The sequence below is a fragment of the Roseovarius sp. MBR-51 genome (assembly GCF_053628575.1).
In genome coordinates this window covers 1-56,846 of record NZ_JBRJGQ010000002.1, presented here as the reverse complement: position 1 = coordinate 56,846, position 56,846 = coordinate 1, and the positions used below count along the sequence as shown (strand labels likewise).

General features: G+C 59.7%; 54 protein-coding genes (1 of these 54 running past the window's edge). 34 read left to right on the top strand and 20 right to left on the bottom strand.

What is annotated here, in order from left to right; genetic code table 11:
• Nucleotides 1–1,421: the 3' portion of a metalloprotease TldD gene (tldD, locus tag ACSSVY_RS02730; protein ID WP_454267900.1), read on the top strand. 1 nt of this gene lie to the left of the window's left edge; 1,421 of the gene's 1,422 nt are visible here — the last part of the coding sequence; its start codon straddles the left edge of the window (only 2 of its three bases are visible, at nt 1–2); the stop codon is at nt 1,419–1,421.
• Between the two features lie 19 nt (nt 1,422–1,440).
• Here the strand turns inward: tldD and ACSSVY_RS02725 are convergent, their stop codons facing one another.
• A complete protein-coding gene (locus tag ACSSVY_RS02725; protein WP_454267898.1) occupies nt 1,441–1,986 on the bottom strand; it encodes a YaeQ family protein in 546 nt (181 codons plus the stop codon).
• Nucleotides 1,987–2,304: 318 nt separating this feature from the next.
• Between ACSSVY_RS02725 and ACSSVY_RS02720 the strand changes: the two genes are divergently transcribed.
• From ACSSVY_RS02720 to ACSSVY_RS02695, 6 genes are all read left to right on the top strand, one after another.
• The gene (locus tag ACSSVY_RS02720) at nt 2,305–2,646 is read left to right on the top strand and encodes an ArsR/SmtB family transcription factor (protein ID WP_454267896.1); all 342 of its coding nucleotides are present in this window, start codon (nt 2,305–2,307) and stop codon (nt 2,644–2,646) included.
• Nucleotides 2,643–3,110, top strand: coding sequence for an SRPBCC family protein (locus ACSSVY_RS02715; RefSeq protein WP_454267895.1), 468 nt, complete (start codon nt 2,643–2,645; stop codon nt 3,108–3,110). The genes ACSSVY_RS02720 and ACSSVY_RS02715 overlap by 4 nt, the downstream gene beginning before the upstream one ends.
• A gap of 345 nt (nt 3,111–3,455) precedes the next feature.
• On the top strand, nt 3,456–4,607 hold the full coding sequence (gene dprA, locus ACSSVY_RS02710) for a DNA-processing protein DprA (protein WP_454267894.1): 1,152 nt from the start codon (nt 3,456–3,458) through the stop codon (nt 4,605–4,607).
• Between the two features lie 158 nt (nt 4,608–4,765).
• Nucleotides 4,766–7,486: a type I DNA topoisomerase gene (gene topA, locus ACSSVY_RS02705; RefSeq protein ID WP_454267892.1), complete on the top strand. Its 2,721-nt coding sequence runs from the start codon at nt 4,766–4,768 to the stop codon at nt 7,484–7,486.
• 127 nt (nt 7,487–7,613) lie between these two features.
• Nucleotides 7,614–8,309 (top strand): CoA transferase subunit A, encoded by a 696-nt coding sequence (locus ACSSVY_RS02700; RefSeq protein WP_454267891.1) that lies wholly within the window; start codon nt 7,614–7,616, stop codon nt 8,307–8,309.
• Nucleotides 8,309–8,938, top strand: a complete 630-nt coding sequence (locus ACSSVY_RS02695) for a 3-oxoacid CoA-transferase subunit B (protein ID WP_454267889.1) — start codon at nt 8,309–8,311, stop codon at nt 8,936–8,938. Before ACSSVY_RS02700 ends, ACSSVY_RS02695 begins: the two co-directional genes overlap by 1 nt.
• A gap of 48 nt (nt 8,939–8,986) precedes the next feature.
• Here ACSSVY_RS02695 and ACSSVY_RS02690 read toward each other — a convergent pair whose 3' ends face one another.
• On the bottom strand, nt 8,987–9,805 hold the full coding sequence (locus ACSSVY_RS02690) for a lytic transglycosylase domain-containing protein (RefSeq protein WP_454267887.1): 819 nt from the start codon (nt 9,803–9,805) through the stop codon (nt 8,987–8,989).
• Nucleotides 9,806–10,160: 355 nt separating this feature from the next.
• Here ACSSVY_RS02690 and ACSSVY_RS02685 point away from each other — a divergent pair, with 355 nt between their 5' ends.
• The 14 genes from ACSSVY_RS02685 to ACSSVY_RS02620 all read left to right on the top strand — a co-directional run bounded on the left by ACSSVY_RS02685 (nt 10,161) and on the right by ACSSVY_RS02620 (nt 23,840).
• Entirely contained in the window at nt 10,161–10,358 is a 198-nt protein-coding gene (locus tag ACSSVY_RS02685; RefSeq protein WP_454267886.1) for a Flp family type IVb pilin, read from the top strand.
• A 575-nt stretch (nt 10,359–10,933) separates the two neighbouring features.
• Nucleotides 10,934–11,803 carry a Flp pilus assembly protein CpaB gene (gene cpaB, locus ACSSVY_RS02680; protein ID WP_454267885.1) on the top strand — a complete coding sequence of 290 codons (870 nt, stop codon included), beginning with the start codon at nt 10,934–10,936 and terminating at the stop codon, nt 11,801–11,803.
• A 210-nt stretch (nt 11,804–12,013) separates the two neighbouring features.
• Entirely contained in the window at nt 12,014–13,432 is a 1,419-nt protein-coding gene (locus ACSSVY_RS02675) for a type II and III secretion system protein family protein (RefSeq protein ID WP_454267884.1), read from the top strand.
• A 14-nt stretch (nt 13,433–13,446) separates the two neighbouring features.
• Complete coding sequence (locus ACSSVY_RS02670) at nt 13,447–14,106, top strand: OmpA family protein (protein WP_454267883.1); 660 nt, start codon at nt 13,447–13,449, stop codon at nt 14,104–14,106.
• Nucleotides 14,107–14,360: 254 nt separating this feature from the next.
• Nucleotides 14,361–15,602: an AAA family ATPase gene (locus ACSSVY_RS02665; protein WP_454267882.1), complete on the top strand. Its 1,242-nt coding sequence runs from the start codon at nt 14,361–14,363 to the stop codon at nt 15,600–15,602.
• A 17-nt stretch (nt 15,603–15,619) separates the two neighbouring features.
• On the top strand, nt 15,620–17,059 hold the full coding sequence (locus ACSSVY_RS02660; protein ID WP_454267881.1) for a CpaF family protein: 1,440 nt from the start codon (nt 15,620–15,622) through the stop codon (nt 17,057–17,059).
• A gap of 5 nt (nt 17,060–17,064) precedes the next feature.
• Entirely contained in the window at nt 17,065–18,033 is a 969-nt protein-coding gene (locus ACSSVY_RS02655; RefSeq protein WP_454267880.1) for a type II secretion system F family protein, read from the top strand.
• A gap of 10 nt (nt 18,034–18,043) precedes the next feature.
• Nucleotides 18,044–19,021 carry a type II secretion system F family protein gene (locus tag ACSSVY_RS02650; protein ID WP_454267879.1) on the top strand — a complete coding sequence of 326 codons (978 nt, stop codon included), beginning with the start codon at nt 18,044–18,046 and terminating at the stop codon, nt 19,019–19,021.
• 10 nt (nt 19,022–19,031) lie between these two features.
• The gene (locus ACSSVY_RS02645) at nt 19,032–19,583 is read left to right on the top strand and encodes a tetratricopeptide repeat protein (RefSeq protein ID WP_454267878.1); all 552 of its coding nucleotides are present in this window, start codon (nt 19,032–19,034) and stop codon (nt 19,581–19,583) included.
• A gap of 29 nt (nt 19,584–19,612) precedes the next feature.
• Nucleotides 19,613–20,470, top strand: a complete 858-nt coding sequence (locus ACSSVY_RS02640) for a tetratricopeptide repeat protein (RefSeq protein ID WP_454267876.1) — start codon at nt 19,613–19,615, stop codon at nt 20,468–20,470.
• Between the two features lie 9 nt (nt 20,471–20,479).
• The gene (locus ACSSVY_RS02635; RefSeq protein WP_454267875.1) at nt 20,480–20,980 is read left to right on the top strand and encodes a prepilin peptidase; all 501 of its coding nucleotides are present in this window, start codon (nt 20,480–20,482) and stop codon (nt 20,978–20,980) included.
• Nucleotides 20,981–21,073: 93 nt separating this feature from the next.
• Nucleotides 21,074–22,384: an ATPase gene (locus ACSSVY_RS02630; RefSeq protein ID WP_454267873.1), complete on the top strand. Its 1,311-nt coding sequence runs from the start codon at nt 21,074–21,076 to the stop codon at nt 22,382–22,384.
• Nucleotides 22,385–22,645: 261 nt separating this feature from the next.
• Nucleotides 22,646–23,248: an ImuA family protein gene (locus ACSSVY_RS02625; protein ID WP_454267872.1), complete on the top strand. Its 603-nt coding sequence runs from the start codon at nt 22,646–22,648 to the stop codon at nt 23,246–23,248.
• Between the two features lie 34 nt (nt 23,249–23,282).
• Entirely contained in the window at nt 23,283–23,840 is a 558-nt protein-coding gene (locus ACSSVY_RS02620; protein WP_454267870.1) for a YceI family protein, read from the top strand.
• Between the two features lie 190 nt (nt 23,841–24,030).
• On the opposite strand, the gene ACSSVY_RS02615 is transcribed toward ACSSVY_RS02620, so the two are convergent.
• Complete coding sequence (locus ACSSVY_RS02615) at nt 24,031–24,837, bottom strand: methyltransferase domain-containing protein (RefSeq protein WP_454267869.1); 807 nt, start codon at nt 24,835–24,837, stop codon at nt 24,031–24,033.
• 446 nt (nt 24,838–25,283) lie between these two features.
• Here ACSSVY_RS02615 and ACSSVY_RS02610 point away from each other — a divergent pair, with 446 nt between their 5' ends.
• Both ACSSVY_RS02610 and metG read left to right on the top strand, forming a co-directional pair.
• Nucleotides 25,284–26,519: an MFS transporter gene (locus tag ACSSVY_RS02610; protein ID WP_454267868.1), complete on the top strand. Its 1,236-nt coding sequence runs from the start codon at nt 25,284–25,286 to the stop codon at nt 26,517–26,519.
• Nucleotides 26,520–26,574: 55 nt separating this feature from the next.
• The gene (gene metG, locus ACSSVY_RS02605; protein ID WP_454267866.1) at nt 26,575–28,293 is read left to right on the top strand and encodes a methionine--tRNA ligase; all 1,719 of its coding nucleotides are present in this window, start codon (nt 26,575–26,577) and stop codon (nt 28,291–28,293) included.
• Between the two features lie 63 nt (nt 28,294–28,356).
• On the opposite strand, the gene ACSSVY_RS02600 is transcribed toward metG, so the two are convergent.
• Together ACSSVY_RS02600 and ACSSVY_RS02595 are read right to left on the bottom strand one after the other, a co-directional pair.
• Nucleotides 28,357–28,593 carry a YdcH family protein gene (locus ACSSVY_RS02600; RefSeq protein WP_454267865.1) on the bottom strand — a complete coding sequence of 79 codons (237 nt, stop codon included), beginning with the start codon at nt 28,591–28,593 and terminating at the stop codon, nt 28,357–28,359.
• Nucleotides 28,594–28,703: 110 nt separating this feature from the next.
• Entirely contained in the window at nt 28,704–29,495 is a 792-nt protein-coding gene (locus ACSSVY_RS02595) for a pseudouridine synthase (RefSeq protein ID WP_040650276.1), read from the bottom strand.
• A 62-nt stretch (nt 29,496–29,557) separates the two neighbouring features.
• On the opposite strand from ACSSVY_RS02595, the gene ACSSVY_RS02590 reads away from it, so the two are divergent.
• The gene (locus tag ACSSVY_RS02590; protein ID WP_454267864.1) at nt 29,558–30,019 is read left to right on the top strand and encodes a nucleoside deaminase; all 462 of its coding nucleotides are present in this window, start codon (nt 29,558–29,560) and stop codon (nt 30,017–30,019) included.
• On the opposite strand, the gene ACSSVY_RS02585 is transcribed toward ACSSVY_RS02590, so the two are convergent.
• The 4 genes from ACSSVY_RS02585 to phaC all read right to left on the bottom strand — a co-directional run bounded on the left by ACSSVY_RS02585 (nt 30,011) and on the right by phaC (nt 34,071).
• The gene (locus tag ACSSVY_RS02585) at nt 30,011–30,976 is read right to left on the bottom strand and encodes a LysR family transcriptional regulator (protein WP_454267863.1); all 966 of its coding nucleotides are present in this window, start codon (nt 30,974–30,976) and stop codon (nt 30,011–30,013) included. The genes ACSSVY_RS02590 and ACSSVY_RS02585 overlap by 9 nt on opposite strands.
• A 6-nt stretch (nt 30,977–30,982) precedes the next feature.
• Nucleotides 30,983–31,540 carry a polyhydroxyalkanoate synthesis repressor PhaR gene (gene phaR / locus ACSSVY_RS02580; protein ID WP_454267861.1) on the bottom strand — a complete coding sequence of 186 codons (558 nt, stop codon included), beginning with the start codon at nt 31,538–31,540 and terminating at the stop codon, nt 30,983–30,985.
• Nucleotides 31,541–31,678: 138 nt separating this feature from the next.
• Nucleotides 31,679–32,128, bottom strand: coding sequence for a hypothetical protein (locus tag ACSSVY_RS02575; protein WP_009815783.1), 450 nt, complete (start codon nt 32,126–32,128; stop codon nt 31,679–31,681).
• 140 nt (nt 32,129–32,268) lie between these two features.
• Entirely contained in the window at nt 32,269–34,071 is a 1,803-nt protein-coding gene (gene phaC / locus ACSSVY_RS02570; RefSeq protein ID WP_454267860.1) for a class I poly(R)-hydroxyalkanoic acid synthase, read from the bottom strand.
• A 108-nt stretch (nt 34,072–34,179) separates the two neighbouring features.
• On the opposite strand from phaC, the gene phaZ reads away from it, so the two are divergent.
• Nucleotides 34,180–35,454, top strand: coding sequence for a polyhydroxyalkanoate depolymerase (gene phaZ / locus ACSSVY_RS02565; RefSeq protein ID WP_454267858.1), 1,275 nt, complete (start codon nt 34,180–34,182; stop codon nt 35,452–35,454).
• A 47-nt stretch (nt 35,455–35,501) separates the two neighbouring features.
• On the opposite strand, the gene ACSSVY_RS02560 is transcribed toward phaZ, so the two are convergent.
• The 4 genes from ACSSVY_RS02560 to ACSSVY_RS02545 all read right to left on the bottom strand — a co-directional run bounded on the left by ACSSVY_RS02560 (nt 35,502) and on the right by ACSSVY_RS02545 (nt 38,601).
• Nucleotides 35,502–36,230: an alpha/beta fold hydrolase gene (locus ACSSVY_RS02560; protein WP_045680251.1), complete on the bottom strand. Its 729-nt coding sequence runs from the start codon at nt 36,228–36,230 to the stop codon at nt 35,502–35,504.
• Nucleotides 36,231–36,322: 92 nt separating this feature from the next.
• Nucleotides 36,323–37,090, bottom strand: a complete 768-nt coding sequence (locus ACSSVY_RS02555) for an alpha/beta fold hydrolase (protein ID WP_454267857.1) — start codon at nt 37,088–37,090, stop codon at nt 36,323–36,325.
• A 68-nt stretch (nt 37,091–37,158) separates the two neighbouring features.
• Nucleotides 37,159–38,331 carry an MFS transporter gene (locus tag ACSSVY_RS02550; protein ID WP_454267856.1) on the bottom strand — a complete coding sequence of 391 codons (1,173 nt, stop codon included), beginning with the start codon at nt 38,329–38,331 and terminating at the stop codon, nt 37,159–37,161.
• A gap of 87 nt (nt 38,332–38,418) precedes the next feature.
• On the bottom strand, nt 38,419–38,601 hold the full coding sequence (locus ACSSVY_RS02545; RefSeq protein WP_454267854.1) for a hypothetical protein: 183 nt from the start codon (nt 38,599–38,601) through the stop codon (nt 38,419–38,421).
• Between the two features lie 289 nt (nt 38,602–38,890).
• On the opposite strand from ACSSVY_RS02545, the gene thrS reads away from it, so the two are divergent.
• Nucleotides 38,891–40,837 (top strand): threonine--tRNA ligase, encoded by a 1,947-nt coding sequence (thrS, locus tag ACSSVY_RS02540; protein ID WP_454267853.1) that lies wholly within the window; start codon nt 38,891–38,893, stop codon nt 40,835–40,837.
• 13 nt (nt 40,838–40,850) lie between these two features.
• Here thrS and ACSSVY_RS02535 read toward each other — a convergent pair whose 3' ends face one another.
• Together ACSSVY_RS02535 and aspS are read right to left on the bottom strand one after the other, a co-directional pair.
• Nucleotides 40,851–41,567 carry a GNAT family N-acetyltransferase gene (locus tag ACSSVY_RS02535; RefSeq protein WP_454267852.1) on the bottom strand — a complete coding sequence of 239 codons (717 nt, stop codon included), beginning with the start codon at nt 41,565–41,567 and terminating at the stop codon, nt 40,851–40,853.
• Between the two features lie 67 nt (nt 41,568–41,634).
• Nucleotides 41,635–43,572, bottom strand: a complete 1,938-nt coding sequence (gene aspS / locus ACSSVY_RS02530) for an aspartate--tRNA ligase (protein ID WP_454267851.1) — start codon at nt 43,570–43,572, stop codon at nt 41,635–41,637.
• Between the two features lie 238 nt (nt 43,573–43,810).
• On the opposite strand from aspS, the gene ACSSVY_RS02525 reads away from it, so the two are divergent.
• Nucleotides 43,811–45,043 (top strand): class I SAM-dependent methyltransferase, encoded by a 1,233-nt coding sequence (locus tag ACSSVY_RS02525; RefSeq protein ID WP_454267849.1) that lies wholly within the window; start codon nt 43,811–43,813, stop codon nt 45,041–45,043.
• Nucleotides 45,044–45,051: 8 nt separating this feature from the next.
• On the opposite strand, the gene ACSSVY_RS02520 is transcribed toward ACSSVY_RS02525, so the two are convergent.
• Nucleotides 45,052–46,176, bottom strand: a complete 1,125-nt coding sequence (locus ACSSVY_RS02520) for an aminodeoxychorismate synthase component I (RefSeq protein WP_454267848.1) — start codon at nt 46,174–46,176, stop codon at nt 45,052–45,054.
• A gap of 161 nt (nt 46,177–46,337) precedes the next feature.
• On the opposite strand from ACSSVY_RS02520, the gene ACSSVY_RS02515 reads away from it, so the two are divergent.
• The 4 genes from ACSSVY_RS02515 to ACSSVY_RS02500 all read left to right on the top strand — a co-directional run bounded on the left by ACSSVY_RS02515 (nt 46,338) and on the right by ACSSVY_RS02500 (nt 51,181).
• A complete protein-coding gene (locus ACSSVY_RS02515) occupies nt 46,338–46,859 on the top strand; it encodes a hypothetical protein (protein ID WP_454267847.1) in 522 nt (173 codons plus the stop codon).
• 108 nt (nt 46,860–46,967) lie between these two features.
• The gene (gene carB / locus ACSSVY_RS02510) at nt 46,968–50,267 is read left to right on the top strand and encodes a carbamoyl-phosphate synthase large subunit (RefSeq protein ID WP_454267845.1); all 3,300 of its coding nucleotides are present in this window, start codon (nt 46,968–46,970) and stop codon (nt 50,265–50,267) included.
• A 21-nt stretch (nt 50,268–50,288) separates the two neighbouring features.
• A complete protein-coding gene (locus ACSSVY_RS02505; RefSeq protein ID WP_454267844.1) occupies nt 50,289–50,678 on the top strand; it encodes a hypothetical protein in 390 nt (129 codons plus the stop codon).
• Between the two features lie 89 nt (nt 50,679–50,767).
• Nucleotides 50,768–51,181: a helix-hairpin-helix domain-containing protein gene (locus ACSSVY_RS02500; protein ID WP_454267843.1), complete on the top strand. Its 414-nt coding sequence runs from the start codon at nt 50,768–50,770 to the stop codon at nt 51,179–51,181.
• A 2-nt stretch (nt 51,182–51,183) separates the two neighbouring features.
• Here ACSSVY_RS02500 and ACSSVY_RS02495 read toward each other — a convergent pair whose 3' ends face one another.
• Complete coding sequence (locus ACSSVY_RS02495) at nt 51,184–52,008, bottom strand: SDH family Clp fold serine proteinase (RefSeq protein WP_454267841.1); 825 nt, start codon at nt 52,006–52,008, stop codon at nt 51,184–51,186.
• Between the two features lie 178 nt (nt 52,009–52,186).
• On the opposite strand from ACSSVY_RS02495, the gene ACSSVY_RS02490 reads away from it, so the two are divergent.
• The gene (locus ACSSVY_RS02490; protein WP_454267839.1) at nt 52,187–52,510 is read left to right on the top strand and encodes a hypothetical protein; all 324 of its coding nucleotides are present in this window, start codon (nt 52,187–52,189) and stop codon (nt 52,508–52,510) included.
• A gap of 145 nt (nt 52,511–52,655) precedes the next feature.
• Here ACSSVY_RS02490 and ACSSVY_RS02485 read toward each other — a convergent pair whose 3' ends face one another.
• Nucleotides 52,656–53,441 (bottom strand): ABC transporter permease, encoded by a 786-nt coding sequence (locus ACSSVY_RS02485; protein WP_454268223.1) that lies wholly within the window; start codon nt 53,439–53,441, stop codon nt 52,656–52,658.
• A gap of 225 nt (nt 53,442–53,666) precedes the next feature.
• Here ACSSVY_RS02485 and ACSSVY_RS02480 point away from each other — a divergent pair, with 225 nt between their 5' ends.
• On the top strand, nt 53,667–54,269 hold the full coding sequence (locus ACSSVY_RS02480; RefSeq protein WP_454267838.1) for a GcrA family cell cycle regulator: 603 nt from the start codon (nt 53,667–53,669) through the stop codon (nt 54,267–54,269).
• A gap of 25 nt (nt 54,270–54,294) precedes the next feature.
• Here the strand turns inward: ACSSVY_RS02480 and ACSSVY_RS02475 are convergent, their stop codons facing one another.
• Together ACSSVY_RS02475 and dapE are read right to left on the bottom strand one after the other, a co-directional pair.
• Nucleotides 54,295–54,909, bottom strand: coding sequence for a TIGR04282 family arsenosugar biosynthesis glycosyltransferase (locus tag ACSSVY_RS02475; protein ID WP_454267837.1), 615 nt, complete (start codon nt 54,907–54,909; stop codon nt 54,295–54,297).
• 10 nt (nt 54,910–54,919) lie between these two features.
• Entirely contained in the window at nt 54,920–56,071 is a 1,152-nt protein-coding gene (gene dapE / locus ACSSVY_RS02470; protein WP_454267836.1) for a succinyl-diaminopimelate desuccinylase, read from the bottom strand.
• Between the two features lie 411 nt (nt 56,072–56,482).
• On the opposite strand from dapE, the gene ACSSVY_RS02465 reads away from it, so the two are divergent.
• Complete coding sequence (locus tag ACSSVY_RS02465; RefSeq protein ID WP_454267835.1) at nt 56,483–56,842, top strand: choice-of-anchor L domain-containing protein; 360 nt, start codon at nt 56,483–56,485, stop codon at nt 56,840–56,842.
• Nucleotides 56,843–56,846: the final 4 nt, after the last annotated feature.

Sequence of the window (56,846 nt, the reverse complement as noted above, 5' to 3'; positions counted from 1 at the left end):
TGACCGACACATCTTTTCGCCCCTTCGAGACCCTGCTCGACCGCGCAACCGCCCTCTCGCGCCTGCGCGATGCAACCGAGGGTGCCGACGATGGCGAGCTTTTTCTCGAACGCCGCCGCGCCGAGGGGCTGATGTTCGACGATGGCCGGGTCAAGACCGCCTCCTATGACGCCTCGGAGGGCTTTGGCCTGCGCGCGGTGCGTGGCGAGGTCACGGGCTATGCCCATTCCTCCGAGGTGACTGACGCGGCTCTCAAGCGCGCCGTGGAAACGGCACGACTCGCGGTGGGCGCGGGCGGCGGCACGCTGGCCGACGGTCCCTTGCCCACGAATCGCCGCCTATACACCGACGCCGACCCCATCGCCGGGGCCAGCTTTCCGGTCAAGCTCGACACCCTGCGCGAGATGGATGCCTTTGCCCGCGATCTCGACCCCCGCGTCGTCCAGGTCACAGCCTCGATCGCCGCCTCTCTGCAAGAGGTGGTGATCCTGCGCCCCGACGGCACCGAGGTCAGCGATACGCGCCCCATGACCCGCGTCAATGTGTCGGTGATTGTCGAACAGAACGGCCGCCGCGAAAATGGCAGCGCCGGTGGAGGCGGGCGCGTGGGGCTGGACGGTCTTCTTGACCCCGCCGACTGGCAGGCCAAGATTCGCGAGGCGCTGCGCGTGGCACTCGTCAATCTCAGGGCCGAACCGGCCCCTGCGGGCATGATGGATGTGGTGCTTGGCCCCGGCTGGCCCGGCATTCTGCTGCACGAGGCCATCGGTCACGGGCTTGAGGGCGATTTCAACCGCAAAGGCTCCTCCGCCTTTGCCGGCCTCATGGGGCAGCGCATCGCCGCCCCTGGTGTGACCGTGCTCGACGATGGCACCATCCCCGACCGGCGCGGCAGCATCACCATCGACGACGAAGGCACGCCCTCGGCCAAGAACGTTCTGATCGAGGATGGCATCCTTGTGGGTTACATGCAGGACCGCCAGAACGCCCGCCTGATGGGTGTGGCCCCCACTGGCAACGGACGCCGCGAAAGTTACGCCCACGCGCCCATGCCGCGCATGACCAACACCTATATGATGGGCGGCGAGGCCACACCGGATGATCTGGTGGCGGAGTTGAAGGACGGCATCTATGCCGTGGGCTTTGGCGGCGGTCAGGTCGATATCACCAACGGCAAGTTCGTGTTCTCCTGCACAGAGGCCTACCGCGTGAAGGACGGCAAGATCGGCGCGCCGGTCAAGGGTGCCACCTTGATCGGCGACGGCGCAACCGCGCTCCAGCAGATCCGCGGCTTGGGCAATGACATGGCGCTTGATCCCGGCATGGGCAATTGCGGCAAGCAGGGTCAATGGGTGCCCGTGGGCGTTGGCCAGCCGACGGTGCTGATCGGCGGGCTGACTGTGGGCGGTTCGGCGACGTAGCGCGCCGTGCGGCCGTGACTTACGCCGCGGTCTTCCATTTCAGCGGAGTCACATAAACGACACTCTCGCCAACACTGACCATCACATCGCCGTCCTGAATATTAATCTGAAGCTTCATCGCGCGGCTTGCCAGTTTTGCCAGATCGCCCGTGTCCTTCTCGGAAAAACTTATCACCTGAAGATTATCAAAACGGGTGGTGCTGTTCTTGACCTTGTCCCACCACATCTCGGCTGTCCTGCCTCCATAGGGATAGACAATCACCTTGGCGGCTTTGCTACAGGATTGACGCATCACCTTTTCGCTGGGAAGCCCAAGGGCCACCCACACATCAAGCTCACCGCTGAGGCTTTTCTGCCATATGTCCGGCTCGTCATCCGTCGATAGGCCCTTCGTCATTTCCAAATGCTCATGGGCATTCAGCGCAAACGCGACGATGCGCACCATAAGCCGCTCCTCGGTCTCTGAAGGATGCTTGGCAATGGTCAGTTTATGGGTCTCATAATAGTGACGATCCATGTCAGAGACTGATAACTCAACTTTATAGATGGTGGCATTCTGCGCCATGACGTGTCCCAAATCTTCAAAGATTGGGATGCCTACTGCGTCTGGCGCGTGTTTGAAAGCAGATATGAGCACGAGCCCATAGAGGGGCGATATGGTGTTGCCATGGTGTCTTGGCTCAGGGCGCGAGGGGTCAAGGCAGGCGGCCTGCGGTGTTTCGATCGTCGGACCACCCGTCCCTCTTGTAATGACCCACCAGACCGGGCGGGCTTTCGGGCCCTTAGACCTCGACCGCTTTCGACGCCTGACAGAACGCGCCTGACACTTAGGGTTCCAACTAAGTTTTATTGACACCCGTCACTCATGATATTACTTAGGGATATGGCTAAGTATGATCCCACCCTTGATCTCTGCTTTTCGGCGCTTGGCGACCCAACGCGACGCATGATCCTTCAGCGTCTAGCGCAGGGCGAGGCCTCGGTCAGCGCGTTGGCCGCAGGGCATGACATGGCGCTGCCGTCCGTCATGGAACACCTGAAAAAACTCGAAGCGGCCAATCTTATCACCTCAAGGAAAAAGGGGCGGACGCGACTCTGTGCGCTGTCCCCGGAGGCATTCACACCAGCCCAAAATTGGCTGAGCGCACAGAGTGCGATCTGGGAAGGGCGTCTCGACCGCTTTGACGATTACATCACGACTCTCATGCAGGAGACAGAGACATGACCCTCGATCCCAAGACCGATCTGACATTCACGCGTACCATCGACGCTCCACGGGCCCTGCTTTGGGAGTGCTGGACAACCCCAGAGCACATCAAGAATTTCTTTGTACCAAGACCCCATGTTATCGAGGCATGCGAGATCGACCTGAGGGTCGGAGGCAAATTCAATACGACAATGAATGTCGACGGCCACCGGATGGAGAACGTGGGCGTTTTTCTGGACGTGGTCGACGGCGAACGATTGGTGTTCACAGACACCTATAGTGAAGGATGGAAGCCCGCCCCCGATCCCTTCATGACGGCGATCGTCGAGTTTGCCGATAATGGACACGGTGGAACCACATACACGGCAACGGCACGCCATCGGTCATCCGAAGCGCGGCAGAGCCACGAGGATATGGGTTTCTATGAGGGCTGGGGAACGGTGGCAACACAGCTCGAGGCCTACGCGCAATCGCTCAAGTGACCGGGGGCGGACGAACGGACGCTCGTTTCCTCTGCACGAGGGGGGTTCAGGGCCCTGACGATTGACGCAGGCTTTCGGTCACGCGCCGTCAGCGATGCATGGATTGCCGCATATCCATGCCCCGCATCGCGCGCTAGGCTCACGACTGGTCTCTCTTGACACGCAGACAATACCTCCACCGACGCGTTACCGGCCCATAAAAACCTACATAGTAGAAATATGTATTGTTTAATATCAATATATTATGAGAAATTCCTGAAAAATATGCGACTCATCTGATTGCGGTTTACCGCACGTTAACCCTCTCAACGTTATCCATGATCTTGCAAGCAGGCGAGGTCACGGATGCCCGAAGATACCCATCCTTCCACTCACCCCCCACTCCCACCCACCACGGAAGATGATCGGGTGTCGTGGCTTCGCCTCTTGCGCTCTCGCCGGGTTGGTCCGGCCACCTTTCACCGCCTGATGGCAGCGCATGGCAGCGCGCAAGCGGCGCTTGCGGCCCTGCCAGAGGTGGCGCGCACGGCGGGTGTTGCGGATTACACCCCCTGCCCCGTCGGTGTGGCCGAGGCGGAATTGCGCGCCGGACGCGCCGCGGGGGCCCGCCTGATCTGCGCTTCAGATCCGGAATTTCCCAGCCGATTGCAAGAGATACAGGATGCGCCTCCGCTTCTTTGGATCATGGGCGATGCCGCGCTGCTCGCTCGTCCCATGATCGCCCTTGTGGGTGCGCGCAATGCCTCGTCGCTCGGCACCCGCATGGCCAAATCCCTCGCGGCAGATCTCTCGGCCCGTGGCTATCTCATTGTGTCGGGCCTCGCACGCGGCATCGACACCGCTGCCCATCTGGGCAGTCTCACCGGTGGCACTGTCGCGGTCATGGCGGGCGGGGTCGATGTGATCTATCCGGCGGAAAACTCGAAATTGGCCAGCGACATCCTCGCCAATGGCCTGCGCCTCTCGGAACAGCCCATCGGCCTCATTCCGCAGGCCCGGCATTTCCCCAGCCGCAACCGGCTGGTCAGCGGATTGGCGCAGGCTGTGGTCGTGGTAGAGGCTGCCGCTAAATCCGGGTCTCTGATCACCGCGCGCACCGCCCTCGATCAGGGGCGCGATGTAATGGCCGTGCCCGGCCACCCGATTGACGCCCGCGCCAGCGGCTGCAACATGCTCATCCGAGACGGTGCCATTCTCGTCCGCAACGCAGAGGATGTGATCGATGCCCTGCCTCAGATTCCCCTCCCGAACCCAGCTCCCGCCCCTCAGACCGAGATGCCCCTCGACGCCGCACCTGTCCCCAAGCGCAGCCTGCGCGAAACGGCGAGCCTGCACGCGCAGATCCTCAACCGTCTCGGACCCTCTCCCTTGGCCGAGGATCAGCTGATCCGCGATCTTTCCACCCTCGCCCACAAAGTTGCCCCGGCGCTGCTTGACCTCGAACTCGACGGGCGCATCACGCGGCTTCCGGGTGGTCTCTTGGCGCTCGCACGGTAAGGATCGTCGATAGGGTTCTGGGCACCCGTGATCCGCAAAGCCCCGTGCAGGGTCATAAAGTCGCGGTTTTGCAACCCTTACGGCTAGATTGACAATTCCCCTTGCCAGCCCACATGGTGCCCCGCCATAAGCCTCGACCAGAGTCGGAAGGAGTGCCCATGCCCGTTGTCGTCGTAGAATCGCCCGCCAAAGCCAAGACAATCAACAAGTATTTGGGCGACGGTTACACGGTTCTGGCAAGCTATGGCCACGTACGCGACCTGCCGGCCAAGGATGGCTCTGTCGACACAGAGCACGGATTTGAGATGACATGGGAAATCGGCGTCGACAGCCGAAAACATGTCAAGGCCATCGCCGATGCGCTCAAACTCGACAACGCCCTGATCCTCGCCACTGACCCCGACCGCGAAGGCGAGGCGATCAGCTGGCACCTCGAAGAAACCCTGCGCAAGCGCAAGGCGATCACCAAGGACACCCCCGTCAGCCGCGTGGTGTTCAACGCCATCACCAAATCCGCCGTCACCGAGGCGATGAAGAATCCTCGCCAGGTCGATGCGCCGCTGGTCGAGGCCTATCTCGCCCGCCGCGCGCTGGATTATCTCGTGGGCTTCAACCTAAGCCCGGTGCTCTGGCGGAAACTGCCAGGCGCGCGTTCAGCGGGCCGCGTGCAGTCGGTCTGCCTGCGCCTCATCGTCGAGCGCGAGATGGAGATCGAGGCCTTTACCGCCCGCGAATACTGGTCCGTCAAGGCCGTGCTGACCACACCGCGCGGTCAGGACTACGAGGCGCGGCTGGTTTCGCTCGCGGGCAAGAAGCTCGACAAGTTCGATCTCGAAAACGCCACACAGGCCGAATTGGCGGTGCAAGCCATCACCTCTCGTGCCCTCACTGTCACGTCTGTCGAGGCGAAACCCGCCAGCCGCAACCCCTCCGCCCCCTTCATGACCTCGACGCTGCAACAAGAGGCCAGCCGGAAATTCGGCATGGGCGCGAAACAGTGCATGTCGGCGGCGCAACGGCTCTATGAGGCGGGATACATCACCTATATGCGCACCGACGGCATCGACATGGCGCCCGAGGCGGTGATGGCCGCGCGCGACGCGATCAAGGATCGGTTCGGCCCCGAATACCTGCCGAAATCACCGCGCATGTACAAGAACAAGGCCAAGAATGCCCAAGAGGCGCATGAATGTATCCGCCCCACCGAAATGACCCGCGACGCAGGCCATATCAAAACCTCTGATGCGGATCAGCGCAAACTCTACGATCTCATCTGGAAACGCACCCTCGCCTGCCAGATGGAGGCCGCCCGGATGGAGCGGACCACCGTCGAGATCGGCAGCAGCGATGGGCAGGTGGGACTGCGTGCTACCGGTCAGGTGATGCTCTTCGAGGGCTTTCTCAAGGTCTATGAGGAAGGCCGCGATGATGTCAGCGGCGACGAGGATGATCGCCGCCTTCCACAGATCATGCAGGGCGAACCCGCAGCCTTTGCCAAATCCTCGCTCCGGGCTGAGTTTGCCAAGGCAAGCGACGGGGCCGAGTCTACCGCCGCCGTGCTCTCTCCCAACGAAGCCATCCTTGGCCTTCAGCATTTCACCCAACCGCCGCCCCGCTACACCGAGGCGACACTGGTCAAGAAGATGGAAGAATTGGGCATCGGCCGGCCCTCGACCTATGCCAGCGTCCTGACCACGATTCAGGACCGCGAATATGTGCGCAAGGAACAGAACCGCCTCTTCCCCGAGGATAAGGGCCGCATTGTCACGGTCTTTCTGATCAATTTCTTCCGCAAATACGTGGGCTACGAATTCACCGCCAATCTCGAAGAGGATCTCGACCGCGTCAGCGCGGGTGAGGCGGATTACAAGGAAATTCTGGCGCGGTTCTGGCGCGATTTCTCCGCCGCGATCGCCGAAACGTCAGAGCTGCGCATCACCGAGGTGCTCGATGTGCTCGACGCGGCCCTTGCCCCCACACTCTATCCCCCCCGCGAGGATGGCAGCGACCCGCGTCAATGCCCGCTTTGTGGTACCGGCCAGTTGCATCTCAAGACCTCGCGCTCGGGCGGCTTTGTCGGCTGCGGCAACTACCCCGAATGCCGCTACACCCGTCCCATCGGCGGGGATGCCGGGGAGAATGGCGACCGTATCCTGGGCGAAGATGAGAACGGCATTGAGATTTCGCTGCGCTCGGGTCGCTTTGGCCCCTATGTGCAACGCGGCGAGGCGTCGGAAGAGAACAAGAAACCCGACCGCGCCAGCCTGCCCAAAGGCTGGAGCGCAGAGGCGATGACGCTGGAAAAGGCGCTCACCCTGCTCAGCCTTCCACGTGAGGTGGGCCAACACCCCGAAGGCGGCATGATTTCCGCCAATTTCGGGCGCTTTGGCCCCTATCTCATGCATCAATCGCCCGAAGAGGCCAAACCGGTCTACGCCAATCTCAAAGACCCGAACGATGTGTTCGAGATCGGCATGAACCGAGCCGTTGAACTCTTGGCCGCCAAACGCGCCAATCCCGGTGGGCGCGGACGTGCTGCGGCCAAGGCGCTGCGCGAAATGGGCGACCACCCCGAACATGGCGGCCCGATCCAGATCCTTGAGGGGCGCTATGGTCCCTATATCAAGTGGGACAAGGTCAACGCGACCCTGCCCAAAGGCACCGAGCCGGAGGATGTGACGATGGAGATGGCCGTCGAGGCCATTGCCGCCAAGGCCTCCAAACCCGGCAAGGGGCGCAAGACCGCAGCCAAGAAGCCTGCCGCCAAAACCGCGGCCGCCAAGAAACCGGCCACGAAAAAACCGCCGGCGAAGAAGGCTCCTGCGAAAAAAGCCAGCAGCGCAAAGGCCCCTGCCAAACGGGCCGCCGCAGGCGAATAGTTCCACGCCGCACAGAGCTGGGTCTACGTAGTAATCCTAATTCCGTGTCGTTGCGGAGAGGGGTGCGTTGACTCGTGCCCACAATGCGCCCCATACCGGGGCCGAAAACTGTCTGGAGGAGTTTCAAATGAAAAAGGTTTACGGCTCTGCCGCCGAGGCGCTTGACGGGATCTTGCAGGATGGCATGCTGATCGCGGCGGGCGGCTTTGGGCTCTGTGGCATTCCCGAATTGCTCTTGGCAGCCATCCGCGACTCTGGCGTCAAGGATCTGACCTTTGCCAGCAACAATGCAGGCGTCGATGATTTTGGCATCGGCATCCTGCTGCAAACGCGGCAAGTGCGCAAAATGATGTCCTCCTATGTGGGCGAGAATGCCGAGTTCATGCGCCAGTATCTCTCGGGCGAGCTGGAACTTGAATTCAACCCGCAGGGCACCTTGGCCGAGCGTATGCGCGCGGGCGGCTGCGGCATCCCCGGTTTCTACACCAAGACCGGCGTCGGCACTCAGGTGGCCGAGGGCAAGGAACACAAGGACTTCAACGGCGAGACTTATATTCTCGAACGGGGCATCTTTGCCGACCTCTCGATCGTCAAGGCGTGGAAGGCCGACACCACCGGCAACGCGATCTTTCGCAAGACCGCCCGCAACTTCAACCCGCCCGCCGCGATGTGCGGCAAGATCTGCATCATGGAGGTCGAGGAAATCGTCCAACCCGGCGAATTGGACCCCGACACCATCCACCTGCCGGGCATCTATGTGCATCGCCTCGTACAAGGCACACATGAGAAACGCATCGAACAACGTACCGTGAGGGCAGCATAATGGCTTGGGATCGCAATCAGATGGCCGCACGCGCGGCGCTCGAACTCCAGGACGGGACCTATGTGAACCTCGGGATCGGCATTCCGACACTGGTGCCCAATTTCATCCCCGAAGGCGTGACCGTCACCCTGCAATCGGAAAACGGCATGCTGGGCATGGGTCCGTTTCCAGTCGCAGGCACCGAAGACCCGGACCTGATCAACGCTGGCAAGCAGACCATCACCGAAGTGCCGCAGACCAGCTATTTCGACAGCGCGCTGAGTTTCGGCATGATCCGGGGTGGCAAGATCGCCATGGCCATCCTTGGCGCGATGGAAGTGGCCGAGAATGGAGATCTCGCCAACTGGATGATCCCCGGCAAGTTGGTCAAGGGCATGGGCGGCGCCATGGATCTCGTGGCGGGTGTGGGCCGTGTGGTCGTGGTCATGGACCACACCAACAAGCATGGCGAGTCGAAAGTGCTCAAATCCTGCACCCTGCCGCTCACCGGCACGGGCGTGGTCAATCGGATCATCTCGAACCTGGGCGTTCTTGACGTGGTCGACGGCGGTCTCAAGATTGTCGAGTTGGCCGAAGGGGTCACCGAAGACGAATTGCGCGCCGCGACCGAGGCGACCATCGTCAACTGATCATCGTCAACTGAAATCCAAGGGCCGAGCGCTTGCGTCGTTCGGCCCTTACTTCATCGCGAGATTGAGCGCGCAGGCGTCCGTGATCAATTCCGGCTGCGTCTTGCAGAGGCCACGCGCCACCTCATAGGCGGCCAGCACCTTGGGGATGTAGTCGCGGGTCTCTGTATAGGGCGGCACGCCACCGTGCTGCTTGACGGCGTTCTCGCCGGCATTGTACCCCGCAAGCGCAAGCACCACATCGCCTTTGAACTCCGTCATCAGCCAGTCCAGATAGGCCACCCCGCCCCGGATATTCTGGGCAGGCGACAGGCTGTCAGTCACACCAAAGCGACGGGCCGTATCCGGCATAAGCTGCATCAGCCCCTGCGCCCCTGCCCCGCTGAGTGCCGCTGGCCGCCCAGAGGATTCGACAGCGATCACCGCCAGAACCAATGCAGGAGAGATTTGCGTGCCGATGGTCTCGCTGAGGATATGGCGACCTTCCGAACGGGCAATGTCTTGCACCGATTGTAGCCGAGGCGCGCTCACGTATTTGCCAGCGGGTGGTCTGCTCAGATGGTCCATCGCCGTTCGCAGGCGCAGATTAGGATCGGTTTGCTGATCGGCGGGGACAAGTTCCCAGAACCACCCATAGGCCGCATTACGCGGCACGTCAGGGGTAACAGGCGCAGGTGTGTCCGTCTTTTTGACACGAGGCGCAGGGGCTTGGGGCGTAACCTGCACGAGCGGTCCGCGTCGTGCCCCCGGCGCAGGTGCCTTTTCCCGCTTGAAGGTGAAGTCAGCGAAGGGTTGCGGCTCCTGCGCCACAACGGGGCCGGTTCCTGCAAGAATCGCAGCAAACACCAAAAGACTTAAAATTTTCATAGCGGGCGCTGCTCTGCCTCTGATTGATTGTGTCAAGTATTGCAAAAATACGCCTCCGGCGCCAGTATTGTCGTAATTAAGGGTCCGAGCACCGCACAATTGCGCCACAATCCCCCCTTCAAACCCGAAGCAAAACAGTTTTTCAGATTTTCTTTTGTTGTTTGTCAATGTCTTAAGATTTTTTATGAAGTTTCTTCTGGTCACTCAAAAATCGGTCCATTGCCGCCAAATTCCCGCCCGAATTGACCGGCTATATGGCTTCACACCACGACGGCAGCGGGCCATTAAAAAAATCGGGTCCTAAACTGAAGCGGCTGTAACACCACAAGCAACTGATCCTTTGGAGGGACCAACAATGATCAAATTTTTCAAAAACTTCTCGAAAGACGAAGACGGCGCCGTAACGGTTGACTGGGTCGTTCTGACCGCAGCCGTGGTTGGCCTGGGTATCGCTGGTGTGGCATCGGTTAGCGACGGCATCGACGCCTTGGCTACTAAGATCGAGACCGGGGTCACAAACCAAGTAGTTGCTGATCCCGGCACCGGCGGCTGATCGGTATCGAATACTTTTAAAGTTCTGGCCGCAAATCTACGATTTGCGGCCATTATGCCCTAAACACATAAAGCGCTCATGCGCGAAATTCAGAACCTTGGTTAAAGCGTAAAGACACTCAAAACATCCAAACGCCGAAGTTCAGGAATTTCCGTACCGAAAGGCGAATTTTGGAATGCGACACATAGCAAGACGATTTGCGTTCGACCAGGATGGGGCGGTGACTGTCGATTGGGTGGTGCTCACCGCAGCCGTCGTAGGTCTGGCTGTAGGCGCGATTTTAACGATCCAAAACGCGACAACATCACTTGGCGGCAACGTTTCAACTGCCGTTTCCAACGTGACTGTCGGAACCGGCAACTAGTCAATCCTCGACCCTCGAGACGAACTCCGGAAGGTTAATCCTTCTGGAGTTCTTTCGTTCTGCTCTTTCAAAAGACACTCCATCAACGCCGAGCGCCGCGAAACGTTCTCGATACATCCAAACTTCCGCCGCATTTGTATGAGATTTCATGGTGCGAGATAGGAGATCGCATAGCGGTTTCTCCTTAAAGATAACCTGGAGAGGAATAGCCATGCGAATTGTCTTCGGATTGGTGCTAATGCTGGGCCTAGGGCTTGCGGGTTTTGCGGTCTATATGGCCAAGACCTACATCGACGGCTATCAGCAGCAGTTGGCCTTGGAGCGTCAGCAGCGCGCGCCCAATATCGAAACGGTCGACATCTATGTGGCCAATCAATTGATAAAATACGGCGAACCTCTCACCACAGAAGCTGTGCGATTGATCGCCTTTCCCAAAGACTCTTTACCAGAAGGAGCCTTCAGCTCCACGGAAGAGCTGTTTCCCAGCGGGGCAAGCGTCGTGCGCAAGGCGCTGCGTCGCATGGAGAAAAACGAACCCATCCTTGCGGTAAAGGTCACAAAGCCCGGTGAAGAAGCGGGTATTACGTCACAATTGGAGCGTGGCATGCGGGCCTTTGCCATCAAGGTGGATGTGACCAGCGGCGTTTCAGGTTTCCTGCGCCCTGGAGACACAGTCGACATTTATTGGACGGGTAGCATCGGAGCGGGCAATCTGCGCACCGAGGAAGACTCCACGGGCGACGTAACAAAGCTGATAGACACAGGGGTGAAACTGATCGCAGTTGATCAGGTCGCCGATATGGATATGACCGAGGCAGTGGTCGCCCGCACAGTGGCCGTTGCGGTCACGCCAAACCAAGTTGCCGCATTGGCGCAAGCTCAATCCACCGGACGGCTGTCGCTGTCGCTGGTTGGCGCGTCGGACGATACGGTTGCCCAGTCCATCGAGGTAGACCAACGTCGGCTCCTCGGACTCACTGCACAGGCGGTTGTCAAGCAGGAGGCGATCCCGGAAACCTGCACCATCCGCACGCGGCGTGGAGCCGAGGTGATCGAGACACCCATTCCCTGCACGAACTGACCCTGCACGAACTGACCCGCTGAGCGATGTTCGGTATTGGCACCCGCTCGCGGGTGCCTTTTTCTCGTATATGTAGGATTTGGTCACACTCATAAGAAAAATGCACAAAACTGCATTGATTCTTGAAAAAAAAACCGAACTGCCGCAATGTGGCACAAATCCGGGCGTCAAGACCCGACATAATGAGGCGTGATCGGAAAGGCAGGTCACATGAAATTGCGTAGATATTTATGCGCGGCTCTCGTTGGGCTGGCGTGTGTTGCTGGGCACTTACCACAGCCTGCACAGGCAGAGACGATCCGTGTCGTTCGCAACGGCACGTCCAGCGTTCTCAGCGTGGCGATGAACAGGGCCGTGGTTGTCGAGAGCGATTCACCCTTCGCGGAATTGAGCATTGCAAATCCTGCCATCGCTGATTTTTCAACGCTGTCAGACCGAACGATCTATGTCTTGGGCAAGACCCCGGGGCGCACCACTCTCAGCCTGTTTGATGGCGCAGGACAACTCATCACCAATATCGACGTGCATGTCAGCACCGATATAGAAGAGTTCAAGGAACGTCTGAAACAGATCCTGCCTGGTGAACCGATTGAGGTGCGCAGCGCCAATGACGGCATCGTGATATCAGGCACGGTCTCTAGCACGTCCCGCATGCAACGCGCGCTCGATCTGGCAGAACGGTACGCGCCCGAGCGCGTCTCGAACCTGATGTCGGTCTCCGGCAAGCAACAAGTGATGCTCAAGGTCCGCTTTGCCGAAATGCAACGCAGCGTGTCCAAGGCCCTCTCGTCCTCGCTCTCTATCGACGCGCGTGGGGCCAATCAGGTCGGCGTCTTCGGCGGCACCAACACCAATAACACGCTAGGTGGCGTGCTAGGGTCGACGGCGGGGGTAATTCCTGGTTCGAATGACAACAACGGCGTCTTTAACTTCGGCTTTGACGTGGGCTCGGTCGAGGTTGGCATTCTGCTTGAGGCACTGGAAACCAAGGGCGTTGTGCGCACCTTGGCAGAACCGAACCTGACCGCGTTGTCGGGCCAAGAGGCCAAATTTCTTGCAGGTGGCGAATTTCCGGTGCCCGTGGCTCAGGATAACGACACCACAACCGTTGAATTCAAACCCTTCGGCGTCGAGCTGAACTTTGTGCCGCGCGTCGTGGACGACGGCATTATCAACCTCGAGATGGCGGCAGCGGTATCCTCGATTGATACGAGCAATTCGTTGGTTTCAGACGGTTTTTCGATCCCTGCCTTCCGCCGCCGCGACACGTCCACGACTGTGGCCCTGCGCGACGGCGAGAGCTTTGCGATTGCCGGTCTCTTGCAGGATGATTTCCGCGACAATGCTGGTCAGGTTCCGTGGCTGGGCGATGTGCCGGTCTTGGGCGCACTCTTCCGAAGTGCCGATTATCAGCGCTCGCAGACCGAGCTCGTGATTATCGTGTCGGTGCATTTGGTGTCACCCTCCCGTGGTGAGGCGCTTGCCTTGCCGACAGACCGCGTGAAACTGCCGTCGGAAAAAGATTTGTTCCTGAATGGTCGCGTTGCCAATGGCGTCAGTGACCGGGGTGCAGTGGGTGAGGTGGCCAAGCAGGATTTCACCGGATCCTACGGCTATGTGATGGATTGAGCAGGGGACTGGCCATGAAACATGTTCTCGCACTTGCCGGCCTGATCGCCGCCTCGGCCTGTGCCCCACAAGACGAGGTGTACCGCTCGTATTTCAACGAAGCGGGCGCACATGTGGATAGCGGCCATTTCGGAGAGGCGGTGATGAACAACCACCTCGTGATGACGGGAGAGCGCAGCTATACCTACGATTTGGCGAACCGCTTTGCCAGCGAGGTGTTGAGCACCGTCAACTTCGCCTTCAACTCGGCCGAACTGGACTCAGGCGCGCGCGACACGCTGCGCGAACAGGCCAGATGGATTAATCAATTCCCCGAAGTGCGTTTTCGCGTTTATGGTCATACGGATGCCGTCGGGCCGGACAGCTACAACAAGACCCTCGGCCTGCGACGCGCTCAGGCGGTTGTCGGCTTTCTCTCCAGTCAGGGCATAAGCAGAGCCCGGCTTGAGGCGGTCGCGTCCTTTGGCGAAACTCAGCCCTTGATCGTGACCGATGGTCGCGAACGCCGCAACCGGCGCACCGTCACCGAGGTGTCAGGCTTTGTCCAATCCCACCCGATCATAATGGATGGCAAATACGCCCAAGTTGTGTACCGCGAATACATCAACAGCGCCGTGCCGAGATCGGAACTTATGATGATCGAGACGTCCGGCACGACCCAATCCGACCAATAGCTTGCGGATATTGATTTCTCCCTGTTCGGCTTAGCCCGGACCACCTTAAACCCGCCCCAATTGGGCGGGTTTTTTGTCTCTGAACATCGCACAATTACGATCTTTTAGCCCAAATGTCGCCAATATTTCCGCGCATGTTCCCCTAGAGCCAAAAGTTTCCGTCGTATGCAGCGCTCCGTGAGATTGCCATCGTTTCCGTGTTCAACAGGGGGCCGGCAATGCTTGCACAGCGGCGGCAAGAACAGGACCGAATGATGAGTAGTGTTATAAAACAATCAGATCAAAGCCCGATCATCGCCTGTACCATCAGCCGCGATGTCCAGAATTTTGACCTGCTGATCGAGGATATGGAGGCAGCCATGGGCGAGGCCTGGGGGGATCTCGGGTTTGCCGAGGCCTTGGCCTTTTTCAACCAGCCAGAAGCCGAATCGTTGGAATTTGTCGCCGTCGCGATTGACGAAGCGGACGAGGACGATCTGGTCATGCTGGGTGAAATCATCGGGCTTGCCAACAAGAAGGGCGTCAAAGTCATTCTCATTGCCGAGGACGTGACCCCTGCGGCACTGCATCAACTGCTGCGCCAGGGTGCCGATGAATTTGTCCCCTACCCCCTTCCCGAAGGCGAACTTCAGGCCGCGATTGAACGGCTGCGGACAGCCCCTGTGCCGGTTCACCTGGCCCCGGCGCTCACACATGCGGCGCTTGCGACACCGACAGCTGGCGATGGCGTGATCTTTGCGGTTCAGGGTCTTGCGGGGGGCACGGGCGCCACCACGCTGGCTGTCAACCTCGCATGGGAACTGGCCAATATCGAGAAAGCCAATCCCCCCCGCGTATGCCTGTTGGATTTCAGCCTGCAATTCGGCTCTGTCTCGACCTATCTCGATTTGCCGCGCCGCGACGTGGTGTTTGAAATGTGGTCAGATACCGAGGCGCTGGACGACGACATATTCCGGCAGGCGTTGGTCGCCTTCGAGGAAAAGCTCTGGGTCTTGACCGCCCCGTCGGATGTCCTGCCGCTCGACATGATCTCCTCTGAGGATGTGAACAAGGTGCTGGCCCTCGCCCGCAAGCACTTCGACTATGTCGTCATTGATATGCCGGGGTCTTTGGTCCAGTGGACCGAAGCGGTCCTGCATTCCGCGCAAGTTTACTTTACGACGCTTGAGTTGGATATGCGCTCGGCGCAAAATGCCCTGCGGATCAAGCGGGCCCTGCAATCCGAAGATCTGCCGGTGGACAAGCTGCGCTATTGCTTGAACCGCTCTCCAAAATTCACCGATCTGAACGGCAAGAGCCGGGTGAAACGCATGGCCGAAAGTCTCGAAATACGGATCGAGATCTTGTTGCCGGACGGCGGGCGCGCCGTTTGTCAAAGCTCGGATCATGGTTTGCCACTGGCCTCGAGTACGGCCAAAAATCCATTGCGCCGCGAAATCGCCAAGCTGGCCAGCTCTTTGCATGCTCTTGGCAAGAGCGACGCCGAAGCGGCCTAAAACAAGGGTAGAAACAGATGTTTTCCCGTTACAAGAAATCCGAGCCGGGCCGGGCGCCCTCTGCCGCGGTGCCCACATCCGCCCCAAAAACCGCATCAATCGAAGCGGTCCCGCTCCAGTCATTTCGCAGACCCGCCCAAGTCGCGGCCGCAAAGCCTGTCGGCATGGACAAAGAGCGCAAGCGCAAAGAGCGGATCAGCGAAATCAAGATCGAACTGCACCGCGCAATGCTCGATCACCTCAACCTCGCCGCGCTCGATACAGCGACCGAGTCCGATTTGCGCGCTGAAATCAGCTCGATTGCGGGCGAAATCCTTGAGGAAAAGGGCATCGTTCTCAACCGCGAGGACCGCACGCAGCTCACACAAGAGCTTTATGACGAGGTCAAGGGCCTCGGGCCGCTCGAAACCCTTCTCAAGGATGACACGGTCAACGATATTCTCGTCAATGGCCCACACCAGATCTTTATTGAACGCGCGGGCAAACTGGAACTCAGCGACGTCACCTTCAAAGATGAAAAGCATCTCCTGCGCATTATCGACAAGATCGTATCGGCGGTGGGACGCCGCGTGGACGAATCCAACCCCTATGTTGACGCCCGTCTGGCCGACGGATCGCGGTTCAACGCGATGGTGCCCCCGGTCGCGGTGGATGGCAGCCTCGTATCAATCCGTAAATTCAAGAAGGACAAGCTTGGTATTGACGATTTGGTACGCTTTGGCGCCTTCTCCGAGGAAATGGCTGCCTATCTTCAGGCTGCCGTCGCCACGCGCCTCAACGTGATCGTTTCCGGGGGCACAGGCTCTGGTAAGACGACCACGCTCAACGCGCTCTCGTCCTTTATCGCCAATGACGAACGCATCCTGACCATCGAAGACACCGCCGAATTGCAACTGCAACAGATCCACGTGGGCCGGATGGAGAGCCGCCCGCCCAACATCGAAGGCAAGGGCGAGGTTTCCCCCCGCGACTGCCTCAAGAACGCGCTCCGCATGCGGCCCGACCGTATCATCGTGGGGGAAACGCGCGGCGAAGAGGTGATCGACATGTTGCAGGCCATGAACACTGGACATGACGGATCAATGACCACGATCCACGCGAACAACCCGCGCGACGGCATCAGCCGAATGGAAAACATGGTCGCCATGGCGGGCATCGAAATGCCGCTCAAGGCGGTGCGCAGCCAGATCGCAAGCGCCGTCAACCTCATCGTGCAGGCCAGCCGCCTTCAGGATGGCTCACGCCGGATGACCTCGATCACCGAGATTACCGGGATGGAGGGCGATGTGATCTCGATGCAGGAAATCTTCCGCTTTCAGCGGGTGGGCCTCAGCCCCGAGAACAAAATCATCGGCCATTTCACTGCAACCGGCGTCCGCTCGCATTTCTCCGAGCGCTTTCGTCTTTGGGGCTATGACCTGCCCACACATATCTACGAACCCATCGCAGCGGAGTAACGCAGATGTCCATCAGTGCCGAACCGATCATCTATGCGTTGATCTTCGTGGGCGTTCTCGTCCTTGTCGAAGGCATCTACCTTACAGTCTTCGGTCGCTCGATCAGCCTCAACAACCGAGTCAATCGACGGCTCGAGATGCTCGACAAATCGGGCAATCGCGAAGAGGTGATGGAAAAACTCCGCAAGGAGATGCAACAGCATCTCAAGGCGCGCAGACTGCCGCTCTATGCGATCCTGTCGGACAAGGCACAAAAAGCGGCGATTGCCTTTACCCCCAAGCAATTGATCCTCTTGATGGTTGCCCTCAGCGTGCTGGCCTTCATCGGCCTATCGGTCGGGACCGAAACCGCCGCGCCCGTGCGCGCTATTGCGTCCGTCGGCATTGGCGTGGGCGGTATCTTTACCTGGATCAGCATGAAGGCCAGCAAGCGTATGGCGCTGCTTGAAGAACAACTGCCAGATGCCATCGAACTCATGGTGCGATCCCTGCGGGTCGGGCATCCGTTCTCGTCCGCCATCGGCATTGTCGCAACCGAAGTCGGCGATCCGCTCGCCACAGAATTCGGCATCATCGCGGATGAGGCAGCCTATGGCCGTGACATGGGCGAGGCGCTCAAGGAGATGGCCGAACGGCTGGATATGCAGGATCTGCGCTTTCTTGCCGTGGCGGTCACCATTCAGCAGCAATCAGGCGGCAATCTGGCTGAAATCCTTGCCGGTCTGGCCAAGGTGATCCGCGCCCGCTTTCGTCTGTTCCGTCGGGTAAAGGCAATCACAGCCGAGGCGAAATGGTCCGGCAAGTTTCTCTCCGGCTTTCCCATCATGGCCCTCATCGGCATCCAGGTGATCAAGCCCGACTATTACAACGAGGCGATGGAACATCCCTTCTTCATTCCCGCCGTGCTGGTCGTCGGTGTCTTTCTGGTGATGAACCTGATCGTCATGCGCGCCCTCGTGAACATCAAGGTCTGAGGAACACATCATGCAATTTCTCGCAACCCTCAATGACATTCTCACGGGCGCTCTCGGGCCGTTCGGGCCTCTGATCGCGGTCGGTGGGCTGGGGGTGATGCTTGTGCTCGTCACCATTCCGATGATGCTCCGGCAGAAACCAGACCCGCTGGACAAGCTCAAACAAGCGAGAACCCAAGAGGCTCTCGGGGTTAAAACCAATTTGCGGGCCGGTAAGCAGAATAAGAAACTTGACCGCTACGCCACCTTTCTAGAGCCGCAGAACGAAAAGCAACTGAGTGAGATGCGCCTTAAGCTGATGCAGGCTGGGTATCGCCATCGCGACGCAGTGCGATACTTTCACTTTGCGCAGTTCGCACTCGGCATCGGCATGCTGATTCTGGGGGTGATCTACTACGTCCTGTTCAAATCGGGCACCGAAACCAGCACACAAGAAACGCTGATGTACATCCTCGGGCCTGCCGGTATCGGCTATATGATGCCCAAATATTGGATCACCAAACGCCAGCAGAAGCGGCAAGAAGAGATCCAGGATGGTTTCCCCGACAGTCTCGACATGATGCTCGTCTGCATCGAGGCCGGTCAATCCATGGATCAATCCATCATTCGTGTCGCCAGTGAAATGCGCGCCTCTTACCCGGCGTTGGCAGAGGAATTCGAGATCGTTTCCCTTCAGATCAAGGCGGGGCGGGACAAACCATCGGTTCTCAACGAAATGGCCGAGCGCTGCGGTGTGCAGGATATCACCAGCTTTGTGACCGTGATGGTCCAATCGCAGACCTTCGGAACCTCGATTGGCGAGGCGCTGCGCGTCTATGCCGCCGAGATGCGTGACAAACGCGTCATGCGCGCCGAGGAAAAGGCCAACAAACTGCCGACCAAGATGACATTGGCTACAATGATGCTTACAGTGCCGCCATTGCTGATCATTCTGGTCGGGCCGTCGGTTCTGGGCATCATGAAACTGTTCGCCATGGCCGCTAATTAAATGGGGCGATATGGTAGGGCGAGCGGCGATACTTTTGGCGGGCACACTCGCTCTGGCAGGGTGCGTGACACCGGCAGCTCCCACGGGGCCCTACGCCCCCGGAGTGGCCCCCGGCGGTGAAGCCGTTGACGGCCTTCTCGTCGGTCATCGCTTGATGGATGCGGGCGAATACGAACTGGCCCACAAGGCCTATACCCGCGCCGCGGTCTCGTATGGCATGACAGCGGATGTGCTGGCCGGTCTGGGCAGCGCCAATCTTGCACTCGGTCGCCTTGGCACTGCCGAACGTCTGTTGCGCGAGGCCATAGAAATGCCCGATGCGACCCCGGAAACCTGGAACAATCTGGGCGTCGTGCTGGTCGAACAGGGGAAATACCCAGAAGCAGAGCAGATCCTGCGCCGTGCCTATGCGCTCGACAATGGCGAAAGTGACGCAATCCGCGACAATTTGCGCTTAGCACTCGCAAAAACAGAAAATTCTGATTATGGTGTGGAAGAAGAGCAAGATTACAAATTGGTACGGCGGGGCAGTGGCGACTATCTGATCCGCAAGATACCGTGACGAGGCTGAGGCAGTAAGAGGACGCAAAAATGCGCCACCCTATTCTTGTTTCCCTGTGCGTGGCAGGCGCGTTTGCCCTGTCCGCCTGCGATAAATCCACGGGCAATGACGTGGACCGCGCGTTTCAGGACATCAACGTCGTGGACGAAACCAATCTCAACGATGTGATGCTAACCGCCAGCGACCCGAACGAGGCGGTGGCTTATTTCCAACGCGCCGTTGGAGAGAAACCGGACCGCATCGACCTTCTCAGAGGTTTGGGAAAGTCGCTCGTGCGTGCCAAACGCAACACCGAGGCGGTGGCCACCTGGACTAAGGTCACCGACCACAAGGAAGCAACCGATGAAGACCGCGTCGATCTGGCCGATGCCCTGATCCGCAATAACGAGTGGGAACGCGCAGACACCATGCTGGACGCGATCCCCCCCACACACGAGACCTTCAAACGCTATCGGCTTGAGGCGATGATCGCTGACAGCAATCAGGATTGGAAAAAATCCGACAGCTTTTACGAGACCGCCGTCGGTCTGACAACGCAACCCGCCAGCGTGATGAACAACTGGGGCTATTCAAAACTGACCCGCGGCGACTTTGCCGGGGCAGAGCGTCTCTTTACCGATGCGGTGCGTCAGGACCCGGCCCTCTTCACCGCCAAGAACAACCTTGTTCTCGCACGCGGTGCGCAGCGCAACTATTCCCTGCCGGTCCTGCCGGTCAGCCAGTCAGAGCGTGCGCAGCTTCTCTATACCCTTGGCCTGTCGGCGATCAAACAGGGGGATACCGCGATTGGTGAAGGTCTCCTGCGCGATGCCATCGAAACCCACCCGCAGCATTTCGAGGATGCCGTGCGCTCCCTACGCGCCCTTGAAACGAATGTGGCAAGCTAAGGCTGCTCGATGACGCTCGAGATTACCGCGAAGGCTGCGCTTTGGTTCCTGCCCTTCGTGCTGCCGGTCTGCGTCTGGGCGGCGTGGAGCGATCTGAGCCGGATGAAAATCCCCAACACCGCCGTGCTGACACTGGTGGGCATCTTTCTCGTCGTCGGCCTGATTGCCTTGCCCATTTCGGACTATCCGTGGCGGCTTGCGCATCTGGCGGTCATGCTCATGGCGGGCATTGCTATGAATGCGGCCGGGCTGATGGGTGCTGGAGACGCCAAGTTCATCGCCGCCGCCGCGCCCTTTGTGGCGCTTGGCGATGCAGCCACGCTCTGCCTGATCTTTGCTGCAACGCTGCTCGGGGCCTTTGTCACGCACCGCGTCATAAAATACAGCCCCTTGCGCCGTCTGGCGCCCGATTGGCAGAGTTGGAACACCGGCAAGAAATTCCCGATGGGCTTTGCCTTGGGCGGGACGCTCGCGATCTATCTGGGCCTTGGCGCAGCCTTTGGCAGTTGAACGCCTCAGAGCTGCCCGACCCTTTCCTTAATTTCTACACCTTTGCATGTCACGGTTGCGTAATAGCAGTCCGACCCAGCACAGGCAGACCTCATGAACATGCAAGCCAGCACCGGCGTCCAGCCGCCCCCGCCCCCGTCCCGGCTGGAAGAGATGCGATTGCCCGTCGTGATGATGCGCGACGTCCTGCTCAAAACCATGTTCCGCAAGAACCTCGACCTTGCCACCGATATCGCCGAGGCGATCTGCCTGCCACGCGCGGTGACACAGGAACTGATCGACATGGCCCGCGGGCAAAGGCTGATCGAGGCCACCGGCACGCTCAACGCCAATTCGGGCGGCGAGATGGGCTATCAGCTCACGGACGCGGGCAAATCCCGCGCCCTTGATGCGCTCAGCCAGTCGGAATATTTCGGCGCGATGCCAGTGCCGCTCGCCGTCTACCGCGAACAGGTCAAGCGCCAGTCGATCCGCAACATCCAGATCACCCGCGAACAGTTGACCAATGCGATGGGGCATCTGGTCCTGCCCAACGCCCTGCTGGATCACCTCGGCCCTGCGGTCAGCGCCGGTCGCTCGATCCTCATGTATGGCCCGCCCGGCAACGGCAAATCCTCGATCTCGAACGGTATCCGCGACGCCATGGGCGACAAGATCTACGTGCCCCGCGCCATCGAATATGCGGGGCAGGTCATCACCGTCTATGACCCCATCGTGCATTCATCAGCCGAGGTCGAGGTGGACGATCCCGGCAGCCTGCGCCGCAAACGCACCTTTGACACGCGCTATGTCCGCTGCGAGCGCCCGACCGTGATCACCGGCGGCGAACTCAGCCTGTCGATGCTCGATCTCGTCTATAACCCGACCGCCCGCACCTATCAGGCGCCGCTGCAACTCAAATCCACCGGCGGCATCTTTATCGTCGACGACCTTGGCCGTCAGGCGGAACCGCCGCAGTCCCTCGTCAACCGTTGGATCGTGCCCCTCGAAGAGGCCAAAGACATTCTCGCCCTGCAATCGGGCGAGAAATTCGAGGTGCCGTTCGACACGCTGGTGATCTTCTCGACCAACTTTCACCCCAATTCGATCTTCGACAAGGCCGCGCTGCGCCGGATCTTTTACAAGATCAAGATCGACGGCCCCTGCCAATCCGACTTCCTCAAGATCTTCGCCATGGTCGCCCGCAAAAAGGGCATGCCGCTGGATGAGGCTGCGCTGATCTATCTGATCAAGGAAAAATACCCCACGATCGACAATGTCTACGCCAATTATCAGCCGGTTTTCCTGATCGACCAGATGATCTCGATCTGCAATTTCGAAGGCATCCCCTACCAGATGACCCCCGAACTCATCGAACGCGCATGGGCCAATATGTTCGTGCGCGAGGAAGAGATCCAGCACTAGGGCGTATTGCGCTCCATCGAAACCACACCCGTCCCGGGCTTGACCCGGGACGTCGCCGAGGTAGCGTGAAGGCCCCGGCTCGGGAACCGGGGCGATGTGCACCCGATCAAACGCGACGTGCTTTAGAGCACTCTTAGCCTTTTGCTGAGCCTCGTCTGCCCCCCGTGCGAAGCAAGGCGCGGCACGCGCTGCCGCGCGGCTCAGCGTTTAACACCATCACCCCCAATTGAGAACATTACGCGAACACGCTATGCTCCCCCCATGACGATTCCGCTTCTCACCCGCACCTCGCACCGCCCCGCCCTCCGCTTTCTGGGCGCGCTCGACCTGCCCTTTGCCCGCCTGCATGAATGCGCCGGTCCCGCCCGCCACAGCTTTGCGATGCTCCTCATCGGCGCCCTGCGCGGCCCCGTGCTCTGGATCGCCCCGGCATGGGCCTCAGATCGCCTCAATCCCGACGGCATCTGCCCCCTTACCGGGGCCGAAAACGGCCCGGAAGCCCTGATCTTCATCACCCCCGACCGGCGCGAGGATCTCTTGTGGTGCATGGAAGAGGCGCTGCGCAGCGGCACCGCCCCCCTCATCATTGCCGACCTGCCAGAACCACCCGCCCTCACCCCGGTGCGCCGCCTGCATCTCGCCGCCGAAGAAGGGGCGGCGCGCGGTCCTCACCGCCCTCTGGGCCTGATCCTGACGCCGGGCGAGGGCGGCGCGCCGGGGGTGGAAACCCGCTGGCACATGGCCTCGGCCCATACGCCCGAGGCCGGCCGTTGGCACCTCGCCCGCCGCCGCGCCCGTACAGCGTCCCCCGCCGCATGGCACCTCAGCGGCCAGCCCGGCGCATGGGCGCTCAAGCAAACGTGACATCCGTTTGGCCGCGCCGCGCGTATCCTCTCTTATGATCCGCCGCATCGCCCTCGCTCTCTGCCTGATAACCACGCAGGCCCCCGCCGCGCCCGAGACCTATCGCCTCGACACGGCCCGTTCCACCGTGGGCTTCACCTATGAGGCCGCCATCGGCAACAATCGCGGCACCATGCCGATCACATCGGCGGATATGCGGATTGATCTGGGCAATCTCAGCGCCAGCCGGGTCGATGTGACCCTCGACGCCACCGGCACCCGCGCGGGCTTTGTCTTCGCCACAGAGGCGATGAAGGGGCCCGACCTGCTCGATACCGCCCGCCATCCCACCATCACCTTCCGCTCGACCGCGATCACCGGCACGCTGCAAGAGGCCCGGATCACCGGCCTCTTGACCGTGCGCGGCACCACCCACCCCGTCACCCTCACCGCGGGCCTCTACCGTCAACCCGGCACCGACCCCAAGGACCTCTCCCACCTCACGATCCTGCTCACCGGCACCCTCAACCGCCACACCTTCGGCGCCTCAGGATATGCCACCCTCGTAGGCCCCGAGATCGGGTTGAGGATCGTGGCGCAGGTGGAGAGGTAGGGAGGGAGCATAGGGTCGTTTCAAAGACTGACTGCCCTCAGCCCCGCGGCGGAGCACCAGCTCTAGACATGAGTTTTCGATAGCTGACCTTCGCTGCGCGCGTCGCGAGTTGGTAAGATGCGGACAAAGTGAGCTTTCGCTGATTATGCCAAAATAGCCAACCGGACTTACCAGTTAGCTTTCGTTTGGATCATTTGGTCGGTTTGCATGCAATCAATGTTACAAACGGCAAGAAACCATAGAGAACACCTGCCTCTGCGCGCCGGATGTATTCAGCTTCCAGCGCGTCGGCGAGAGGCTGGCCTATCACACCTTCAGAAACGAGACGGGCCGAAGACATGCGAACCCACACCATTGAACCCATACCCTCGGAAACAACTCGGTTCTGAATCGTGAAATTAGTTATAGAAAAGCCCGCTGTCTTCATCAGGGGTCTCAACTTGCCGGTCAGCCAAGGATCGGTCACAGCTCCGTTGACGAATGCTACTGCGCAACTGCCAAGTGGGTCGCCTGGAACGACGCCCATCGCGGCTTTCGAGAAATCTGCGTCGCAAACCACCAGCGTGCCGCCGGGTCGTAAGATGCGTGCAGCTTCATCTATCAAAGTTGCTGGGGCAGGAACATGTGATAGTACCGTGTGCAAAATCGCAATGTCGACAGATGCGTCCTCAAGATCAAGGCGGGACCCATCGCCGACAACAAAGGAAAGGTTTGGCAGAGAAGTCGCAAGTTCCACGGCTTTCTCAGTGAGCGCTACGGAAGGCTCGATTCCCAACACAGTTGCAGAGGGAAATCGGTTTGCGATCTGCCGTGTCACACCTCCGGTTCCCGATCCGATGTCAACAATCAGAGCGCCGTCCGCAACAACCAATGCGTCAAGATAGCTGTCGATCACCGGCGACATACTTGGGTCAGCAGCACGGGTCTCCAACGCTGAGGCGATAATCTCGATCATCTCGGGGGTTGTGCTATCAACATCAGCAAATGGGTCAGACATTGGCGTTCCTCACAATCTTAAGCGGCATCAGTTCGAGTTTATGGAAAGGCTACCTTAAAGGCCTTGAATAGGCTGAGCAGCGCTCTTTTGTGTCAATAAGTTTGTTCAGAACTGCGTTGATGGCCAAGGTAAGCCGCCATTCAAACACTTTGCAGCATTCGCAAATATGGGCTCTTTCCAGACCTTCGCCGCAGGCTACACGAAAGGCCGCTATCGGGAAACGGCACCACCTTTGCATATCCCGTTTCCCGCGCTTTGCTGTCATTCGCATGGACTTCAACCACAGGTCGGACACGCGTCCCTCCAAGTGGCCCCACTCCCACCGCCTCACCAAAACCCCATCCTTCCCCCACCTCACCCCCATTCGCACACCCTTGCCCGAAACCGACGCTTGATGTCGAAAACATCTGGTCCACCTCCCCACGTCCTGCCATGGTAGCCCCACCATGCGCCTGATGATTTCCTTTGCCGCCCTCTTCCTCTCGGTCGTTCTCCTGCAACTCTCGACAGGCGGGGTGGGTCCACTTGATGCGCTCTCGGGTCTGGCGCTCGATTTCACCACGGCCCAGATCGGACTCCTCGGCTCTGCGCATTTCGTGGGCTTCTTCATCGGCTGCTGGTTCGCCCCCCGCCTGATGGGCACTATCGGGCACAGCCGCGCCTTTGCCGCCTTTACCGCCGCAGGGGCCATCGGCCTCTTGGCGCATATGCTGGTGATCGACCCCTACGCATGGGCGCTGATGCGCGTGGCCTCGGGCCTTTGCGTCGCGGGCTGCTACACGGTGATCGAGGCGTGGCTTCAGGCCAAGGTCACGAATGAGACGCGCGGCCGCGCCATGGGCGTTTACCGCGTGGTGGACATGGGGGCATCCCTCGCGGCACAGATGCTCATTTCCATATTGGCTCCAGCCTCTTACGTCTCTTACAACCTTCTGGCGCTGCTCTGCTGCGCGGCGCTTCTGCCGCTCACGCTGTCGCGCCTGCGCGAGCCTGAAACGCCTGATGCCCCGCGTCTGCGTCCCATGCTGCTCATCGCCTGCTCACCCCTGGCGGCGGCGGGCGTGCTGGTCGCGGCGCTCTCTAGCGCCTCGTTCCGCATGGTGGGGCCACTCTACGGCCAACAGGTGGGTCTGGCCGTGGACCAGATCGCAGGCTTTCTGGCGGTCTTCGTTCTGGGCGGTGCCGTGGCGCAATACCCGGTCGGCTGGCTTGCCGATCGCTATGACCGTCGCTGGGTCCTGATCGGACTCTCGGTCGCGGCAATCCTGTCCTCGGTCGCCACCGCCATGACCGAAAATCTTGACACATTCGGCATTCTGATGACCGCCTTCTTCTTTGGCATGACCACCTTTCCCATCTATTCCGTCAGCGCCGCCCACGCCCATGACTTCGCCGAAGCGCATGAGCGGGTCGAGCTATCCGCCGCCCTCATGTTCTTCTTCGCCGTGGGCGCCATCGCCGCCCCGCTCATGGCCTCCACCCTGATTGAGGTTTACGGGCCCCCCGCCATGTTCGTGATGATCGCCGCCGGCCACGCCGTTCTGGTCGTCTTTGGCCTTGTTCGCATGCGCGCACGCCCGGTTGCAGAACGTCGCACCGCCTATGTCTGGTCGCCACGCACCTCCTTCCTGATTGGCCGCCTGACCGGACGCAGTCGCGACAAAGACAAGAACGAGCGCTAGAACTGCCTGCAAAACCACGCTAAACGAGGCCAAACCGTCAAGGAACAGGCGCGATATGGCACGGCATCTCATCACTTCGGCGATCCCCTATATCAACGGGATCAAGCACCTCGGCAATCTCGTGGGCTCGCAGCTTCCGGCCGATCTCTTTGCCCGCTACTGCCGCGTCCGTGGCCACGAGGTGCTCTTTCTCTGCGCCACGGACGAGCATGGCACCCCCGCCGAACTGGCCGCCGCCAAGGCGGGTCAGCCTGTGGCCGAGTACTGCGCCGAAATGCACGCCGTTCAGGCCGAAATCGCGCGTGGTTTCCGCCTCAGCTTCGATCACTTCGGGCGCTCCTCCTCGCCTCAGAACCGCAAGCTGACCCAGCATTTCGCCAAGCGCCTGCATGATCAGGGTCTGATCCGCGACGTCTCGGAAACCCAGATGTATTCCCCGACCGACGGACGCTACCTGCCCGACCGCTACATCGAGGGCACCTGCCCGAATTGCGGCTACGAGAGCGCGCGCGGCGACCAATGCGACAACTGCACCAAACAGTTGGACCCGGTCGATCTGATCAACCCCCGCTCGTCGGTCTCGGGCGCCACCGATCTCGAGATGCGCGAGACCAAGCATCTCTACCTCTGCCAGTCGCAGATGAAGGATGAGTTGGAGGAATGGATCAACAGCAAGACTGACTGGCCGGTTCTGACGACCTCCATTGCCAAGAAATGGCTCAATGACGGCGACGGCTTGCAGGATCGCGGCATCACCCGCGATCTGGATTGGGGCATTCCCGTGCAGTTCGACGGCGCGCCGTGGCAGGGGATGGAGGGCAAGGTGTTCTACGTCTGGTTCGACGCCCCCATCGAATACATCGCCTGCGGTGCCGAATGGGCGGCGGCGAACGGGCTTGACGCGACGGCGTGGGAACGCTGGTGGCGCACCGACAAGGGCGCAGAGGATGTCCGTTATACGCAATTCATGGGCAAGGATAACGTGCCCTTCCACACGCTCAGCTTTCCCGCCACGATCCTCGGGTCGCGCGAGCCGTGGAAGCTGGTAGATTACATCAAATCCTTCAACTACCTCAATTATGACGGCGGCCAGTTCAGCACCTCGCGCGGACGCGGCGTTTTCATGGATCAGGCGCTTGAAATCCTGCCCGCCGATTACTGGCGCTGGTGGCTCCTCAGTCACGCCCCCGAAAGCTCGGACAGCGAGTTCACATGGGAGAATTTTCAGGCATCGGTCAACAAGGACCTGGCCGACGTTCTGGGCAATTTCGTCAGCCGCGTGACCAAATTCTGCCGCTCGAAATTTGGCGAAACGGTGCCACAGGGCGGGGCTTATGGCGCGCAGGAAGAGGCGCTGATCGACCGCCTCACAACCCGCATCCGCGAGTACGAAGACCATATGGAAGCGATGGAGGTCCGTAAATCCGCGGGCGCCCTGCGCGCCATCTGGGTCGAGGGCAACGAATACCTGCAAGAGGCCGCGCCCTGGTCCACCTTCAAGCAAGACCCCGAGCGCGCCGCCATGCAGACGCGCCTCGCACTCAACCTCATCCGCCTTTATGCCGTCCTGAGCAGCCCCTTCATCCCCGACGCCGCCGCCGCGATGCTGGCAGCGATGCAAACCGACGATGACAACTGGCCAGACGAAGCGTCCGCCGCGCTCGAAATCCTTGCGCCCGGCCACGCCTTCACTGTCCCCGAGGTGCTCTTTTCCAAGATCACCGACGAGGCCCGCGAAGACTGGCAAACGCGGTTTTCGGGGATACGCGGCTGAGCTACAAAGTAAACGCGCAGGACGGTCCAACCGTCTTGCGCGCCACTTTCCCTGCCGTTGGCCTTAGGCCGTCAGCAACCGATATAGCTCATCTTTCAGCGCCGCGCGCTGCTTGCGCATCTCGACTTCGGTCAGTTCCTCGACCGGAGCGACCAGCGCTTCGGCCCGATGCACCGCGCGGTTCAGCGCGTGATATTCATCGGCCAGTTTGGCAAAATGCGTATCAGTCCGCTTCAGTTCGCCGATCTTGTCGGCCAATTGCGGGAATTCTTCCGACAGTTCATGGGGGGTATGGGACATCGCAGATCTCTCCTTCTTGATTGCTCGCTCCCGACCCTAAGGATCGGGGGCCGCAGCCTCCTTGATCCGGATCAACCAACACGACTTTCGCAATCACCTTGTACAAATACTCAGCGCCGACGGCGCTGTGGTTTGGGGCGAGCGGGCTTGGGCTGTTCGGCCTCGGGTTCTTCCTTCATGCCCAACTGATCACGCAACACGCGCGGACGGATCTCTTCCACCGCACCGGGCTTCAACTGGCCCAGCTGGAACGGCCCGTAGGACAGCCTGATGAGGCGGTTCACCACCAGCCCCACCGCCTCCATCGCGCGGCGGATTTCGCGGTTCTTGCCCTCGCGAATAGAGACCGTGATCCAGGCATTTGCGCCTTGCTGGCGGTCAAGCGTGACCATCATTGGCTGAAATGCCTCGCCGTCCACGACCAATCCCTTGCGCAACGGCTCAAAGGTGCCATCCGTAGGACGCCCATTCACCCGCACCCGATAACGGCGCAGCCAGCCGGTCGAGGGCAGTTCCAATTTGCGCTTCAACTCACCATCATTGGTCAGCAACAACAGCCCTTCGGAATTGAGGTCGAGCCGCCCGACACTCATGACCCGCGGCATATCCTCGGGCAGATCGTCATAGATCGTGCTGCGCCCCTGCTCATCGCGCGTCGTCGTCACAAGGCCGGTGGGCTTGTGATAGAGCCACAGGCGCGCAGGTTCGGGCGCATCGAGGGCACGACCATCGACCACGACCTTATCCGCGGGCGTGACATTGAGTGCCGCGCGCAACACCTTTTGACCATTGACGGTGACGCGCCCCGCTTCGATCAGGCGTTCAGCCTCACGACGGCTTGCAATACCGGCACGGGCAATGACCTTGGCGATCCGCTCGCCCTCTGGAGTTTTCGTGTTCATGCGCCGCGCATAGCGCAATTGCGGGGCTTGCGAAAGCGTCTTGCGATCTGCAAAAGCAGGTCATGACATTTCGCAGCCACATGGAAACCGCCTTGGACGAGGCCCGCGCGGCCGCACTGCGCGGCGAGGTGCCAGTGGGCGCGGTCATCGTCGCCCCCTCAGGTGTCATCGTGGCGCGCGCGGGCAACCGGACCCGCGAACTCAGCGACCCCACCGCCCATGCCGAAATCCTGGCAATTCGGGCCGCCTGTGCCGCGCTTGGCTCCGAACGGCTCACCGGCCATGATCTCTATGTCACGCTGGAGCCCTGCGCGATGTGCGCCAGCGCCATCGCGGCGGCGCGCATTGCCCGGCTCTATTATGGGGCCGCCGATCCAAAATCTGGCGGTGTGGCCATGGGCGCGCGGGTTTTCAGCCATCCGCAATGCCACCATGTGCCAGAGATCTATGACGGCATCGCCGCGACCGAGTCCGAGACCCTGCTCAAGACCTTCTTTCGCGACCGCCGCACGCTTTCAGAATAGAGATAGACCTTCGGCCAGAAACGGGTGCCGGGCAACGATGGGCGTCACGATCGTATCACGCAGGATCGGCTTCAGCTTTTCCGCCAGCGTCGCGGGCATGTCCTGCAATATCCCCTTGCGGGCCGTCACGCTGATCGTACGCGTGAGCGGCGCCATCGGCAATTCGAACACGTCGATCTGATCCGCAAAGCGCCGCGCCCGCATCAAGGCCAGCGGCGTCAGGATTGACCACCCCGCCCCCTGCCCCACAAGGGCGAGGATGGAATGGTAGCTGTCCAACTCGAATCGGTGCGGAATGCTCAGGTTCTGCCGCGCCAGATGCGACGAGATAAGCCGCCCCATGTAGTGCCGCTGCGTATACTGGATCAGGGGCAGGCGCTTCAATTGCCGCAGAACGTCCCGCTCGGGCCGGATCACGCCACGCGGCGCCACCACGGCAAAGCCTTCGCGCAACACGGGATGCACCTCGACCCAGTCCGCCTCACCGCCCAGTTCCGCCGCCACGATCACATCAAGCGCCCGTGCGTCCAACTGGTCATACAAATGATGGCTTGCCCCGGTTTCCAACAGGAACTGACAGCCTTTCAATTCCCCCGCCATATGAGTCAAGAGCTGTGGCGTCACATCCGCCTCCAGATCCTCGATCATGCCCAGCCGAAACCGGGTCAGGGTCGAGAGATGTGACATCGCCAATTCAGCGCGCGCCTGCGCCGCTTCATTCAGGATCGCCAAGGCGCGGCGATGCATGATCTCGCCCGCAGGGGTCAGGCGGATGGGCCGCGCGTTGCGCTGCAACAGCGTAGCCCCTACCGCCCCTTCGAGATTGGTCAATTGCTGACTGACCGCAGACGGGCTGGCCCCCAGTCGCCGTGCTGCGGCCGAAATCGAGCGTTCATCAGCAGCGGCAATGAACACTTCGATGCCCCAGAGGGTTATCCGCCCCGGGCTCTCGACCATACCAACTTACTTACCCATTTTGGACAGCTTGTCCTGCAATTCTGCCAGTTGTTTCTTGATCTCATTCAGGCCCTCGTCACTCGCCTCCGAAGGCTTGCCGCCCTGAGGAGCCGTGCTGCCCATCCCTTTCAGCCCTCCGGTCATCGCCTTCATAAAGGCCTCTTGCTGGGCTCGCATGGCCTCCATGCCGGGCATCGCAGCCAGCGGATTGGCCTTCGTCATGTTTTCAAGCATCTTGGATTGCCCGTCGCGCAACATATCGAAACTGGCTGCCAGAAACTCTGGCACAATGCTGGTCGCCTGGGTTGTGTAGCTGCGCACCAAGTCATTGAGCACATTGATCGGCAGCACGCTCTCGCCCCGGCTCTCATGCTCCGCAACGATCTGGAGCAGATATTGCCGCGTCAGGTCATCCCCCGATTTCAGGTCGATGATCTGAACTTCACGCCCGTCGCGGATGAATTCGGCGATATCCTCGAGCGTTACGTAATCGGATGTCTCGGTATTATAGAGCCGCCGGCTGGCATAGCGTTTGATCAACAGCGGTTTTTTGGAGTCGGCCAAGGGGTATCCTCCCGGATAATGCAGCGCTGCAGCAGAGCTTAGACGCAAGTGCAGCAAAAAGAAAGGGCGAGCCGCATGGCTCGCCCTTCGCAGTCCATACCCCTCAAGGGAGGGGATCAGGGTATGGGTCTGCTAACCTTACTTGGCCGCTGCGGTCGCCTTTTGGGTCGCTGCGGTCACGTCATCTGCGGCTTTCTTGACAACCTTGGTTGCGTCTTCCTGCATGGTTTTGCCAGCAGCCAGCATCAGTTCGACGGTTTCCATCTGAACTTTCTTGGCCACTTCGGCGAAGGCTGCCATGTTCTCGGCGGCGACTTCGGCATTGGCCGATGCGAAATCGGTCATTGCTTTGGCGTAGTCAGCAGGCTCGGCCTTGGCTTTGGACATTTCGCTCAGCTTGGCGAGGGTGTCTTTGGTCCATTTGTTCGAAATCTCAGCCGATTTTTCAGCTGCGGTCAGAGCCACGCCCGAGAGCTTCTCGCTCAGGGTCGCTTGGTTCTTGAATGCATCTTCCATCGCTTTGGTGTCGACGGGGAAGGTGCCCATGACGTCTTTGAACATCGCGGTGAAATCTTGTGCTTTTGCCATTGGTTCGGTCCTCTTAGCTTTGGCGGGGTGTTCCGCCGTTTCTGCAACTGCAACAACATATACATGCTGCACCGCAGCATTTCAAGTTTTTTCTGCACTGCAGCATTCTTTAGACACGCATGCCTAAAAGACACTAAATATCAGATGGTTGCCTTCTTGCGCACATAGGTGCCAGGGGCCGGAGCCAGTGCAGGATGCTCCGAATCACCCGGTTCCCGCGCCGCGACCATCTTGCCGGATCGCTTGGCCAGCCACGTTTCCCACCGCGGCCACCAGGATCCCTGGTTATACTGCGCGCCCTCCATCCAGGCCTCGGCATCCCCGCTCAGATCGTCATTGGTGTAATGTCCATACTTCTTCTTGGTCGGCGGATTGACGATCCCGGCGATATGCCCGGACTCTGACACGATAAACGTCCGATCCTTGGATCCCGTTTGCTGAAACCCGCGATAGCAGTCTTTCCAAGCGGCGATATGGTCAGTCTCGCAGGTCACGGACATCAGCGGTATCTTGACGTCGCGGATATGCAGCCGTTCGCCACACAGATCAAACCCATCGGTCACGAACTTGTTGCCCTGACAGAGCCCGCGCAAATATTGCACCGTCATCCGCCCCGGCAGGTTTGCGCCATCCCCGTTCCAATAGAGCAGATCAAATGCCGGTGGCGCTTCTCCCATCATGTAGCTGCGCACGGCAGGTTGATAGATCAGATCGCGCGAGCGCAGAAACGACATGGTGCGCCCCATGATAAAGGACCGCAATACCCCCTGCTGCGTCACCTCCTCTTCGATTCCGTCAATGAAATCGTCCTGAAGGAACGGCGTGAATTCCCCCTGCTCCGAAAAATCCGTGAGCGCGGTAAAGAAGGTGGCGGATTTGACCGACTTGTCTGCCCGCTTGGCCATCAGCGCCAGCGTCATGTGCAACGTTGTGCCCGCGATACAATAGCCAACCGTATTGACCTGATCCTGTCCGGTGATCGCCTTGACTTCGCGAATCGCCGTCAGAAAACCCTCTTCTATGTAATCCTCCATGCCCACATTGGCATGACTGGTATCGGCATTGACCCAGCTGACCACAAAGAGCGTATAGCCCTGATCAACGACCCATTTGATCAGGCTGTTATCCGGCTTGAGATCCATAATGTAGAATTTGTTGATCCACGGCGGAAAGATCACGAGCGGGATCGCATGCACCTGCTCGGTTGTGGGGCTGTATTGAATGAGTTCCATCATCCGGTTGCGGTACACCACCTCGCCCGGCGTGGTGGCGATATTGCCCCCCAATTCGAATGCCTTGTCATCCGCCAGCCGCACCACCAACTCGCCGTGATTTGCCTCGAGATCGGCAATCAGGTTCTCCAATCCTTTGACGAGGCTCTCTCCCTCGGTTGCCACCGCCCGCTCGAGCGCATCAGGATTGGTGCCCAGAAAATTCGTGGGCGACATCATGTCGATGATCTGATGCGCGAAATAATCCAGCCGCCGCTTGTCTTTGGGCGGCAAATCCTCGACATCGCCCACCGCATTCTCAATAGCTTGCGCGTTCAGCGCGTATTGCTGCTTGATATATTTGAAATACGGATGGGTGTTCCACAGAGGGTTGGCAAAGCGCTTGTCCCCCGCCAGCGGATCGGGCGCATCCTCTTCCGCCGCAGGCTCTCCGCGCAACATGACCTGCTGTGCTTCCATGAAATGACGCACAGACTTGCCCCAATATTCCAACTGCTGCTCATAGATCTTGCCGGGATTCTCGATCGCCTCGGCCCAATAGGACTGCGCCGCCTTGGCAAAAAGCTCTTGATTGGGTGCATTCAGACTCGGGTTCGCAGGATTACGCGCTGCAAGTGCTTGGATCAGCCGCTGCGACAGCTGTTCGACCTTGGCAAGGTTCTCATTCAATTTTTCAAGGTTTTCGCCTGCGACATCGTCTTGCGTTGCCATTTTAAGTATTTCCCCTTAACATTTTCTGCTATGCAGCATAGCGTCGCGCGAACCGGAGGGGACCGAGCGACGAATAAACCGGGCCTTGCGCCCGAACAGGAGACGAAAATGCGCTATATGGCCACATACGACCTGATGGAATCCCTCCGAAATACCAATCAATGGCTGGGTGCCTCCGCCCTCTCCCTCGCATCCTATCCGCTTTTCAGTATGGTGCCAAATCCTGCTTTGCAATGGATGGCCGCTTGGGGCGAAGTGACGGAACGCAGCTTCAAGCGCATGGTGTCCAAGCCCGATTGGGGCATCCGTACGTTCACACACGAGGACGGGCGCGACCACCTCGTGAACATCGAGACCATCGTGTCCCGCCCCTTTGGTGATCTCATTCACTTCAACATTTCGGGCCGCGAAGAGCAGAAGCGCAAGGTTCTTCTTGTTGCCCCGATGTCGGGACATTACGCGACGTTGCTGCGCTCGACCGTCAAGTCGCTGCTCGTCAATTGTGAGGTTTATATCACCGATTGGCATAATGCGCGGGATATTCCCGTGTCAGAGGGCAAATTCGATATCGAGGATTACACCCTCTATCTTGTCGATTTCATGAAGGCGCTCGGCCCGGATATCAACGTGATCGCCGTCTGTCAGCCTGCGCCTTTGACATTGGCCGCGACCGCTTATCTGGCCGAACTTGACCCCGATGCACAGCCGCGCACGCTGACGCTCATTGGCGGACCGATCAACCCCGATGCAACCCCAACTGACGTGACCGACTTTGGCCGCCGCGTCACGATGGGCCAGCTTGAAGAGACGATGATCCAACGCGTCGGCTTCAAATACAAAGGTGTTGGCCGTCAGGTCTATCCCGGCCTTCTGCAACTCGCGTCCTTCATGTCGATGAACGGCGAGCGCCACTCCTCTGCCTTTTCCGACCAAATCCTGCGTGTCTCACGCGGTGAGGCAAGCGACAATGACGCCCATAACCGATTCTATGATGAATATCTGGCCGTCATGGACATGACCGCCGAATTCTACCTCTCGACTGTGGAACGCATCTTCAAGGGTCTTGAAATCGCACAAAATCGCTTTGTCGTGAACGGACACAAGGTGGATCTCGGCAAGATTACGCGCGTTGCGGTCAAGACGGTCGAAGGCGGCAAGGATGACATCTCGGCTCCCGGCCAATGCGTCGCGGCTCTCGATCTGTGCACCGGCCTGCCCGACAGCCTCAAGGCCAGCTATTTAGAGCCCGAGGCCGGGCATTACGGCATCTTCGCCGGTCGCTCTTGGCGCAACAACATCCGCCCTCTGGTGCTTGACTTTATCGACACAAACGCGCGCAAGGAGCCCAATCCGGCGAACAAGAACGCACGCGCTATCGGTTAATCAAAGCGGCGGCGGGACACCCCCGCCGTCGTATCCGCCCCCCCCCCTCACGCATCCACTCGCCGTTGCAGAACCAGAGGCTGCCGCAACCAGCCACGCAAGGCCGCTGTGGTCGTGTCAGGCTGCTCCAGCACCGGCAAATGTCCGGCCCCCTCGACCACAACCAGATTGGCGTAGGGAATTAGATCGGCCATGAACCTGTGCCGCTTGACTGGGGTCAACCCGTCCTCAGCCCCACAGAGCACCAGAACCGGAACCTGACAGCGCCTGAGCACCGCCTGATAATCGCGCCGCCTTTGCAGGGCACGGGTCTGCCGGATGATGATCTCCGGGCCCAGGGCCTCGGCCATCCGCACGACTTCAGCCATCACTTCGGCGCGCCGTGGCCCCGATGCAAGATACTCGGACCGCAGGAGCATCTGTGCCGCCTCTGCGATTGCCCCGGTTTTGAGCTTGATGATGAACGGCTCATAAGCCGTGGCCGATTGCGGCGTCTCGGCGAGGGAATTGGTATCCATAAGCGCCAGGCGCGTCACCCTGTCCGGTGCGCGGCGCAGGATTTCCATCGCCACAATCCCCCCCATCGACAGGCCCGCCAACGCAAAGCGTCGCGGCAACACATCGAGCAGGTCCGAAGCGATCTCCTCAATCCGGTCTCCACCGGTGATCGGCGCGACGGTCACAGCCATATCGGGGCTCAACGCGGTCAATTGCGGCGCGAAAAGCCGCGCGTCGCACATCATACCGGGCAAGAACACCACCGGTTCACTGCTCATTATTCACTCCTGCCTCTGACCCGATCACATATGAAACCACAAGTGACAGCAGCATGACACCACATCCGTCCCCACAGCAAGGGCCGCGCGGTTCAGCCAAGGCTTGCCAAAGTGAACCGCTCCAGGACGTCCTCGACCGAGGCCCCGATCAGCGCCAGACAATCAGGGTCCGAGAAGCGATGATCCGCCCCTTTGACCAGCGTCAACCGCATATCCGGCCCCGAGGCATGGTCCAAAAGCCGCAAGGCCACCGACATATCCACATCTGAGTCGCGGGTGCCTTGCAGAAATCGAACAGGAAAGGGCAAATGCAGCGGGCTGCGCAGAACGAGATTGTCGCGCCCCTCCTCAATCAGGCGCCGCGTGATAACATAGGGCTCGCCATATTCCGAAGGCAGCGCCACCTGACCGTCCTCCAGCAGCATCCGCCGCTGCGCGGCATCGAATCCCGCCCACATTCCGTCCTCGGTAAAATCCGGCGCGGCGGCAATGGTCACCAATCCCGCGACCCGCTCCGGCATCGCCCGCGCCAGCAACAGAGATATCCAGCCGCCCATTGATGACCCTACAAGGATCTGTGGCCCGTGCGTCAGCCCGTCAAGGACAGCCCGCGCATCCGCCGCCCAATCGCCAATCGCCCCCGCCTCGAATGCACCATAGGATTGGCCATGCCCAGAGTAGTCAAACCGCAAAAACGCCCGACCGCTCGCCCGGGCCCACGCCTCAAGCCAGAGCGCCTTGGTTCCCTCCATATCCGACTTGAACCCACCTAGAAAAACAACGCCAGGACCCTGTCCGGTGCTCTGATGATAGGCCAACCGGCGGCCACTCTCGGTGGTTAGAAAATCGGGATCGGCCATGCTGCTCTCCATCCATACCAGGTTGCGATCATGCACCGCGCCGAGAGGCCCGGCAAATCGGTTTTGACCTAATCGGCAACCTCTCGCAAAGTTAGCGCCAATAGCCCACCCATCGCAGCCATGCCCGCAAATCCCGCCAACGCCAGCACTGGCCCGGCAATCGCCAAAGCCCCACCAACGCCCCCTGCCACCAGCAGCAAGACGCCGATCGCAGTATTTGCCAGCGCCGCATTCGGCCCGCGGCGGTTCTCTTCAGAGATATCCACCAGATAGACCGACCGCGCCTGCCGGATACCGTGGTAGGCAAGCATGAGGCCAAACAGGATCGTCGGGATCACCCCCGGTGACTGTGCAACGCCCAATCCCACCGCCCCAATCGCTGCAACCATCGCCAGCGCCGAGAGAGCGCCTGCCAGCGCAAGAACCCTTGGACTGTTGTGATCCGCCATTCGCCCCCAGACAAAGGAACTCAAGAGCGACGCCCCGGACGAGGCCAGCACAAGCGCACCCAGCGTCCCCAACGCGCCGCCGTCCTGCGCCGTCAACATCACCATATAGGGTGGGGCCAGCGCCGCGCTGACCAATAGGCCGCGCACCAGCACAAAACGTCGCAGATTGGCATCCTCACGCAAGATCTTGAGGTAGCGCTGCCCAATCCCTTCGACGGTCTGCGGTGTGCTACTCTTCTCGGAGAGCCCGGCAAGCACCAGTGCCGCCAGCCCCCAACACAGCCCCGCCACCCCGACCGCACCGATCACTGCTGCCTGACCGTGCAAGCCCCCCGTCAACATCAGCACCGCAAAGACCAACACACCCGCCGCCGAGAGCGACCCTGCCAGACCTGTCACCCCACCGCGCCGCGTTTGCGCAACAGTCTTGCCCAGAATATCTTTGTAAGAGACAGAGCAAGCTGACCGCGCCACTGCGAGCACGGCCAGCAATCCGCAAATCACCAGCCCGGCTTGCCAGCCCTCTAGAACCAACGCCACAACCGCAATCAACGCCGCTGCCACGCCCTGTACAGCACTGCCCACAACCCACATCCAGCGCCGGTGCGGCATCCGACCGAGCCAGCCCCCGAGCAAAAGCTGTGGTAAAAGCGCGCCCGCCTCACGGATCGGGACCAACATGCCCGCGTAGGCGGCAGGCGCACCCAAGGCGCCCAGGAGCCAACTCAGCACCAGCTTGGGGTCAAGCAACCCATCCGCCAGCTTGCTGAGGCTCAGCGCTCCGATATGCAAACGTGCCGCTCTCTGGTCCTCTTTGGACCAGCCGCCAGAGTGATCCTCTGCGATCAGGAATCTAACAAAAGAAGGCAAGCCGCCGGATCAACCGCCAATATACGCCCCGCGGCGCGGGCGGTAGAACACTTTCTGATTGTGCAGGCGTCCGAGGAGTTCATCAACCTTGCGCAGCGCTTCCTCGGGATGTTCAAAACCGTCAACCAGCGCGTATGATCGTCCCGACAAATCCGCCTTCGTCTGACGGAGGGCGGTTTCAATCAGGTCCATATCCTCGACCGACAACTCAAACTTTGAATTATAGCTCGACATGTACAGCCCTCGCTTGTTTCCGACGAACGAATATCGCACGCCCCATATGCGGCATTATGGGACTCAAATACGACCTGTCCACCAATTTTCATCGTTGAGAGGTCAACATGTCGTCGTATGCGTTCGCATGCTGCTTTCACTCTCAGCCGCAGCACCCTTGACCTTGTCCGCACGAAGAGGCATTTGGGGTGCGATATACCCGCAACCGGGCGTTCCGTGGGCGCCAAACCGACGAGGAGCCAAGAAGATGGCCCAGATTTCCCTCACCTTTCCCGATGGCAATGCGCGCGAGTATAACGCGGGCGTAACCCCCGCCGAAGTGGCCGCAAGCATTTCGCCGTCGCTGGCCAAACGCGCGATTTCCGCCCATGTGGATGGCGCGCATTGGGACCTGCAATGGCCCATCGACCGCGACGCGGCCATCAGCATCAACACGATCAAGGATGACGCGCCCGCGCTCGAACTCATCCGCCATGATCTTGCGCATATCATGGCCCGCGCCGTTCAGGAAATCTGGCCCGATGTTAAGGTCACGATCGGCCCGGTCATCTCGAATGGCTGGTACTATGATTTCGACCGCGCCGCCCCCTTCACCCCCGAAGATCTTGGCCTCATCGAGAAAAAGATGAAAGAGATCATCAACCTGCGTGATCCCGTGCGCACCGAAATCTGGGACCGCGACCGCGCAATCCAGCATTACCGCGACACAGGCGAGCCCTACAAGATCGAGCTGATCGAGGCCATTCCCGGTTCTGAGCCGTTGCGCATGTATTGGCACGGCGCGTGGCAGGATCTCTGCCGGGGTCCGCATCTGCAAAATACCGGTCAGGTGCCCGCCGACGCCTTTAAACTGATGAGCGTGGCCGGGGCATACTGGCGCGGCGACAGCACGCGGCCCATGCTGCAACGCATCTATGGTGTCGCGTTCCAGAACCGCGACGCGCTCAAGGATTACCTCACCTTTCTCGAAGAGGCCGACCGCCGCGACCACCGCAAATTGGGCCGCGAAATGGACCTCTTTCACATGCAGGAAGAGGCCCCCGGTCAGGTCTTTTGGCACCCGAACGGCTGGACCGTCTACACCACGCTTCAGGATTACATGCGCCGCCAGCAACGTCGCGGCGGCTATGTCGAGGTGAACACGCCCCAAGTGGTCGACCGCAAGCTGTGGGAGGCCTCGGGTCACTGGGAAAAATATCAGGAAAACATGTTCATCGTCGAAGTCGATGAGGAACACGCCCGCGAAAAGGCCGTCAACGCACTCAAGCCGATGAACTGCCCCTGCCACGTGCAGATTTTCAATCAGGGTCTGAAATCCTACCGCGACCTGCCGCTGCGCATGGCCGAGTTTGGGTCGTGCAACCGCTATGAACCCTCGGGCGCGCTGCATGGCATCATGCGCGTGCGCGGCTTTACACAGGATGACGCGCATATCTTCTGCACCGAGGATCAGATCGAATCGGAAACAGCGCGATTCATCGCCTTTCTATCGGGTATCTATACCGATCTGGGCTTTCCCAATTTCGAGGTTCTGTTCTCCACCCGCCCCGACGTGCGCGCCGGGTCAGACGAGGTTTGGGACAAGGCCGAAGCCGCGCTTCTGTCGGCCACCCGCGCCGCAGGCATCGAACCCAAGGTGAACCCCGGCGAAGGCGCATTCTACGGCCCGAAACTGGAATTCACCCTGACCGACGCCATCGGGCGCAAATGGCAATGCGGCACGCATCAGGTGGATTTCGTTCTGCCCGAACGTCTGGATGCAAATTACATCGGCACCGATGGGTCGAAACACCGCCCCGTGATGCTGCACCGTGCGGTTCTGGGCAGCTTTGAGCGCTTCATCGGCATCCTGATCGAAGAGCACGCCGGGCGTCTGCCCTTCTGGCTGGCCCCCCGTCAGGTGGTGGTCGCTTCCATCGTGTCGGATGCGGACGACTACGTTACAAAAGTCGCCCGAAATCTTACAGACCTTAACATCCGCGCCGAGGCCGATACCCGCAACGAAAAGATCAATTACAAGGTCCGCGAGCATTCGGTGGGCAAGGTTCCGGTGATCCTCGCCTGTGGTCCGCGCGAGGTCGAAGATGGCACCGTATCCCTGCGCCGCTTGGGCGAAAAAGACAGCCGCATTGTGCCCTTGGATCAAGTCATGGCAGAGCTTGCACGCGAGGCGACACCGCCAGACCTATTGTAATTACAGGGAAAATTCAGTTCTGTGCGGGATCAGAGGCCACCCGCACAAGGCGGGTGAGGCTGCCAAGGCTCTCGCGTTGGCGGCCCTCAGCGTCAAAATTCGCAGGGTCCAGCCAGAATGAAAACGCCTCTTTCAGCGCGGGCCATTCGGCGTCAATCGCGGCAAACCAAGCCGTGTCGCGATTGCGCCCCTTGACGACCGTCGCCTGCCGGAAAATCCCCTCGTAACTCAATCCCAACCGCTGCGCCGCCCGTCGCGACGGCATGTTGAGCGCGTCGCATTTCCACTCGAACCGGCGATAGCCCGCCTCAAAAGCCCATTGAATCAAAAGGAAAATCGCCTCTGTCGCGGCACGCGTGCGCTGCAGGGACGGGGCAAAATTGATATGCCCCACCTCGATTGAACCCGATTGCGGCGTGATCCGCAGATAGCTTGCCACGCCTCCCAATTGCCCGCTGTCGAGGTCGGTAATGGCATAAAACAGCGGATCGCTCCCCACCGCCACATCTCGAGCCCACCGATGCAACTGCGCCGAAGACGAGAAGGGCCCATAAGGCAGGTAATCCCAAATCGCATCATCGACCGAAAACGCGCGGTGCAAATCCGCTGCATGTCGGTCCGCATCCAGCCGGTCAAGCCGAACATATCGCCCGACCAGCGACCCACCATCCGGCGCGGGCGGCGGGGTCCAATTTACCAGCTTTGGCCCAACTGGCCGATTTTGCGTCATTTTTAGAGGCCTTGCATATTTCCTTGGCGCGACATTGCATGAATATCGCGCCAAGGGAAAGCCATGCTTACTCCTGCGGAATGACGCGCAGGCCGAGCTCCATCAACTGATCGCTCGTTGGGTCCGACGGCGCATTCATCATCAGATCCTCGGCCCGCTGGTTCATCGGGAACATGATGACCTCACGGATATTCGACGTGCCCGCCAAGAGCATCACGATCCGGTCGATCCCCGCCGCACATCCACCATGCGGTGGCGCGCCGTATTGGAAGGCATTGACCATGCCGCCAAAGCGCTTGCGAACCTCGTCTTCGCCATAACCAGCCAGCTCGAAGGCCTTGATCATAATATCAAGTTTGTGATTACGGATCGCGCCCGACACCAGCTCATAGCCGTTGCAGGCGAGATCATATTGATAGCCCAAAACCTTGAGTGGATCGCCGTCGAGGGCCGCGCGCCCGCCTTGCGGCATGGAAAACGGATTGTGGCTGAAATCGACCTTGCCGGTCGTCTCGTCCCTTTCATACATCGGAAAATCGACGATCCAGGCAAAAGCGAAACGGTTCTGATCCGTCAGCCCCAACTCGTCGCCAATCACCGTGCGCGCCTTGCCCGCCACCCGCTCGAACGCTTGCGGCTTGCCGCCAAGGAAGAACGCGGCATCGCCGACGCCAAGGCCAAGCTGCTGGCGAATGGCCTCGGTCCGCTCGGGACCGATGTTCTTGGCGAGGGGGCCTGCGGCTTCATGCGAGCCGAAGTATGCTTGGAACAAGAATTCTGCCGTCTCGACATCGCGTTTTGCATGCGCTTCGCGGATACGTTCCAGCGCTTCTCGTTCGTTCTCAGCCACAACTTCTGGATCTTGAATTTCCTCAAGGGTCAACTCAAGGACGTCAGCCAGACGGTTGAGATGCTTGGCTTTGTCCCGCCAGAAGATATACCCCATCCCCGGCAGGCCTTCTTTTTGGGCAAAGGCGTTCATGCGGTCGCAGAACTTGCGCGAGCCACCTTTGGGCGCGGGAATGGCGCGGATTTCGGTGCCGTCTTGTTCCAGCAACTTGGCGAAGATGGCAAAGCCGGAACCGCGGAAATGATCAGAGACGTCCTGCATCTTGATCGGGTTGCGCAGGTCAGGCTTGTCGGTGCCATACCAGAGCGCGGAGTCGGCATAGGAAATCTGCGGCCAGTCGGTATCGACTTTTGCGCCTCCGCCAAACTCCTCGAACACACCCTGAATGACCGGCTGAATCGTGTCGAACACGTCCTGCTGCTCAACAAAGCTCATTTCGAGGTCAAGCTGGTAGAAATCGGTGGGCGAGCGGTCGGCGCGCGGATCTTCATCGCGGAAACAGGGGGCAATTTGGAAATACTTGTCGAACCCCGAAACCATGATGAGCTGTTTGAACTGCTGCGGTGCCTGCGGCAGGGCATAGAACTTGCCCGGATGCAGGCGGCTAGGCACCAGAAAGTCGCGCGCGCCCTCGGGGCTGCTTGCCGTGATGATCGGGGTCTGAAATTCACGGAATCCCCGATCCCACATCCGCCGCCGCATCGCGGCCACCACATCCGAACGCAGCACCATATTGCGCTGCATCGCCTCGCGACGCAGGTCAAGATAGCGGTAGCGAAGGCGGGTTTCCTCGGGGTATTCCTGATCGCCGAACACCTGAAGCGGCAGTTCGTTTGACGCCCCTAGCACCTCAAGCTCGCGCACAAAGACCTCGATCTCACCCGTGGGAATTTTGGAGTTTATCAATCCCTCGTCGCGCGCCTTTACCACCCCGTCGATTCGGATGCAGAATTCGCTGCGCAACTTCTCGACTCGCGCGAAAGCAGGGCTGTCCGGGTCGCAGATCAATTGTGTCACGCCATAGTGATCGCGCAGGTCGATAAACAAAACTCCTCCGTGATCGCGGATGCGGTGCACCCAACCGGCAAGACGGACGTCTCCGCCAACATCCGATTTTGTCAGATCTGCGCAGGAATGGCTGCGATATGCGTGCATGTTGGCTCTCCGGTCCCGGGTCTGGGGTATTGTCTTGGGTTCGGGCCGATACACCTTGGCGGGGCGGCAAAGTCAAGGGCGTGGGGCGGGCTGCGGTCGCAAAACCGTTTACAGGCAAGGCGTTTTAGGTAAAAATACCTGCCACAAGAGCAGGCAAGCCCAGGAAACAGGGGCGAAAGGACCGGTTTGGTACGCCGTTGAAATGCGCCAGTGTTGGCGCGAGGAAATGGGGTGTGACATGTGGACCAAAGCTCTTGACGGGTTGTTGACCCATCTTTTCAAACAGGGACGTCTGAACGTGACTTACCCCGATGGGATCACGCGGCCGTACGGCTCTGGCGCGGGCGGCCAGGAAGTGACGGTCACGCTGCATGACCCAACCCTGCCCCGGCGTATTGTTCTGTCGCCCGATATGGCCGCAGGCGAGGGTTACATGGATGGCACGCTGACCATTGAGGGCGATGATCTCTTCGGCTTTCTCAGCCTTGCGATGACGAATATTACGTCACAGGGACAGCCATGGTTTCGCCGCCCGCTAGAGGCTCTGCGCTGGTTCAAGCGGCGTCTGGATCAGTTCAACCCGGCGGGACGGTCCCGCGCCAACGTGGCGCATCACTATGATCTTTCAGGCGAGCTTTATGACCTCTTTCTTGACGCCGACCGGCAATATTCCTGCGCCTATTTCGCCCGTCCCGATATGACACTGGAAGAGGCGCAGGCTGCCAAGAAAGCGCATATCGCGGCGAAACTCTTGATCGAGCCCGGCATGCGCGTGCTTGATATCGGTTGTGGCTGGGGCGGCATGGGCCTGACGCTGGCACGGGATTTCGGCGCACAGGTGACGGGCGTGACCCTGTCGAAAGAACAACACGGTATTGCCAATCAAAGAGCCGAAAAGGCGGGACTTGCGGACCGGGTGCGGTTTCACCTGATGGACTACCGCGACGTGAAAGGACAGTTTGACCGCATCGTATCGGTCGGGATGTTCGAGCACGTTGGCGTGCCACAGTACGACGCCTATTTCGCGACGGTCGAGCGCTTGTTGGCGCCGGATGGGATCGCACTTATCCATACCATCGGGCGCGCGGGACCGCCGGGAGCAACGAGCCCATGGATCACCAAATACATCTTTCCGGGTGGCTATTGCCCGGCCATGTCAGAGGCCGTGGCTGCCGTCGAGCGGCACAAACTCGTCACGACCGATGTAGAGGTTTGGCGTCTGCATTATGCCGAAACGTTACGCCGCTGGCGGAACCGTTTCGAGGACAATATCGACAAGGTGCGCACGCTCTATGATGAGCGGTTTTGCAGGATGTGGCGGTATTATCTCATTGCCAGCGAACTTACTTTTCGCCTCAACAATCAGGTTGTTTTCCAGTTTCAGCTGACGCCCAAACAGGATGCCGTACCCCTCACGCGGGACTATCTCTATTGCGACAAGAGCGCGAGCCTGCGCCACGCCGCCGAATAGGCGGCCTGTCAGGCCGGCACCTTGGCCAGAGCCCGCGCAAATCGCGCCTTCCAGAGTGCTTCTTCGTATTCGCCCGCTGCCGTACTGTCATAGACCACACCGCCGCCCACATTCAAAGTGGCGCGCCCGTTTTCAACCATCAGGGTGCGAATGCCCACGTTGAACTCGGCGCGCCCATCAGGGGCAGCCCAGCCGATGGAACCGCAATAAATATCACGGGCGTGCTGCTCCAACTCTGCCAATATCTGCATGGCCCGCAATTTCGGCGCGCCGGTGATAGACCCACAAGGAAAGAGCGCGCGCAGGATATCCGACAGGCCCGTGCCGGGAATAAGATCTGCGGTGATGAGTGACGTCATCTGGTGCAGGGTCTCATAGGTCTCGACCGAGAAAAGCTCGGGCACGCGAACGGAGCCTGGAACGCTCACGCGGCTGATGTCATTGCGCAAAAGATCAACGATCATCAGGTTCTCGGCGCGGTTCTTGGCATCGGATTGCAGGAAAAAGCGCCGCCGCGAATCCTCTGCCGCATCCGCGCTGCGGGGCTGCGTGCCCTTCATGGGCCGGGTTTCGATCCGCCCATCGGCATGGGTACGAAAGAACAACTCGGGCGAGCGGGACAGGATCGCAGGCTGGCCCGCCGCCTCGATCAACGCGCCATAGCGCACTGGCTGGATGGCGCAGAGAGCCGCATAGAGCGCCTGCGGCGTCCCTTGGGCGGTCATGCGCAGCGGAAAGGTCAGATTCGCCTGATAGATATCGCCCGCGCAGATATAGTCATGCACAGCCTCAAAGGCCCGTGAATAGCGCGCCTGATCCCAGTCCGGCACCATATCACCGAATGCAGCCGGACCTGCCCTGAGTGGCGCGGCGGAACCGGGCGCGGCATAGGTCCCGAACTGCAAGAGAGGCAAGCGGCGACGCGCGGGCATGTAAGGCGCCAGCCGTGGCTCGAGCGCATGACCCAGTTCGTAGCTCGCAAATCCAGCCAGCCAATAGCCCTCGGCCCGCGCCGCATCGAGTGCCGCAAGTGCGCCGGGCACCTCTTCGGGCGTATGGGCCACGATCAGGCGCTCGGCCTGCGCGAACAGGCTGGCCTCCTCATCAGGACCATGATCGAAACGAATCTGCACAGCGCATCCTCTTGGCACGTGTTCCGTATTTAGGCCTGCCATCCACAAAGCACACTCTTAAATGCGTCGGTTTGGGCCAGTTTTGCGGTCGGATGCACCCTTGACAGCGCACCAAGGTCGGGAAACGCTGGATCACGGCATTTGTGAGGGGGGCGGCGGGCATGCAACGGTGGATTGGGGGCTTGTTCACTCTCTGGCTCATGGCCTCACCGGCGCAGGCGGGGCAAGTGTCGATCGGGTTCGAGGGGCCGGGCGAGGGGCCGGCCCCGACTGAAATGCCCGAGGACGGATACCGCGTTGTCACCCGCGACATGATGATCTCCTCTCCTGCAAAGTCCGGCAACGGCACCGATGGGCCCAACGAAATCGAGAGCGCGATGAACACGCGCGGCGCGGTTGCGATTCTGCGGGTGGCCCCCTTTACCTTTGTTTCGCTGGATTGGCAGACCGAAACCGGCGCGCCACAAGTCGTGGTCGAGGGATATCTTGGCGAGCAGCTGGTGGCGCGGGATCGGTTTGTCGCGCGCGGGTTGCATGATGTGTTCACAACTCACATGGCGAACACGCTGACAGGCCAGGTGATCGACCGCCTGATCCTCTATCCGCAGCGCGATGGCAGCGGCATGGGTGCGCTCGACCGGGTCATTCTGGAAGATGCGGCTGAGTTGCCGGAAACCTCTTGAACCCGGCGCGGGTTTGGCCCTTGCACACCAGCCTGTGATGGCTATAACCCCACCAATTTGCGCAGGTGGGCCAGCCCCGCCTGCCCTTCCAGCTGCCCGGGGACCGATATGCCGAAAAGAACCGATATTTCATCCATCATGATCATCGGAGCGGGGCCAATCATCATCGGACAAGCCTGCGAATTCGACTACTCCGGCGCTCAGGCCTGCAAGGCGCTGCGCGAAGAAGGATACCGCGTCATTCTGGTGAATTCCAACCCGGCCACGATCATGACCGATCCGGAACTGGCCGACGCGACCTATATTGAGCCGATCACCCCTGAGGTGGTGGCCCGGATCATCGAAAAGGAACGCCCGGACGCCCTTTTGCCCACGATGGGTGGTCAGACCGGACTGAATACCGCCCTCGCGGTCGACGACATGGGCGTGCTCAAGAAATTCGGCGTGGAACTGATCGGCGCCAATCGCCAAGCGATTGAAATGGCTGAAGACCGCAAACTCTTTCGTGAGGCGATGGATCGTTTGGGAATCGAGAACCCCAAGGCTACAATCGCCAACAACATGGATGAATGCATGGCGGCGATCGATTATGTGGGCCTGCCCGCGATCATCCGCCCGGCCTTTACACTTGGCGGCACCGGCGGAGGCGTGGCCTATAATCGCGACGATTACATCCATTTTTGCAAAACCGGCCTTGATGCCTCGCCCGTAAGCCAGATCCTGATCGACGAGAGCCTATTGGGCTGGAAAGAATTCGAGATGGAGGTTGTCCGTGACAAAGCGGACAATGCGATCATTGTCTGCGCCATCGAGAACGTCGATCCGATGGGGGTGCACACCGGCGATTCGATCACTGTTGCCCCGGCGCTGACCTTGACCGACAAAGAGTATCAGATCATGCGCAATGGCTCGATTGCCGTTCTGCGCGAGATCGGCGTCGAGACCGGTGGCTCGAACGTACAATGGGCCATCAATCCTGCCGACGGTCGTATGGTTGTGATCGAGATGAACCCGCGCGTATCGCGCTCTTCGGCGTTGGCCTCCAAGGCTACGGGATTCCCGATTGCCAAAATCGCAGCCAAGCTGGCGGTGGGCTACACGCTCGATGAGTTGGACAACGACATCACCAGGGTGACGCCCGCCAGTTTTGAGCCGACGATAGATTATGTCGTGACCAAGATCCCACGCTTTGCATTCGAGAAGTTTCCGGGTGCGAAACCGCACCTGACGACCGCGATGAAATCCGTGGGCGAAGCAATGGCAATCGGCCGAACCATCCACGAGAGTCTGCAAAAGGCATTGGCGTCCATGGAAACCGGCCTCACAGGGTTTGACGAGGTCATCATCGAAGGTGCTCCGGACAAGGCTGCTGTGATCCGTGCCTTGTCCGTGGCCACGCCGGACCGGATGCGCACGATTGCGCAGGCCATGCGCCACGGTCTGAGCGACGACGAGATCAACGCAGCCACCGCATTCGATCCGTGGTTCATTGCCCGTATACGCGAGATCGTAGATGCCGAAGAGCGCATTCGCCACGAAGGCCTGCCCATGACAGAGAATGCTCTGCGGCGGCTCAAGATGCTGGGTTTCAGCGATGCCCGTCTGGCCAAGCTGACAGGACGCGATGAAGGTCAGGTGCGGCGCGCGCGCGTCAATCTGGGGGTGCGGGCCGTGTTCAAGCGGATCGACACTTGCGCCGCAGAGTTCGAAGCGCAAACGCCCTACATGTACTCTACCTACGAAGCACCGATGATGGGCGAGGTTGAATGCGAGGCACGCCCCTCTAACGCCAAAAAAGTCGTCATTCTGGGTGGCGGTCCGAACCGGATCGGTCAGGGGATCGAATTCGACTACTGCTGTTGCCATGCCTGTTTCTCACTGTCCAAGGCCGGGTATGAGACGATCATGATCAACTGCAACCCCGAGACTGTGTCGACAGATTACGACACCTCGGACCGCCTCTACTTTGAGCCATTGACCTTTGAGCATGTGATGGAAATCCTGAGCAAAGAGCAGGAGAACGGCACATTGCACGGGGTCATCGTGCAGTTCGGCGGACAAACGCCGCTCAAACTCGCCCGCGCGCTCGAAGCCGAGGGGATTCCGATCCTTGGCACAACACCCGACGCAATTGATCTGGCCGAGGACCGCGAGCGGTTTCAGGCGCTCGTGACCAAACTGGGGCTGAAGCAGCCGCACAACGGCATCGCCAGCACCGACGCACAGGCGCTTGCGATTGCAGAGGAAATTGGATTTCCGCTGGTCATCCGACCATCCTACGTCCTTGGCGGCCGCGCTATGGAAATCGTGCGTGATATGGGCCATCTGGAGCGCTACATCTCAGAGGCCGTCGTCGTCTCTGGAGACAGCCCCGTTTTGCTCGACAGTTATCTCTCGGGCGCGATTGAATGCGACGTGGACGCGCTCTGCGATGGCACCCGCGTGCATGTGGCGGGCATCATGCAGCATATCGAAGAGGCGGGCGTGCATTCCGGCGATTCCGCCTGTTCGCTACCGCCCTACTCCATGAGCGACGCAACCATCGCCGAGATCAAGAAACAGACCGAAGCCTTGGCGCTCGCGCTCAATGTCGTTGGTCTGATGAACGTGCAATTCGCGGTCAAGGGCGACGACATTTACCTGATCGAGGTGAACCCCCGCGCCAGCCGCACCGTGCCCTTCGTTGCCAAAGCAACCGACAGCGCCATTGCCTCCATCGCGGCGCGCCTGATGGCCGGAGAGACGCTGGACGCCTTCCCGTACCGCGGCCCCTACCCCAAGGATACCAAGCCCGGCACCCTGCCGATGGCCGATCAGATGACACTGGCTGATCCCAACATGCCGTGGTTTTCGGTCAAGGAAGCGGTGCTACCTTTTGCCCGCTTCCCCGGCGTCGATACCATCCTTGGGCCCGAAATGCGCTCGACCGGCGAGGTGATGGGCTGGGATGTGTCTTTCCCGCGCGCCTTCCTCAAGGCGCAGATGGGCGCAGGTGTGGACCTGCCCGATACCGGGCGGGTGTTCATATCCATCAAGGATATGGACAAACAACCGCAGATGATCGAGGCGGCGCAGGTCTTGGTCGATCTCGGGTTCGATATCGTAGCGACGCGCGGCACTGCATCGTTCCTGTCAGAGGCAGGCATCACATGCGAGGTGGTGAACAAGGTCTATGAAGGCCGCCCCAACATCGTTGACATGCTGAAGGACGGGCAAATCGCGCTGGTCATGAACACCACCGAAGGCACCCAAGCGGTTGAGGACAGTCGCGAAATCCGCTCGGTCGCGCTCTATGACAAGATACCTTATTACACAACCATGGCAGGCTCCCACGCAGCTGCACTGGCGATCAAGGCGAGAGAAGAGGGCGAACTGACGGTTTTGCCTTTGCAGGGCAGCAAAGCCTGAACTCTTCGTTTCGGGAAACCGATGAAACGGCTCACCAGTGGTGGGCCGTTTTTCATTTTATCCCGTCACGTAGCGCCGGTCATATTAGTGTATATACATTGTATAGGCCCTTTGGTAGCAATTGAGGAAGTGGGAGACATTCGGATGCCAGACGGATCAAGGGCCAAGAAAGACCGCAAAGACAGTCAGTTGATTATCCGGATCAAAGGGAGTGATCGCGATAACTTTGTCGCTCTTTGCGAGACGCTCGATACCAGTGCAGCACGGGAAATCCGTGCCTTTATAAAGGACTTTGTGAGATCACATGGAGCAATCACTTTTGCAGTTGAGACCTCAAACATAAGCTCCGAAGAGAAACCTGATCTGACACAAAAGAAGCAAAAATCAAAGCGCCTGAAAAAACAGAAATGACCGGCGGTGCAGGTCATGCGCACCCATTACACTCAAACACACCTCAAACATTCTTCAACAGACAACCTCCAGTCGACAGGACAAAGAACATGTCAAACTTGAACGATATTCCCGGCATTGGCCCCGCCATTGCGACAGGTCTCGCCAAAATCGGAATTGCCACCACCAAACAATTGAGCGACTCCGATGTTCCAACCCTGAGCCAAGTGCGCGGCATCTCGGAAGCGCGTGCAGCAGATTTCATCGCAGGAGCCAAGAAACTCTCTGCCTCACCAGAGCGAACGAAAGACAGCCCCTCCAAAGCCTCAAAGAAGACCAAGCTGAAAGCCGCTGAGAAATCAAAACCCTCGAAGGACAAGGTAAAGTCGAAAAAAGCCTCCAAGGCGAAAAAGAAGAACTCCAAGGCTGCTGAGGGCCAAAAATCCAAAAAAGACAAAGTGAAGAAGGCGAAGAAACCAGATCCTGAGAAAAAAGCCGAAAAAAAATCAAAAAAGAAGAAATAGTATCATCCTCGTCGGCCCGGTGGATCAAACGGCAAGAACTCGACCGCCGATTGTTTGACGGGAGCGGGGTAAAGTTTCATCAAGTCTAGAATCTCGGGGGGCAGACCTACAGTAATCGGCAACCCCAATTCAGCTGCCTCAGTGGCTGTGAGAGCATAGTCATGCGTCCATGTCCCGGACGCCAGCGTCTCCGCCAATTGCTCGGCCTTTGCCTGCTCAAGGCGCGGAGTCATCAGCTCGACGGCACCGCGCTTGACCTGGCGAATGGCCTTGTCGCTGACATCCGCGAGAACGAGAGCAATATCCGAGACATGTTCAACGGGTTTGGAGTCTCGAGCAGCGACGATTGATGCGGCGGAGATCCCCATGATCTGCGGGTCAATCGGCCCCAACATCGAAAACTCACCCATCACAATTTCATCGGCGGCAAGTGCAATAAGCGTGCCGCCCGACATTGCATAGATCGGCACAAATATGGTCACCTTTGCAGGATGCGCCTCGACCGCGCGTGCAATCTGCATCGCGGCAAGGACCAGCCCCCCAGGCGTGTGGAGAACGAGATCAATCGGTGTGTCACGGGGCGTCGCCTTGATGGCGGAAATGATGGATTGCGCGTCCTCCAATCCAATCATGTTTGTCATGTTGAACCCAAACAGGCTCCGCTTTTCCTGCCGATGTATCATCGTGATCACGCGGCTTTTGCGCCGCCGCTCGATCGCGCGAATTGCCTGTTCCCGACGAAACGCAAACACTCGGCCTGTCAACAAAGGCTGCAACATCAGGACGAGAAATCCCAGAAGAATTAAATTGGAGACGGAAAACTCCATAATCGGTGGCTCCTGTGGTTTAGAAGTGGCACAAGTGACCTAGGGCGACTGTTGCAGGCTGAGGCAATGTTGTGAATTGAAAATTCAGCGCCGATGGGGCAAATATCCCTGCACGACAAAGGCCCGAGACAGGGCAGAGCAAAAAAAGCATGAGGCACGAGCAATGATGCGATGGGTGATGTTAAGCGCACTACTGGCACTGGCGGGCTGCGGGGGGTCAGATGGCTTTCGCGGCGATACGCGCCGCACGCCGATGGCGACCGGCCCGCTCAATACAGCCTGCATGCAATCCGACCGCAAGGCGCGGTCCCCTGCACTCTGCGGCTGCATTCAGGCGGTTGCGAATGAAACACTGAGTGGGTCACAACAACGACGTGCTGTCCGTTTCTACCGCGATCCTCAGGCGGCGCAGGATGTTCGCCAATCCAAACGATCTGGCGACGAACGGTTTTGGGAGGCCTATAGTTCCTATGCTCAGCGCGCTGAACAGGTCTGTCGCTGAGATAGCAGATCGCCAAGACGTCTAAGATCAAATAGGAATTGAGAACGAACCTGTGCAATCAGGCGTCATGGCGCCATTGCTTAGCATACTGCCACTCCACCTTCTTGCCGGCTGACCTTTTTGAACCCATCCCGATCTGTTCTGTTCAGGCCTTGAGCCGATATCCCGTCGCCAACATACGCCAGGCAATCAGGCAGATCACCAGAGTAGCGCCGGTGCCCACGGCGAGCCCAAGAATAGGGTCGCTGTCCGACACGCCAATCACACCATAGCGAGCCCCGTCGATCAGATAGAAAATCGGGTTGAAATGGGTGATCGTGTAGAGCACCGGTGGCAACGCTTCGACCGAGTAAAACGTGCCCGACAGAAACGCCAAGGGCGTCACGATAAAATTGGTTATTGCTGCCATCTGGTCAAATTTGTTGGCAAATATCCCAGCGACAATACCAATCCCGCTCAGAAAGCCAGCGCCGAGCAGGACGAAACAAAGTGCCCAAAGCGGGTGCGCTAACCGGATCCCGAGAAAAACCCATAGTCCAAGCCAGATTGCAACTGCAACAAGCAGGCCCCGACCGACACCACCCGCCAGATAGCCGAGCACCAGCTCTCCTGCCGAGAGGGGCGGCATGAGCGTGTCAACAATATTGCCCTGAACCTTGGAGATAACGATTGACGAAGAGGTGTTCGCGAAAGCGTTCTGAATGACCGTCATCATAAGGATACCCGGCGCAATGAAGGTGGTAAACGGCACGCCCATCACATCACCGCGCGCAGGCCCGATGGCAATGCTGAAAATCAACAGAAATAGACCGGCGGTGACCAGCGGGGCCATGATGGTCTGGGTCCAGACCGCCATGAAACGACGCATTTCTCGCTCTGCAAGGGTCGCCAAGCCCAGCCAGTTGACACGGCCAAATCGCCGCGCTCCCATAGTTGCAGGTGAAGGCATACCACCACGTTCTGCGTGATCTGACATGTGCCGCTCCTTATGTCCGTCGTTTCGCGCTGATTTTCGGAAGTTTCTCCGGCATCCAGCCGTCTGCCCGCGATTCGATGCCTTGTAACTCACACGTCAGTGACTAGAATAGAGCCTTGATCAGATTTACAAGGCGGCGGGCCCGGGGCCCGGTCCGCCTTTTGACCGAAGGAAACCCCGATGTCCTGGAATGACGAACGCGTTGAATTGCTGAAGAAGATGTGGGGCGAGGGTCAATCCGCAAGCCAAATCGCCAAGGAGTTGGGTGGCGTAACCCGCAACGCAGTCATTGGTAAGGTGCATCGCCTTGGACTGTCAAACCGCAATGGCACAGGCTCAACCGGGACTGCGACGCCCAGTACTCCGGATCCAAAAACCAAACCCACGGCAGCAAAAGCCGCCGAGGCACCACAACCGAAGCCCACGCCAAAACCCTCAGTCAAGGCGGATGCCAGACCGGAGCCCGTCAACGATCCAGCCCCGGTGGCACCTATCAGCCGGATCAAAGCGATTATCCCGGCAGGCCAACCCCTTCCGCCGCAACCATCAGCCAATGAGATCGACCCGGAAGCCCTGGCGAAAGTGAGCGAGATTGAGAAGAAAGCCAAGAAACTGACCCTGATGGAGCTGACCGAACGCACCTGCAAATGGCCCGTGGGCGATCCCGCGACGCCTGATTTCTGGTTTTGTGGCCTTCCGGTGCAATCCGGCAAACCATATTGTGAAGCACATGTTGGTGTCGCGTTCCAGCCCATGAGCAGCCGTCGCGATCGCAAACGCTAACTCTGTATGAACACCCGACAGTGTCTCAACCGCCCCTTAGGCGAGCACAAGCGCTGTGGGGTGCCGCCGACCTGAGGTCCCTCACCGTATCAACGTCTCGCAAGGGATCAAGGAACCCAATGCGTGCGCCGCGCAAAGTGGCGACTGTGTCCTCTAGCGCATGTTCAGTCGACCAGCGCACACCTTGAAAGAGCGCGGTGGAGATACCGCTCGACCGCTTTAGCCCGACCAGCCAGTACCCACCGTCGAGTGCGGGGCCGAGAACAGCGTCATTTGGCCCAAGCGACGCAAAGGCCTTGGCGATGTGGCGTCGGCTGATGCCTGGGATATCCGCGCCTATGATACACACCGGTCCGGGCGGCATCCCGCGCAAGAGGCGTCCCATTCGGTCCCCTAGATCACCCGGCCCCTGCGGCACGCGAGCCAGATGCGGGGGCCAGACACGGCTCTGCAAACCAGCACTGTCGGGCGAAACCGCAAGGACCACCTGCCAGCGAGGATCTTCGACTGCGCGCAAAAGCCTCTTCACTTGGTGCCGGAACCACCACGCTGCGGCGACCATCCCGATATCTCTTCCCAGCCGGCTCTTGACCCGACCGGGGCGAGGCTCCTTGACCATGACGACAAGGTATTTGCGCATCGTGACCAGATTAGGCAAAATAATCGCTCAGAATGCGCGCATAAATCGCCTTGAGTTGGTGGATCTGTGCCACCTCAACCCGCTCATCCACTTGGTGCATCGTCTGCCCAACAAGGCCGAACTCTACCACTGGGCAATGATCTTTGACAAACCGCGCATCCGACGTGCCGCCAGTCGTCGATAGCACAGGCTTTACGCCGGTCTCCGCCTCAACCGCACGCGTGACCAGATCAGAGAGAGGTCCAGGCGGCGTCAGAAAACTCTCTCCAGAGACCTTGACACGCATCTCACCAGCGACACCAAACTCATCGCTAACGCCGTTCAACTCGGCTTGCATCCAGCTGATCAGATCGCTGCTGTGATGGGCGTCGTTGAACCGGATATTGACCGTCGCGCGGGTCTGCGCGGGGATTACATTGGTCGCGGGATTGCCGGTGTCGATGGTCACGACCGCAAGGGTCGAGGGATCGAAATGCACCGTCCCCTCGTCCAACCGGTGCGAGGCGAGCCGGTCCATCAACCGCGCCATGGCAGGCAGCGGATTCTTGGCTCGGTGCGGATAGGCAGAATGCCCCTGTACGCCGGTCAACGTGAACCACGCGGACAGCGACCCGCGCCGTCCGATCTTGATCATCTCGCCCATGCGCTCGGGGCAAGTGGGCTCTCCGACAAGACAGGCCGTCATGCGCTCATCGTTTGCCGCCATCCAGTCCAGAAGTGCCACCGTTCCGTCTATTGCATCGCCCTCTTCATCGCCTGTGATTGTTATGATTATTGCCCCTTCGGGCGGTGCGCCGCGCACCATATCAACTGCCGCCGCGACAAAGGCTGCCACAGCAGACTTCATATCCGTGGCCCCACGTCCCCAAAGCAGGCCAGCCTTCTCAACTCCGCCAAACGGCGGGACGCTCCACGCGTCGACGTCCCCTACCGGCACGACATCCGTGTGACCATTAAAGCCGAATGCGCGCGCGGCACCCTTCTCTCCCCATCGTGCAAAGAGATTGGCAATACCGCCACGATCCACCCTAACACAGGTGAAACCAGCGCCGCTCAGAACTTGCTCCAGCAATTGCAAAGCTCCTCCCTCCTCGGGCGTGACAGAGGCACAGCGAATGAGGTCGGCAGTCAGTCGGGCAGCATCAAGCGGGGGAAAAGGCATGTATCACATCCTGTCAATCGGGTTTGGCAGCAGGCCTAGCGCGGATCGTAATCGAGCGCAAACCGCAGGGCTGACAGAGCGCGCGCGCAACACATAGGCCGGTTGGTGTGCCCTTCAGCGATTAAACCTTAACAACCGCGAATTAATTTGCTATCCGAAAGGATATAAAAACACCCGAGGCAGGGCAAACATACCACGTCAGGGCCGCTAGATCCGAAAAGGACAGATTGGCCCGCGACATTCGAGCAGCAAGGCGCAGTCCAGGCAATCGACACGCGCGTTTGCATCCCGGATCGGGCAGTCCAAGTGACTGCGCGTGTCAATGAGTGCGCTGCCTCCAAAGCGGGGGCAGGCAAGACGATGGTTGCAGGCGTAGAAATTCCAATCAACCTGAACGCATCTGCGATTCAGATGGCACAGACTATTTTTGGGGACGGCGTTCAAGTGATCGGCGCCTCCTATACCGGGGACCGAGATTCATCGGGCATATACAGCAACGGTAACGCCATATCACCCGGAGTCGTCCCAAGCGATACCGGCGTCATGTTCTCAACTGGCGATTTGCGCAGTTTCACCAATAACAACTTTTTTCAATCGAACCTGAGCGCCAACACGACCACGACGTCTAGTGGACCAAATGGGGTCGCGACGTTCAATGCCGCCGCAGGCGCTCAGACATATGTCAACGGCGGAGTAAAATTCGGCCATTGTGGCGGAGCAAAAGTCGGCCAGTTTGGGGCGAGCGCCTTGGAGCGTGCGGCCCTCATATAGCAAG

Bases quoted from the DNA above. Each gene is read 5' to 3' on its own strand.
- ACSSVY_RS02475 (WP_454267837.1), bottom strand. From the start codon at position 54,909: ATGCGCAAATACCTTGTCGTCATGGTCAAGGAGCCTCGCCCCGGTCGG.
- ACSSVY_RS02640 (WP_454267876.1), top strand. From the start codon at position 19,613: ATGCGCCACCCTATTCTTGTTTCCCTGTGCGTGGCAGGCGCGTTTGCC.
- ACSSVY_RS02645 (WP_454267878.1), top strand. From the start codon at position 19,032: ATGGTAGGGCGAGCGGCGATACTTTTGGCGGGCACACTCGCTCTGGCA.
- ACSSVY_RS02535 (WP_454267852.1), bottom strand. From the start codon at position 41,567: ATGACGCAAAATCGGCCAGTTGGGCCAAAGCTGGTAAATTGGACCCCG.
- ACSSVY_RS02690 (WP_454267887.1), bottom strand. From the start codon at position 9,805: ATGAAAATTTTAAGTCTTTTGGTGTTTGCTGCGATTCTTGCAGGAACC.
- phaZ (WP_454267858.1), top strand. From the start codon at position 34,180: ATGCGCTATATGGCCACATACGACCTGATGGAATCCCTCCGAAATACC.
- ACSSVY_RS02515 (WP_454267847.1), top strand. From the start codon at position 46,338: ATGCAACGGTGGATTGGGGGCTTGTTCACTCTCTGGCTCATGGCCTCA.
- ACSSVY_RS02585 (WP_454267863.1), bottom strand. From the start codon at position 30,976: ATGGTCGAGAGCCCGGGGCGGATAACCCTCTGGGGCATCGAAGTGTTC.
- ACSSVY_RS02560 (WP_045680251.1), bottom strand. From the start codon at position 36,230: ATGAGCAGTGAACCGGTGGTGTTCTTGCCCGGTATGATGTGCGACGCG.
- dprA (WP_454267894.1), top strand. From the start codon at position 3,456: ATGCCCGAAGATACCCATCCTTCCACTCACCCCCCACTCCCACCCACC.
- ACSSVY_RS02555 (WP_454267857.1), bottom strand. From the start codon at position 37,090: ATGGCCGATCCCGATTTTCTAACCACCGAGAGTGGCCGCCGGTTGGCC.
- ACSSVY_RS02595 (WP_040650276.1), bottom strand. From the start codon at position 29,495: ATGAACACGAAAACTCCAGAGGGCGAGCGGATCGCCAAGGTCATTGCC.
- ACSSVY_RS02695 (WP_454267889.1), top strand. From the start codon at position 8,309: ATGGCTTGGGATCGCAATCAGATGGCCGCACGCGCGGCGCTCGAACTC.
- thrS (WP_454267853.1), top strand. From the start codon at position 38,891: ATGGCCCAGATTTCCCTCACCTTTCCCGATGGCAATGCGCGCGAGTAT.
- aspS (WP_454267851.1), bottom strand. From the start codon at position 43,572: ATGCACGCATATCGCAGCCATTCCTGCGCAGATCTGACAAAATCGGAT.
- ACSSVY_RS02660 (WP_454267881.1), top strand. From the start codon at position 15,620: ATGTTTTCCCGTTACAAGAAATCCGAGCCGGGCCGGGCGCCCTCTGCC.
- ACSSVY_RS02670 (WP_454267883.1), top strand. From the start codon at position 13,447: ATGAAACATGTTCTCGCACTTGCCGGCCTGATCGCCGCCTCGGCCTGT.
- ACSSVY_RS02490 (WP_454267839.1), top strand. From the start codon at position 52,187: ATGTTAAGCGCACTACTGGCACTGGCGGGCTGCGGGGGGTCAGATGGC.
- phaC (WP_454267860.1), bottom strand. From the start codon at position 34,071: ATGGCAACGCAAGACGATGTCGCAGGCGAAAACCTTGAAAAATTGAAT.
- ACSSVY_RS02505 (WP_454267844.1), top strand. From the start codon at position 50,289: ATGAAACGGCTCACCAGTGGTGGGCCGTTTTTCATTTTATCCCGTCAC.
- ACSSVY_RS02610 (WP_454267868.1), top strand. From the start codon at position 25,284: ATGCGCCTGATGATTTCCTTTGCCGCCCTCTTCCTCTCGGTCGTTCTC.
- topA (WP_454267892.1), top strand. From the start codon at position 4,766: ATGCCCGTTGTCGTCGTAGAATCGCCCGCCAAAGCCAAGACAATCAAC.
- ACSSVY_RS02720 (WP_454267896.1), top strand. From the start codon at position 2,305: ATGGCTAAGTATGATCCCACCCTTGATCTCTGCTTTTCGGCGCTTGGC.
- metG (WP_454267866.1), top strand. From the start codon at position 26,575: ATGGCACGGCATCTCATCACTTCGGCGATCCCCTATATCAACGGGATC.
- ACSSVY_RS02725 (WP_454267898.1), bottom strand. From the start codon at position 1,986: ATGGCGCAGAATGCCACCATCTATAAAGTTGAGTTATCAGTCTCTGAC.
- ACSSVY_RS02600 (WP_454267865.1), bottom strand. From the start codon at position 28,593: ATGTCCCATACCCCCCATGAACTGTCGGAAGAATTCCCGCAATTGGCC.
- ACSSVY_RS02500 (WP_454267843.1), top strand. From the start codon at position 50,768: ATGTCAAACTTGAACGATATTCCCGGCATTGGCCCCGCCATTGCGACA.
- ACSSVY_RS02575 (WP_009815783.1), bottom strand. From the start codon at position 32,128: ATGGCAAAAGCACAAGATTTCACCGCGATGTTCAAAGACGTCATGGGC.
- ACSSVY_RS02485 (WP_454268223.1), bottom strand. From the start codon at position 53,441: ATGGGAGCGCGGCGATTTGGCCGTGTCAACTGGCTGGGCTTGGCGACC.
- ACSSVY_RS02675 (WP_454267884.1), top strand. From the start codon at position 12,014: ATGAAATTGCGTAGATATTTATGCGCGGCTCTCGTTGGGCTGGCGTGT.
- carB (WP_454267845.1), top strand. From the start codon at position 46,968: ATGCCGAAAAGAACCGATATTTCATCCATCATGATCATCGGAGCGGGG.
- ACSSVY_RS02615 (WP_454267869.1), bottom strand. From the start codon at position 24,837: ATGTCTGACCCATTTGCTGATGTTGATAGCACAACCCCCGAGATGATC.
- ACSSVY_RS02625 (WP_454267872.1), top strand. From the start codon at position 22,646: ATGACGATTCCGCTTCTCACCCGCACCTCGCACCGCCCCGCCCTCCGC.
- ACSSVY_RS02665 (WP_454267882.1), top strand. From the start codon at position 14,361: ATGAGTAGTGTTATAAAACAATCAGATCAAAGCCCGATCATCGCCTGT.
- ACSSVY_RS02700 (WP_454267891.1), top strand. From the start codon at position 7,614: ATGAAAAAGGTTTACGGCTCTGCCGCCGAGGCGCTTGACGGGATCTTG.
- ACSSVY_RS02620 (WP_454267870.1), top strand. From the start codon at position 23,283: ATGATCCGCCGCATCGCCCTCGCTCTCTGCCTGATAACCACGCAGGCC.
- ACSSVY_RS02480 (WP_454267838.1), top strand. From the start codon at position 53,667: ATGTCCTGGAATGACGAACGCGTTGAATTGCTGAAGAAGATGTGGGGC.
- ACSSVY_RS02495 (WP_454267841.1), bottom strand. From the start codon at position 52,008: ATGGAGTTTTCCGTCTCCAATTTAATTCTTCTGGGATTTCTCGTCCTG.
- ACSSVY_RS02715 (WP_454267895.1), top strand. From the start codon at position 2,643: ATGACCCTCGATCCCAAGACCGATCTGACATTCACGCGTACCATCGAC.
- ACSSVY_RS02635 (WP_454267875.1), top strand. From the start codon at position 20,480: ATGACGCTCGAGATTACCGCGAAGGCTGCGCTTTGGTTCCTGCCCTTC.
- ACSSVY_RS02655 (WP_454267880.1), top strand. From the start codon at position 17,065: ATGTCCATCAGTGCCGAACCGATCATCTATGCGTTGATCTTCGTGGGC.
- ACSSVY_RS02685 (WP_454267886.1), top strand. From the start codon at position 10,161: ATGATCAAATTTTTCAAAAACTTCTCGAAAGACGAAGACGGCGCCGTA.
- ACSSVY_RS02545 (WP_454267854.1), bottom strand. From the start codon at position 38,601: ATGGACCTGATTGAAACCGCCCTCCGTCAGACGAAGGCGGATTTGTCG.
- dapE (WP_454267836.1), bottom strand. From the start codon at position 56,071: ATGCCTTTTCCCCCGCTTGATGCTGCCCGACTGACTGCCGACCTCATT.
- cpaB (WP_454267885.1), top strand. From the start codon at position 10,934: ATGCGAATTGTCTTCGGATTGGTGCTAATGCTGGGCCTAGGGCTTGCG.
- ACSSVY_RS02590 (WP_454267864.1), top strand. From the start codon at position 29,558: ATGACATTTCGCAGCCACATGGAAACCGCCTTGGACGAGGCCCGCGCG.
- ACSSVY_RS02650 (WP_454267879.1), top strand. From the start codon at position 18,044: ATGCAATTTCTCGCAACCCTCAATGACATTCTCACGGGCGCTCTCGGG.
- ACSSVY_RS02465 (WP_454267835.1), top strand. From the start codon at position 56,483: ATGGCACAGACTATTTTTGGGGACGGCGTTCAAGTGATCGGCGCCTCC.
- ACSSVY_RS02525 (WP_454267849.1), top strand. From the start codon at position 43,811: ATGTGGACCAAAGCTCTTGACGGGTTGTTGACCCATCTTTTCAAACAG.
- ACSSVY_RS02630 (WP_454267873.1), top strand. From the start codon at position 21,074: ATGAACATGCAAGCCAGCACCGGCGTCCAGCCGCCCCCGCCCCCGTCC.